Annotated in this window: 45 protein-coding genes (2 of these 45 running past the window's edge); 31 read left to right on the top strand and 14 right to left on the bottom strand. The window is 41.5% G+C overall.

Annotated features, from left to right (window positions below; genetic code table 11):
• Positions 1 to 1,573 carry the 3' portion of a phosphocholine-specific phospholipase C gene (locus tag OQX62_RS14800; RefSeq protein ID WP_265832337.1) on the top strand. Its footprint begins 911 nt before the window's first position, so only the last 1,573 of its 2,484 coding nucleotides appear in the window; its start codon lies off the left edge, out of view; it ends in the stop codon at positions 1,571 to 1,573.
• Here the strand turns inward: OQX62_RS14800 and OQX62_RS14795 are convergent.
• The 3 genes from OQX62_RS14795 to OQX62_RS14785 form a co-directional block, all read right to left on the bottom strand.
• Complete coding sequence (locus OQX62_RS14795) at positions 1,546 to 1,866, bottom strand: RNA polymerase sigma factor (protein WP_265832336.1); 321 nt, start codon at positions 1,864 to 1,866, stop codon at positions 1,546 to 1,548. The genes OQX62_RS14800 and OQX62_RS14795 overlap by 28 nt on opposite strands.
• 211 nt (positions 1,867 to 2,077) lie before the next feature.
• On the bottom strand, positions 2,078 to 2,689 hold the full coding sequence (locus OQX62_RS14790; protein ID WP_265832335.1) for a M48 family metalloprotease: 612 nt from the start codon (positions 2,687 to 2,689) through the stop codon (positions 2,078 to 2,080).
• 5 nt (positions 2,690 to 2,694) lie between these two features.
• Positions 2,695 to 2,868 (bottom strand): hypothetical protein, encoded by a 174-nt coding sequence (locus tag OQX62_RS14785; protein ID WP_265832334.1) that lies wholly within the window; start codon positions 2,866 to 2,868, stop codon positions 2,695 to 2,697.
• A 460-nt stretch (positions 2,869 to 3,328) separates the two neighbouring features.
• Between OQX62_RS14785 and OQX62_RS14780 the strand changes: the two genes are divergently transcribed.
• From OQX62_RS14780 to OQX62_RS14750, 7 genes are all read left to right on the top strand, one after another.
• Complete coding sequence (locus OQX62_RS14780) at positions 3,329 to 4,279, top strand: 2-hydroxyacid dehydrogenase (RefSeq protein ID WP_265832333.1); 951 nt, start codon at positions 3,329 to 3,331, stop codon at positions 4,277 to 4,279.
• A gap of 57 nt (positions 4,280 to 4,336) precedes the next feature.
• The gene (glgP, locus tag OQX62_RS14775) at positions 4,337 to 5,992 is read left to right on the top strand and encodes an alpha-glucan family phosphorylase (protein ID WP_265832332.1); all 1,656 of its coding nucleotides are present in this window, start codon (positions 4,337 to 4,339) and stop codon (positions 5,990 to 5,992) included.
• Positions 5,993 to 6,105: 113 nt separating this feature from the next.
• The gene (locus OQX62_RS14770; protein ID WP_265832331.1) at positions 6,106 to 6,984 is read left to right on the top strand and encodes a universal stress protein; all 879 of its coding nucleotides are present in this window, start codon (positions 6,106 to 6,108) and stop codon (positions 6,982 to 6,984) included.
• A gap of 91 nt (positions 6,985 to 7,075) precedes the next feature.
• Positions 7,076 to 9,379: a GAF domain-containing protein gene (locus OQX62_RS14765; RefSeq protein WP_265832330.1), complete on the top strand. Its 2,304-nt coding sequence runs from the start codon at positions 7,076 to 7,078 to the stop codon at positions 9,377 to 9,379.
• 78 nt (positions 9,380 to 9,457) lie between these two features.
• Positions 9,458 to 10,300, top strand: a complete 843-nt coding sequence (locus OQX62_RS14760; RefSeq protein ID WP_265832329.1) for a hypothetical protein — start codon at positions 9,458 to 9,460, stop codon at positions 10,298 to 10,300.
• An 86-nt stretch (positions 10,301 to 10,386) separates the two neighbouring features.
• The gene (locus tag OQX62_RS14755) at positions 10,387 to 13,581 is read left to right on the top strand and encodes a hypothetical protein (RefSeq protein ID WP_265832328.1); all 3,195 of its coding nucleotides are present in this window, start codon (positions 10,387 to 10,389) and stop codon (positions 13,579 to 13,581) included.
• A 165-nt stretch (positions 13,582 to 13,746) separates the two neighbouring features.
• Positions 13,747 to 14,115, top strand: coding sequence for a VOC family protein (locus OQX62_RS14750; RefSeq protein ID WP_265832327.1), 369 nt, complete (start codon positions 13,747 to 13,749; stop codon positions 14,113 to 14,115).
• A 92-nt stretch (positions 14,116 to 14,207) separates the two neighbouring features.
• Here the strand turns inward: OQX62_RS14750 and OQX62_RS14745 are convergent, their stop codons facing one another.
• From OQX62_RS14745 to OQX62_RS14735, 3 genes are all read right to left on the bottom strand, one after another.
• Positions 14,208 to 15,938 carry a thiamine pyrophosphate-dependent enzyme gene (locus OQX62_RS14745; RefSeq protein WP_265832326.1) on the bottom strand — a complete coding sequence of 577 codons (1,731 nt, stop codon included), beginning with the start codon at positions 15,936 to 15,938 and terminating at the stop codon, positions 14,208 to 14,210.
• 139 nt (positions 15,939 to 16,077) lie between these two features.
• Positions 16,078 to 16,890, bottom strand: a complete 813-nt coding sequence (locus tag OQX62_RS14740; RefSeq protein ID WP_265832324.1) for an N-acetylmuramoyl-L-alanine amidase family protein — start codon at positions 16,888 to 16,890, stop codon at positions 16,078 to 16,080.
• Between the two features lie 122 nt (positions 16,891 to 17,012).
• On the bottom strand, positions 17,013 to 17,792 hold the full coding sequence (locus tag OQX62_RS14735) for a 3-keto-disaccharide hydrolase (protein ID WP_265832322.1): 780 nt from the start codon (positions 17,790 to 17,792) through the stop codon (positions 17,013 to 17,015).
• 265 nt (positions 17,793 to 18,057) lie between these two features.
• Between OQX62_RS14735 and OQX62_RS14730 the strand changes: the two genes are divergently transcribed.
• Both OQX62_RS14730 and OQX62_RS14725 read left to right on the top strand, forming a co-directional pair.
• Entirely contained in the window at positions 18,058 to 21,090 is a 3,033-nt protein-coding gene (locus tag OQX62_RS14730) for a SusC/RagA family TonB-linked outer membrane protein (protein WP_265832321.1), read from the top strand.
• Positions 21,091 to 21,106: 16 nt separating this feature from the next.
• A complete protein-coding gene (locus OQX62_RS14725; protein ID WP_265832320.1) occupies positions 21,107 to 22,618 on the top strand; it encodes a RagB/SusD family nutrient uptake outer membrane protein in 1,512 nt (503 codons plus the stop codon).
• 62 nt (positions 22,619 to 22,680) lie between these two features.
• On the opposite strand, the gene OQX62_RS14720 is transcribed toward OQX62_RS14725, so the two are convergent.
• Positions 22,681 to 23,967 carry a prephenate dehydrogenase gene (locus OQX62_RS14720; RefSeq protein WP_265832319.1) on the bottom strand — a complete coding sequence of 429 codons (1,287 nt, stop codon included), beginning with the start codon at positions 23,965 to 23,967 and terminating at the stop codon, positions 22,681 to 22,683.
• 50 nt (positions 23,968 to 24,017) lie between these two features.
• Positions 24,018 to 24,440: a secondary thiamine-phosphate synthase enzyme YjbQ gene (locus OQX62_RS14715; protein WP_265832318.1), complete on the bottom strand. Its 423-nt coding sequence runs from the start codon at positions 24,438 to 24,440 to the stop codon at positions 24,018 to 24,020.
• A gap of 173 nt (positions 24,441 to 24,613) precedes the next feature.
• On the opposite strand from OQX62_RS14715, the gene OQX62_RS14710 reads away from it, so the two are divergent.
• Entirely contained in the window at positions 24,614 to 24,778 is a 165-nt protein-coding gene (locus OQX62_RS14710) for a hypothetical protein (protein ID WP_265832317.1), read from the top strand.
• A gap of 51 nt (positions 24,779 to 24,829) precedes the next feature.
• On the opposite strand, the gene OQX62_RS14705 is transcribed toward OQX62_RS14710, so the two are convergent.
• A complete protein-coding gene (locus OQX62_RS14705) occupies positions 24,830 to 25,078 on the bottom strand; it encodes a hypothetical protein (protein WP_265832316.1) in 249 nt (82 codons plus the stop codon).
• Positions 25,079 to 25,195: 117 nt separating this feature from the next.
• Between OQX62_RS14705 and OQX62_RS14700 the strand changes: the two genes are divergently transcribed.
• The 5 genes from OQX62_RS14700 to OQX62_RS14680 all read left to right on the top strand — a co-directional run bounded on the left by OQX62_RS14700 (position 25,196) and on the right by OQX62_RS14680 (position 33,025).
• Positions 25,196 to 25,657 (top strand): DUF4268 domain-containing protein, encoded by a 462-nt coding sequence (locus OQX62_RS14700; protein ID WP_265832315.1) that lies wholly within the window; start codon positions 25,196 to 25,198, stop codon positions 25,655 to 25,657.
• A 114-nt stretch (positions 25,658 to 25,771) separates the two neighbouring features.
• Positions 25,772 to 28,645 carry a UvrD-helicase domain-containing protein gene (locus OQX62_RS14695; RefSeq protein ID WP_265832314.1) on the top strand — a complete coding sequence of 958 codons (2,874 nt, stop codon included), beginning with the start codon at positions 25,772 to 25,774 and terminating at the stop codon, positions 28,643 to 28,645.
• Positions 28,646 to 29,032: 387 nt separating this feature from the next.
• Complete coding sequence (locus OQX62_RS14690; RefSeq protein WP_265832313.1) at positions 29,033 to 31,744, top strand: TonB-dependent receptor; 2,712 nt, start codon at positions 29,033 to 29,035, stop codon at positions 31,742 to 31,744.
• 137 nt (positions 31,745 to 31,881) lie between these two features.
• Positions 31,882 to 32,652: a HipA family kinase gene (locus OQX62_RS14685; protein WP_265832312.1), complete on the top strand. Its 771-nt coding sequence runs from the start codon at positions 31,882 to 31,884 to the stop codon at positions 32,650 to 32,652.
• Positions 32,642 to 33,025, top strand: coding sequence for a DUF3037 domain-containing protein (locus OQX62_RS14680; RefSeq protein WP_265832310.1), 384 nt, complete (start codon positions 32,642 to 32,644; stop codon positions 33,023 to 33,025). The genes OQX62_RS14685 and OQX62_RS14680 overlap by 11 nt, the downstream gene beginning before the upstream one ends.
• A gap of 4 nt (positions 33,026 to 33,029) precedes the next feature.
• Here the strand turns inward: OQX62_RS14680 and OQX62_RS14675 are convergent, their stop codons facing one another.
• A complete protein-coding gene (locus tag OQX62_RS14675) occupies positions 33,030 to 33,617 on the bottom strand; it encodes an RNA polymerase sigma factor (protein ID WP_265832309.1) in 588 nt (195 codons plus the stop codon).
• Positions 33,618 to 33,815: 198 nt separating this feature from the next.
• Positions 33,816 to 34,280, bottom strand: coding sequence for an Lrp/AsnC family transcriptional regulator (locus OQX62_RS14670; protein WP_265832308.1), 465 nt, complete (start codon positions 34,278 to 34,280; stop codon positions 33,816 to 33,818).
• 213 nt (positions 34,281 to 34,493) lie between these two features.
• Here OQX62_RS14670 and OQX62_RS14665 point away from each other — a divergent pair, with 213 nt between their 5' ends.
• The 6 genes from OQX62_RS14665 (at position 34,494) to OQX62_RS14640 (ending at position 39,683) form a co-directional block, all read left to right on the top strand.
• A complete protein-coding gene (locus tag OQX62_RS14665; RefSeq protein ID WP_265832307.1) occupies positions 34,494 to 35,546 on the top strand; it encodes a PLP-dependent cysteine synthase family protein in 1,053 nt (350 codons plus the stop codon).
• A gap of 36 nt (positions 35,547 to 35,582) precedes the next feature.
• On the top strand, positions 35,583 to 36,029 hold the full coding sequence (locus tag OQX62_RS14660; RefSeq protein WP_265832306.1) for a protein-disulfide reductase DsbD domain-containing protein: 447 nt from the start codon (positions 35,583 to 35,585) through the stop codon (positions 36,027 to 36,029).
• Between the two features lie 41 nt (positions 36,030 to 36,070).
• Complete coding sequence (locus OQX62_RS14655) at positions 36,071 to 37,738, top strand: protein-disulfide reductase DsbD family protein (protein ID WP_416276574.1); 1,668 nt, start codon at positions 36,071 to 36,073, stop codon at positions 37,736 to 37,738.
• 229 nt (positions 37,739 to 37,967) lie between these two features.
• Positions 37,968 to 38,483 carry an ExbD/TolR family protein gene (locus OQX62_RS14650; RefSeq protein WP_265832305.1) on the top strand — a complete coding sequence of 172 codons (516 nt, stop codon included), beginning with the start codon at positions 37,968 to 37,970 and terminating at the stop codon, positions 38,481 to 38,483.
• Between the two features lie 239 nt (positions 38,484 to 38,722).
• A complete protein-coding gene (locus tag OQX62_RS14645) occupies positions 38,723 to 39,196 on the top strand; it encodes an RNA polymerase sigma factor (RefSeq protein WP_265832304.1) in 474 nt (157 codons plus the stop codon).
• Positions 39,186 to 39,683 (top strand): hypothetical protein, encoded by a 498-nt coding sequence (locus OQX62_RS14640; protein WP_265832302.1) that lies wholly within the window; start codon positions 39,186 to 39,188, stop codon positions 39,681 to 39,683. Before OQX62_RS14645 ends, OQX62_RS14640 begins: the two co-directional genes overlap by 11 nt.
• A gap of 65 nt (positions 39,684 to 39,748) precedes the next feature.
• Here the strand turns inward: OQX62_RS14640 and OQX62_RS14635 are convergent, their stop codons facing one another.
• From OQX62_RS14635 to OQX62_RS14625, 3 genes are all read right to left on the bottom strand, one after another.
• Entirely contained in the window at positions 39,749 to 40,222 is a 474-nt protein-coding gene (locus tag OQX62_RS14635) for a hypothetical protein (RefSeq protein ID WP_265832300.1), read from the bottom strand.
• A gap of 108 nt (positions 40,223 to 40,330) precedes the next feature.
• Positions 40,331 to 41,899, bottom strand: coding sequence for an alpha-L-arabinofuranosidase C-terminal domain-containing protein (locus OQX62_RS14630; RefSeq protein ID WP_265832298.1), 1,569 nt, complete (start codon positions 41,897 to 41,899; stop codon positions 40,331 to 40,333).
• 141 nt (positions 41,900 to 42,040) lie between these two features.
• A complete protein-coding gene (locus OQX62_RS14625; RefSeq protein WP_265832297.1) occupies positions 42,041 to 42,511 on the bottom strand; it encodes a hypothetical protein in 471 nt (156 codons plus the stop codon).
• A gap of 297 nt (positions 42,512 to 42,808) precedes the next feature.
• On the opposite strand from OQX62_RS14625, the gene OQX62_RS14620 reads away from it, so the two are divergent.
• From OQX62_RS14620 to OQX62_RS14580, 9 genes are all read left to right on the top strand, one after another.
• The gene (locus OQX62_RS14620; protein ID WP_265832296.1) at positions 42,809 to 43,789 is read left to right on the top strand and encodes a hypothetical protein; all 981 of its coding nucleotides are present in this window, start codon (positions 42,809 to 42,811) and stop codon (positions 43,787 to 43,789) included.
• A 104-nt stretch (positions 43,790 to 43,893) separates the two neighbouring features.
• Complete coding sequence (locus OQX62_RS14615; RefSeq protein WP_265832295.1) at positions 43,894 to 44,499, top strand: RNA polymerase sigma-70 factor; 606 nt, start codon at positions 43,894 to 43,896, stop codon at positions 44,497 to 44,499.
• Between the two features lie 63 nt (positions 44,500 to 44,562).
• The gene (locus tag OQX62_RS14610) at positions 44,563 to 45,525 is read left to right on the top strand and encodes a FecR family protein (RefSeq protein WP_265832293.1); all 963 of its coding nucleotides are present in this window, start codon (positions 44,563 to 44,565) and stop codon (positions 45,523 to 45,525) included.
• 162 nt (positions 45,526 to 45,687) lie between these two features.
• Positions 45,688 to 48,993 (top strand): SusC/RagA family TonB-linked outer membrane protein, encoded by a 3,306-nt coding sequence (locus OQX62_RS14605; protein WP_265832292.1) that lies wholly within the window; start codon positions 45,688 to 45,690, stop codon positions 48,991 to 48,993.
• A 17-nt stretch (positions 48,994 to 49,010) separates the two neighbouring features.
• The gene (locus OQX62_RS14600; RefSeq protein WP_265832291.1) at positions 49,011 to 50,534 is read left to right on the top strand and encodes a RagB/SusD family nutrient uptake outer membrane protein; all 1,524 of its coding nucleotides are present in this window, start codon (positions 49,011 to 49,013) and stop codon (positions 50,532 to 50,534) included.
• Positions 50,528 to 52,387, top strand: coding sequence for an alkaline phosphatase (locus OQX62_RS14595; RefSeq protein ID WP_265832290.1), 1,860 nt, complete (start codon positions 50,528 to 50,530; stop codon positions 52,385 to 52,387). Before OQX62_RS14600 ends, OQX62_RS14595 begins: the two co-directional genes overlap by 7 nt.
• Before the next feature lie 162 nt (positions 52,388 to 52,549).
• On the top strand, positions 52,550 to 53,101 hold the full coding sequence (locus tag OQX62_RS14590; protein WP_265832289.1) for an RNA polymerase sigma factor: 552 nt from the start codon (positions 52,550 to 52,552) through the stop codon (positions 53,099 to 53,101).
• Between the two features lie 75 nt (positions 53,102 to 53,176).
• Complete coding sequence (locus OQX62_RS14585) at positions 53,177 to 54,289, top strand: FecR family protein (protein WP_265832288.1); 1,113 nt, start codon at positions 53,177 to 53,179, stop codon at positions 54,287 to 54,289.
• Positions 54,290 to 54,334: 45 nt separating this feature from the next.
• Positions 54,335 to 57,671: the 5' portion of a SusC/RagA family TonB-linked outer membrane protein gene (locus OQX62_RS14580; protein ID WP_265832287.1), read on the top strand. It continues 26 nt past the right edge of the window; only the first 3,337 of its 3,363 coding nucleotides appear in the window; it begins with the start codon at positions 54,335 to 54,337; its stop codon lies off the right edge, out of view.

The following is a 57,671-nucleotide window of genomic DNA, read 5'->3' as shown; positions in this document are numbered from 1 at the left end:
ATCCGCTACGGATACACAGGACCTGGCTAAAAAGGAAGAGCTGCTGAAAAAGCTGAAAAGAGACCAGGAAGTGTGGAACAAGACGAGGTTTGAAAAACTTTCAGAAAAAGAGAAAAGCATTCATCGTAAGGCATTTGTAACTAATGCCGGCGATCCTGATTATCACCAGCTGGTGAGCATGACATACGATGATGAAGGTAAGCAGCGTGAAATGAAAGTGCCTAAGGGTGATGTACTCCATCAGTTCAGGAAAGACGTTCAAAATGGCGAGCTACCGGCAGTTTCATGGCTGGTGCCGCCCTCCAACTTTTCCGATCACCCGGGTTCTCCCTGGTACGGAGCATGGTATGTTTCCGAAGTGATGGACATATTGACCAAAGACCCTGAACAGTGGAAAAAAACTATTTTCATCATTACCTACGATGAAAATGACGGTTATTTTGATCATGTACCACCATTTTTGCCACCTCATCCTGATCAACCGGAAACGGGAAAAACATCAGCGGGAATGAATACCCGCGCGGAGCATGTATCGATGGAGGAGGAGATCGCCAGGGGAATGGAAGAAAAGTACAGGCGGGAAAGTCCGATTGGTCTGGGTTTCCGCGTGCCTATGCTGGTTGTTTCTCCATGGACCAAAGGCGGGTGGGTAAATTCGCAAGTGTTTGACCATACCTCCTGCCTCCAGTTTCTGGAAGCGTTCCTCAGTAAAAAGACAGGTAAAGTGATTGCACAACCTCAAATCAGCGACTGGCGGCGAACGGTTTGCGGAAACTTAACTTCAGTATTCCGGGTAGTTGATGATCAGGCAGCTAACGCTCCTGCACCATTGAATAAAGACAGATTTATTCAGCTGATCAACAATGCAAAATTTAAACCCTTACCTTCTGGCTTTAATGAGGAGCTGCCTCAGCAGGAGAAAGGTATAAAACGCTCGAACGCTCTTCCATACCAGTTGTATGTGACCGGTAAATATGATGCTGATCGTAAAAGTGTGGGACTAACACTGGAATCCAGAGCAGCGATTTTTGGAGATAAAACCGCAGGATCTCCCTTTACAGTTTATTTACCAGGCAAAACCAAGACAAGTAGTTCTGGAAAATGGAATAATAGCCGGAGTTTATCTTATGCGGTTAAAGCAGGGGATAAGCTGAGCGACGATTTGCTGCTGAGCAATTTTGAAAATGAGCGCTACCATATCCAGGTCAACGGTCCTAATGGATTTTTCAGGGAATTTAAAGGAAATGCACAGGATCCTGATCTGCGCTTCATTTGTGAATACCAGCACGATCCGGGTAACAAGGAGCAACTGACTGGAAATATCGAATTTATTATGGTAAATCAGCAAAAAGATAGTCCGCATGAAGTGATCATTACGGATCACGCCTATGGCACAGCCGTTAAGCGTACGCAACTGATCCAATTGAAGTCGACCATTATAGATTTGAAAAAAAGCTATGGCTGGTACGACTTCAGTGTGCAGATTGCCGGCAACAGCACTTTTGAACAGCGCTTTGCCGGCAGGGTAGAAAATGGGAAACCTGGTTACAGTGATCCGGCTATGGGTGCATAAGTGCCCTTCATTTTTCTGTAACAGTCAAAAACTTTGTAACGCGCACGGATAAGGAGATAGGGGTAAAGTTGTGAAATTTCCCTTGTCTCTCTTTGCAGCCAAAGGTCTGCAAAGAGTTCCTCAATGATCTGCTCTGCCTGTTCGGCTTTTTTAAGTTTACTCATAGTGTCATTGTAAAGAGACATCCAATGCCTTTTATATATTTCGTTAAAGGCGGAGAGCTCTCCGGATTTCATCAGAGCCAGCAAAGACTCGTCAGAAAGAGTGGTGTGTGTGTTTAGGTGTGCTGACATTTTTTCTAAAATGATTTAAATAAAAATGATTTCTTTATCAATTATAATGATTTATAACAATATGATTTATACGTTTTTAAAATAATTTTGCACCTTTTTTTGCTAAATTGAATTAGTTTAATCTATAGCCTGTTAATATTTTTTAAAAAAATAACCAAAATAAAAGCCCCTGGGATATTCATCCAGGGGCTGTCATAAATACGTATTTTATTTATTTTGATAAGCCGTCTTTTTTTGCTTTGTCTAAAATCTTGGCTGCGCGTGAACCGCTGTCAGGATGTGAACTCATCATTTTTTCTGTTTTGGTTCTTTCTGCTCCTGAAGCTTTCTCCATATCTGCGAACTTCTGAAATGCACTGGCCAGGGCAGTCACCTTGTACTTATGAGACTTCATAAATTCATAAGAGTAATCATCCGCTTCACTTTCCTGCTTACGGTTATATTTACTATCAAGCAGTGCATTCGCAAATGTTCCCAGTTCGCTTTCTGAAAGGCTGTTGACTACGCCCGACTGAGAAGAGGCTGCATCGGAAATTGCTGCTCGTTTGTAAGCACTTCTGATGGCGTCCCTGGTATCTTTATTTGCTACGTGACCAATCTCATGACCTATAATCCCCAATAACTCATCATCAGACATGATGTCCATCAAAGAAGAGAAAACACGTACACTGCCGTCAGCACAGGCAAAGGCATTCACATCTTTCACTTTATAAACTTTATAGTTCAGCGTTAAACCGCCTTCACTTTTATGTTTGGAGAATATTTTATTCAGCCTTACAGTATAAGGGTCATTCGCTGCCGCAACAGGATTATTGGCATCCATCCAGGTTACTGCTTCTTTAGCCAGCTTGCTGCATCAGCATCAGAAAATGTAGCCGCTTTTAATCCTTTCTGTGCTGCACCAATACTTTTACTGTTTAGTTTGATCTGTGCCGAAGCAGGAGTGATTCCCAGCGTAAATACGAGTCCGAGAATAGCGAGAGGTAGAACGTTTGTTTTCATCTTTTGGTTATTTTTAAGGTTAATTCAATTGAGCCTGAATTAACCTATCAACAATTAACATTCTGTTTTTGTTTGTCGCTTTTATAATAATATATTCCTTAAAATTTAATCAATGGGTAGGATATTTGTACGTTTATTTTACATTGGAAAATTCTTTACAGCGTTAAACTATTGATCTGGCTAAGTTTTAAAGAATTATGGCTTTTACATTTCTACCGGATCGTGAACCAGAAGGTAAAACCTTTATCAAATCTGCTGTCAAAACCTATCTTCCCGTCATGACGTTTCACGATTGCTGGAGAGATATAGCGTCCTGATCCTAATCCCCGGAAGTTACCTGCCGTTTCCTACACGCTGAAAAAGCGGTCAAAAATAAGATGACGCAGATCAGTAATTTTAAAAATTTTGCGCATTATATTCCGGGCTATAAAAACTAAATTAGGGCAAAAATAATTTGCTTATGAGAGCAGTAGCGTACAGTGTCAGATCTTTTGAAGAAATCAGTTTAAGAAATGCAAATAAAGATAAACATGCGATCACCTATATTCCCGACGCACTTGGCCCGGAAACTTTAAAAGATGCTGAAGGTATGGATGCCGTTATCGTTTTTACGAATGACGATGTATCTGCACCAGTAATTGAAAAACTAGCGGGAATGGGTGTGAAGTATATCACTACCCGCTCAGTGGGAACTGATCATTTTGATAAACGGGCGGCTGAAAAATACCAGATCCAATTGTCCAACGTTCCCGCTTATTCTCCGCAGGCCATTGCAGAACATGCAGTAGCACTTGCTTTTGCATTGAACAGACAGCTGATCACCTCGGACCACCATAGTCATCATTTTGATTTCCGGAACGATGAGCTGATCGGCTTTAATTTTTCAGGTAAAACCGTAGGTCTTATTGGTTTGGGAAATACTGGTTTGGCTGTAGCACGTATATTTAATGGATTAGGCTGCCATGTAATTGGCTATGATCTGTATTTTCCGGAAGAAGCGCCCGCCATTACTGCCGTAAATCTGGAAACATTACTGGCGACAGCTGATATTATTTCCCTGCATCTGCCACTGACACAAACAACCAAATACCTGATCAATCAAAAAAGTATCAGCCAGATGAAAAAAGGAGTTATGCTGATCAACACCTCCAGGGGAGCATTGGTGAATACCGTAGATGTTCTGGAAGGGGTTGAGAGTGGTAAGATAGGCTATTTAGGACTGGATGTTTATGAACATGAGAAAGGCTTATTTTTTGAAGATCATCAGCAGGATGCTGTAAAAGATGATTTGCTGCTGCGACTTATGGCACAAAAAAATGTGCTGGTTACTCCTCATCAGGCTTATTTAACGCGTGAAGCATTACAGGAGATTGCCGATCAGACGATAAAAAATCTCGATTCTTTTAGCTGAAATTGCTGAACAAAAGGGGTGATTTTGCTGTTGTTAAATCATATAATTTAAATAAAGATGATCACTAGAAAAGAGATATTTGGTTATGAACCGGCTCCGGGTTATACGCTATCCGCTGCTTATTTTTCAATGGAATTTGCCATTGATCAGTCGCTCAAAATTTACAGCGGTGGTCTCGGCTTCCTTGCGGGATCACATCTGCGCAGCGCATATGAGCTGAAGCAAAATTTATTAGGTATCGGCATCCTTTGGAAATATGGTTATTATGACCAGGAAAGAGATCGCGCTGCGTTGATGAAGCCGGAATATGTAGCTAAAGAATATAGTTTTTTACATGATACGGGTATTGTATTTTCAGTGCCGGTTCATGATAGTCCCGTACAGGTAAAGGTGTACCTCCTTAAACCAGAAACTTTCCAGTCGGCCCCTTTATTTCTGCTGAGCACTGACCTGCCTGAAAATGATGTATTGTCGCAAAGTATCACGCATCATCTCTACGATTCCAATGAGGCTGCGCGCATTGCCCAGAGTATGATCCTGGGGATTGGCGGTGCCATGCTGCTGGATCTGCTGGATCTGGCGCCCGATATCTACCATATGAATGAAGGTCACGCCGTTCCACTCAACTTTTACCTGTATGCAAAACACAAAAGCCTGGACGAAATCAGGAAAAGAGTAGTATTTACTACGCATACGCCTGAAATGGCAGGTAATGAAGAGCACCTGTTCAGCTTATTGAAAAAAATGTCTTTTTTCTACCATTTGCAGGAGCATGAAGTGAAATATATTCTGGGTTTGGAAGGTGATTATTTCAACTATACCCTGGCGTCATTAAAGTTTGCCCGTAAGGCCAATGCCGTATCCAAACTGCATGGGGAAGTTGCCCGTGAAATGTGGGGCAGTAATGCTGGTATTTGTGAGATTACGGCAATTACCAATGCACAGAATAAAGCATATTGGGCAGATGGTGAAATCTCTGCAGCGATTGCTGCTGGTGAGGATACGGCAATCATCGCCCGTAAAAAAGAAATGAAAATTGAGTTATTTAAAACGGTGGCCGACCAATGCGGGAAGTTATTTGCTGAAAATGTACTGACGATTGTATGGGCAAGACGTTTTGCGGGTTATAAAAGGGCAGATTTAATGATGCGCGACTGGGACCGTTTTTTAAAAATGATGACTGATCAGGAGTTTCCGGTGCAGGTCATCTGGGCAGGTAAACCCTATCCTGAAGATCAGGGATCCGTAGATTTATTCAACCAGATTATAGAAAGAGCGAAACCGGTAGCAAATTGTGCGGTGTTAACAGGATATGAACTGGAGCTGTCTGCCTTATTGAAAAAAGGGGCTGATGTGTGGTTAAACAATCCAAGGATGTACCGTGAAGCTTCCGGAACAAGCGGAATGTCTGCCGCCATGAATGGTGCTGTTAATTTGTCCCTGTCAGACGGTTGGGTGCCTGAATTTGCTTCAGATAAAGAAAACTGTTTTTTAATTCCGATGGCTGAAGATCAGCATGGCCCGGTGGAGGAAATTGATAAAGAAGAAAATGCAAATCTGATGGATGTTTTAGCATCGTCCGTAATTCCTGCTTATTATAACAATCAGGAACAGTGGTTGAATATGGTTAAACAGGCGGCTGCCGACGTGGTTCCTGCTTTTGAATCAGCCAGGTTAGCCAGAGAATACTATGAGGTGATGTATAAAAGTTAAGAAAGCTATGATAACCATGATAGAGGTCACTACTGATTATGACCTGCATCATGGTTATACTGTTGCTTTAACCGCAATTTTACAGGTAAGAGATTACAATTAAAACCAGGGATATGAAAACGATAGCTGTAATGACCGATTTTTCTGACAGGGCTAATAATGCTGCGAAATATGCACTAGGCTTAGCACAGCATCTTCATGCTAATGTTTTATTATATAATTCTTTTGTGGTGCCTTCCTCCGAACCTCTGGGCTTGCAGGTGGCCTGGTCACTGGAAAGTTTCAATGAACTGCAGGCCGACAGCGAAAAAGAGCTGCACCTGTTAGCTGATCACTTGAGAGAGGATCTTTCCCTTCTTCCCGAAGGAAGTTTTAAGCCTGTAATTTATTGTAAATGCGATAATGGTACTTTATCAGCCAATCTTAATGCGCTGCTGAGCGATAAGGAAATCCTGATGCTGGTGATTGGAAGTCATAGAAAGAGGGCATCCGGTTTTATGCTGAGTAACCACATGAAGGAAATGATAGATGGGGTTCCGTTACCGATACTCATTATCCCTGAACAGCAGCAATTCCACAAGATTGGGAAAATCGCATTTGCGACGGATCTGCAGGGTACCGATCTGAATGTTCTCAGTTCATTGAGTGGTTTTGCGAGACCTTCATACGCACAGATTATGCTGACTCATATTTGTACAGGTAATGTGCCGGCGCATATCAGTGAACAGAAAATCAATAATTTTCTGCAGGAGGTGGGTAATAAAATCAACTACCCGAATATTTTCTTCAGAAAGGTCACAGAAGAACACCTGAAGGATGGTTTCAAATGGCTGATGGAAAATGTGGCATCAGATATATTGGTGATGGTACACCGCAATAAAAATTTCTGGGATCAATTGCTTAACCAGAGCAATACACAGAAAATGGCTGAACGCATTAATTTACCCTTGCTCGTTTATCCCTGTCCGGCTGATTCTTTGCCCGTTTTTTAAATAGCTTTATTTTGGTTGCCATCTGGAATCGGCGAACCTGCTGTTTTATAATCATTCCGGTTAGCTATATTTGTATAAAATAAAATATTTTATGCAGCTGCCCTTAAATACAGATACGCCCTTTCAAATCCAGGTTTCCTTTGATCAGCTTCTGGAAAGACTGGAAAAGGTAGCGGCAGATCCTGCAAATGATCAGCACGTCCGTGCAAAATCATTGCTGGAAGAAGCAGCATCGTGTCCCGAGTTAAGAACAGGTATTACTGACGTTGCACAAATAGAGGATAACAGGGATCTGATCCGCCGGTTATTGGCTGATTTAATTCCGGAGGCATTAACTTTAAATGAAATCAAGGCGGTCAGCATGCCTTACCGGGATTTCATGTTTAACCGTACTCAGCGGTTCAAAAATATCCTGCGGGCAGCGGGACCAGACTTTAAATTTAACATCCGCGGATTTGATGAACACCAGTTTTATGTATTGAGCTGCTGTTTAATTCTGAATGAATTTTATGGAACCCGGCTGGATTTCAGTAAGCCTCTGTTCTATGATATCCCTACAGCGGATAGCATCACCAAACATTACAGGATTTTATACAATGCAGAACATCTTGATATTGTGCCTACTGATAAGGTTGTTCCGATTACGGCAGAGGACATCGATCTGCTGACTAATAATTACGAGGATTTAGCGCTTTGGAAATCGAAATTTCCGAAAGAAAGCTATATCCTCAAAGGATTTGCCATCATGTCCTTGTATGATGCAACGGTCGAAAATGCAGTATCCCTGCTCAAAGAAAAGTTAATAGGCCTCAATACGGTCAGGTTTCAGCAGAGTGTGGAAGCTATTTTCAGGTCTATCTACCAGATTGCACACATCGAGATCGGATTTACATTGTTTATCAGTGAAGAGAATAAATTCAAGGTCGCTTCATTTGGCCAGCCTATGAAGAGTTTTATCATACCTGATCATTATGCAGAGGCTGATAAGGAGATGTTATGCACCTATTCTTATCAGCGCCTGATTGAGGACAAGGTTTATTTTGCGATATCTGATGTGCTGAAATTTCAAAGTATTGATCCCTCCAGTGACCTGGCTCAAAACTTTCTGGCCAAAAATATACACAGTTTTATTCTGGCGCCGATTATCAAAAACGGTGTACTGCTTGGGGTTTTTGAAGTTGTTTCACCCAAAGCGAATGACCTGAATAGTGTGAATGCCAATAAGCTGGAGGTAGTGATGCCATTCCTGACAGAAAGTATCGAAAGGCTGGTCAATGAATATCAGGTGCAGGTACAGGCAATCATACAAGACTATTATACGACGATACATTCCAGTGTATACTGGAAATTTAAAGCTGCGGCACAACAGTATCTTGATGCCCGGCAGTCGGGCAGGGACTATAATCTGCCAGAAGTTATTTTTAAAAATGTATTTCCATTGTATGGTCAGGCTGATATCAAAGGTTCTTCAGATGCCCGGAACATGAGTGTGCAAAAAGATTTGAGGAAGCAGATGAATGCCTTGCTGCATTTGTTGGAATTACTGCAGCCTCTAGCTTCATTTCATGAGGAGCTGAAGCAGGTGGAAATCTTTCTTCATCAGCTTGAAATCAGTGTGCAGGCCAATACAGAGCAACAGATAACTACCTATCTGAATGGAGGTTTACTGCTTCGGCTCAAAAAAATAACCGATCCGGAATGCCTCCCTTTAATCTCCTCCTATTTTGCTGAATCAAATCAGGAAAAAGGTGATTTTTATACCTACCGCAGAAAATACGAAACAACTGTCTCCCTGATCAATGAAAAGATGGCTCATATCATTGATAAAAGGCAGACGGAAGCCCAGGCACTTTTCCCCCATTATTACGAACGGTTTAAGTCGGACGGCGTAGAGCATAATCTGTACATCGGTTCTTCCATCCTGCCCAGCCAGCAATTTGAAATCCGCAAATTATATGATTTGCGCCTATGGCAGCTGCGTGTCCTTTGTGAGATGGAACTGGCACATTATCATTTAAAATCTCAGCTTCCTTACCAGCTGGAGGTGACGACCCTTGTTTTGGTGTATCATACGCCTATAGATATCAGATTCAGAATGGATGAGAAACGTTTTGACGTTGACGGTACCTATAATGCCAGGTTTGAGATAGTAAAGAAACGTATTGATAAAGCGCATATCAAACATTCACTGGAAAGGATTACGGCCGTTGGAAAGCTAACTATTGTTTATTCAAGTGATACGGAAGAGCAGGAGTATAGAAATTATATCCAAATTTTACAGCAGGACCAGGTTCTAGGCACGCACATTGAAAAATTTGAAGTGGAAGATTTACAGGGCATTTCAGGCTTGAAGGGCCTGAGGGTAGTGATCTTAAGACCTTCTTCACTGAGTTGATGACCATTCAAAACTTTGTGATTCAGTCGGTTGTTTTGATTGAATGCAACGATACATATTGATTGTAAAAGACAGACGATGATAAATATTAAAACAGGGAATGAATTAACCAGGGAAGGCAGGATCTGGGGTGTGGTATTGATTGTCATATTCACGCTGCTGCCTGTGATATTCATTGTTGCCATCTGGCCCGACCGGCTTCCCGCTATTGGAGAACATAGTGCGATGATTTATCAGTGGCGATGGTTTAATGTGCAGCTGGCCGATCATTTGCCGACTACAGGACCATATCTCAGCCTGAATTCGATTATCTTTTTACTGGTTGCCATGGCAGGTTTTCTGGGGAGTATGATCCATATCGCAACTTCTTTTACCAATTTTGTGGGCGCAGAGCAGTTTAAAAAAAGCTGGATTCCCTGGTATTTTGTGAAGCCATTTACTGCAACAGGCGTGGCACTGATTTTATACTTTGTTTTACGGGCAGGGCTATTGAATCTGGGCGACAGCAATCAGGTGAACTTATATGGTTTGGTTACTTTATCTGCACTGGCAGGATTATTTACAGATAAAGCGACGATTAAGCTGGAAGAAGTGTTTACAGTGATTTTCAAGCCTAAAGATGCCCGTCCCGATAAACTGGAGAAAGATAAAGTGAATGTGGCTGTGAGCGGAATAGCACCAAGAGAACTGGTGATAAATCAGCAAAATCAACTGCTGATTTCGGGTGGTGATACAGGCACGCAACTGCTGAAACTTAAAATCAATCATGTAGATATTCCGGATTTCACGATCAGGCCAAATGGGATTTCATTTTCCTATGCACTGCCGGAAGAGCTGAACGGCCTGCAAAATATACCTCTACAGATTTTTGATGAAAAGGGCACGGAGTTATTCCGCAAAGAAATTCAGTTCAGGAAATAGAGAGATATTAGTTTTAAAATCAGATTTTATATACTTAAATCCTTCTTATGGAGTTAATTATATTAAGTTTTTTTTAAGCAAAATATATGAACCTGAATTCGCTGCTTTTTTGCATGATGCTTGGTCTCTCTTCCTGCGCCCGGGCACAATCTACCGCTAAAACTATCCCCATACCTTTCACTTTAAAAGAGGCAGGTTTTGTTACTTTAGTCATAGAAAACAAGGACGGTCAGCGTGTACGCAACCTTGTCTCTGATACCTGGTTTAAAGCGGGCCAGAATATTGCCTATTGGGACGGAACGAATGATTTAGGCCGTGATGCTGCGAGTGCGGCCAAAGGTATTTACAAGATAGCAGCGAAAGCTGTTCCTGCCGGAACTTATACTATACGTGGTCTGGTGCATGCTCAACTGAATACTTTCTATCAATTTGCCGTTTATGCCACAGGTAATCCACCCTGGAGCACGGATGATCATACCGGAGCTTGGCTGGCCAATCATACACCGCCGCAAGCAGCACTATTCGTTCCCGCTCTGGTTTCGCCCACACACCAGCCTGCCGTTTTTCTGGGCAGTTACGTGACCGAAGGTCCGGACGGTCTGGCATGGGTAGACCTGGAAGGAAAAAAAATGGGTGGTAAAAAATGGGTTGGCGGCAACTGGACAGCTGCTCCTTATTTGGCCCGGGATGCCGGCGAAAAGGCTGCTTCAGGCATTTACGCTTATGTAGCATCTGTCTGGGAAACAGAGAAAAAATCCGGGCAGGCTGAACTGAGAATCACTGCGATCAGCGCTAACGCAGATAAGTCCGTGATTGTTTATCCGATAGGCGCATTGCCTGGTAACACTGAGGATGATATGAGTGCCGAAATAGGTGGCTTAGCTGTGAATAACGGAATTGCCGTGGCGAGCCTTACAAAAAAGAACAAACTTTTATTTATTGATATACAGACAGGTAAATTGGTTAATTCAGTTGATCTTGTGGCACCTATGGGGCTGGCATTTGATGCTAAAGGTCAGTTACTTGCGCTGTCTGGTCAGACCCTGGTCACTTTCAAATCAGTTAACGATGTAGCAAATCTGCCCGCTCCGGTAAAGGTAATTGCTGCCGGGCTGGAAGCTCCGGTAGGCCTGGCCATTGCAACTGATGGTAAAATCTATATTAGCGAGGGCGGTAAGAGTCACCAGATAAAGGTATTCACCGCAGGCGGAAAATTTGTGCAGGCCATTGGAAAACCAGGTGTTCCGGCTGCCGGTCCTTATGATCCTTTACATATGAATAATCCTGCAGGTATCACCATAGATTCCAGGCAGCAATTATGGGTTACCGAACGTGATTACCTGCCAAAAAGAGTAAGTGTTTGGTCGCTCAGCGGCAGTTTCATCAAAGCATTTTATGGTCCTGCCAAGTATGGCGGTGGCGGTACACTGGATCCCCAGGATAAAACGTGGTTTTATTATGCCGAGGAAGGCAGGGGAACAATGGAATTCAAGCTGGACTGGAAGACAGGTGAATCGAAGCTTGAACGCATTTTATATAGAATGCAGGCAAATGACCTGTATCTTGCCACAAGAAGCGGGGGGCCTGAAACCCCATTGTACTATAAAGGAAAAAGATATTTTACCAATGCTTATAATTCCAGTCCTACAGGTGGGGCGACTACAGCATTCTTATTTGTGGAGCGGAATGGCATCGCATATCCTGCAGTGGCGATGGGAAGTGCCGGCGCATGGAGCGAATTAAAAACAAAAGCTTTAAAAACACCTCCATTTTTTATGTGGATAGATCTCAACGCAGATGCAAAGGTGCAGGACAATGAAGTAACCTTTCAAAACGGACCTGTTACAGGTGGTATCACCTTGATGCCAGATCTTTCTTTTGCTGTTTCCAACCTGAACGGGAAAGCGGTGCAGTTTTCACCTTCAGGTTTTACGGCAGCAGGGATACCCCTTTATGCTTTGGATAAGGGGAAGGTGATGGCGACAGGCGTTATGGCACCAGCATCCAGCGGAGGGAACCAAATGCTGACTGCGCCTGATGGTCTGGCAGTAGTTACACAGGGAATTGCGCCTTTTGACCGCTTGTCATTAAGTGGTACAAAAAATGGTCTTCCCGCCTGGAGTTATCCCAATTTATGGCCCGGATTACATGCTGCTCATCATGCTCCTTTACCAGAATTTCCCGGAGAGCTGATTGGTCCAACACGTTTGTTAGGTGGTTTAATTAATGGAGGGAAGGACAGCGGTCCACTGTTTGCAATTAACAGCAATCATGGTATGGTGTATTTATTTACTGCCGATGGTTTGTTTGTCTCCACCTTGTTTAAACCTATGCGTGACGGAAAACGCTGGAATATGCCGGTTGCAAAACGGGGGATGAATCTAAATGATTATAGCCTGGCGGAAGAAAACTTCTGGCCTACCATTACGCAGACAACAGATGGTGAGGTTTATCTGGTAGATGGCTATAGAAGTAGCCTGGTACATGTGACAGGCTTAGGTTCAGTCGAAAGACTGCCGCTCACTTCGGTCACGGTTAGCGGTCAGACACTGAGCCAGCTAAAAGCAGACCAGACCAGACAGTCAGCCGCAACAGCACAGGTCAAAAGTGAAATAGGAGCAGGTGATGTATTGCATGCTGCTATCAGTTCTTCACCAATGGCGGTGGATGGAAAGTTGAATGATTGGTCAGGCCTGAAATGGGTAGATATCTCATCCGGTAAGACTTCAACAGTGACAGGCGCAATAACAATCTCCGGCAATCGCCTATATGCGGGATATCGGACCGGAGATGTGGCGCTGCTCAAAAATTCAGGGGAAATGCCTTTGGCACCTTTTAAAACAGGCGGGGCATTAGATTTGATGATTGCAACAGAAGCCGTTGATGTGAGGCTGCTGGTGACTATCATTAATGGTAAACCGAAAGCATTGATTTATAAAAACCTGTTGAAGGGAGCCAGTGAGGGTGAAAAAGTTCCCTTCTCTTCTCCTTCACGAACTATTAAATTTGATCGTGTGGTAGACATCAGTTCTCAGCTCCAGTTTGCTGCAGGAAAAAATGGCGATTATGAAATCTCGGTTCCCCTGGCGGTATTAAATCTTAAACCCACTGAAGGGATGATGATTAAAGGCGATATAGGTATCCTGAAAGGAGATGGTGCACAAACTTTATCCCGTATTTACTGGTCAAATAAATCTACTTCTATTGTATCTGATGTACCATCCGAAGCAGAATTAACACCAAAACTTTGGGGAAACTGGTTATTTGAACAGAAAAAATAACGATATTGCTTTTTCGTGAAATTTTTCACACCATAAAATGAAGATGTGCTTTGAGCTTAGTTGATTGAGCATTTATATGATGTAATCTAATATTAGCGTATTGCTTATAAAAGAGACAAATATAGCTGCAGCAGTTCGCATGAAGTACTAAAATTATATATTAAAATGAAATTCAGAATAGCAAGACATACGGATAACTTTGATCCGATCATTAAATTTTATACGGAATTCCTGGGATTGTCCTTATTAGGGAGTTTTAAGGATCATAGTAACTACGATGGTATTTTTATAGGTAAAGAGGGGGGCGACTGGCATATGGAATTTACAAAATCGCCCAGTAAGGCGGTGCACAAATTTGACGATGATGATCTCCTGGTATTTTATCCTCAGGATTTGGCAGAATTTAATAAGATCATCAATAGATTTGAGAAAAGTAACATCAGCAATATTAAACCTAAAAATCCTTACTGGGAACAAAATGGTGTAGTCTATCGTGATCCGGATGGGCAGGGGGTGATTATTGTTCATCCTTAGTGAATGAACTTTTTATGATCTTAAAACAAAATCACCCCAACATTTTTGGATATTGGGGTGATTTCGTTTTAATTGTCGCTTGCTATTAAGCTTTAGAAGATTTCTTTCAAGTGTTTATAGTTTGATTTTACTGTTTCCAGTACTTCATCCATCTTTCCGCCTAATATCATTTTGCCCATAGTGATGGCATAACCTTTCATTTGTGCAAATTCTATTTTTGGCGGCATAGCCAGTGCTTCAGGATCCGTCATTACATTCACCAAAACAGGACCCTTATGGTCAAAAGCCTCAACGAGTGCCGCACGTACCGCATCAGGTTCTGTCACTGTGATTCCTTTAAAACCCATAGCTTGTGCTACCAGTGCGAAGTCAGGATTCACCATGTCTGTCTGATTATCAGGAAGTCCGGCAACTTCCATCTCCAGTTTTACCATGCCAAGTGACCTGTTATTAAAAACAATCAGCTTAACCGGTAAATTATATTGTTTGATCGTGGCAAGGTCGCCCAATAACATGGAAAGTCCGCCATCACCGCAAAAAGCAACAACCTGTCTTTCCGGATGCGCTAACGCGGCACCTATTGCCATTGGCATCGCATTGGCCATTGAACCATGGTTAAATGAGCCCAGTAAACTGCGTTGGCCGGTGGCATCGATGTATCTTGCACCCCATACACAACACATGCCCGTATCAACGGTAAATATTGCGTTTTTGGTCGCCAGTTCATTAATCGTAGCAGCAACAAATTCCGGATGTATGGCATTCGTTTTTCCTGTATCGTGCACATACGTTAACAGGTTTTCTTTTACCTTGCTGTACAATTCCAGTTGTGCATTCAGAAAACTGTCATCCGCTTTGGCCTGGATTAAAGGCAATAATGCTTTAACGGTATCCTGAGATTTACCGCACAAGCCCATTTCCAGTTTCGCCCGTCTGCCCAGTTTTTCTGGTCTTTCGTCAATCTGTATAATTTTTTTATCCGTTGGGATGAAAGGGGCATAAGGGAAATCAGTGCCCAGCAATAGCAGTACTTCTGCTTCATGCATGCTGTGGTAAGCTGCAGGGAGACCTAATAAACCGGTCATGCCCACTTCATAAGGGTTATCATACTGGATGCCCATTTTTCCCCTGAAGGAATAGCCCACAGGTGATTTGAGCAAGGCAGCGAGCTGAATAATCTCATCATGTGCTTCTGCAGCGCCTATACCACAAAAGATCGTTACTTTTGAGGCTTTGTTCAATAGGGTAGCCAGTTCTGTAAGTTCCAGGTCAGAAGGTCTGATCACTGGTGTATTGAAGTAGTTTTTAGTAGCGCTGATACTTTCTTCAGCATCCATGGCAGAAACATCACCCGGTAGTCCAAATACTGCAACTCCTTTTTTATGTACGGCATGCTGAATCGCAGATTGTAACATTCTCACCGCCTGCATAGGCGTATTCGCTGTCTGATTGTAATAACTGCAATCGTCGAAAAGTCTGGTGAGATTTGTTTCCTGAAAGTAGTCCGTTCCAAATTCCTGCGTGGAACAGGTAGCAGCAATAGCGATGAGCGGTACGCCGGAACGGTGCGCGTCATACAAGCCATTAATTAAATGCACATGGCCTGGGCCACTGCTTCCTGCACAGCAAGCTAAACCATCCAGTTCTCCCTCAGCAGCTGCGGCAAATGCACCAGCTTCTTCATTCCTTACATGGATCCACTTAATGCTGCCTTCTTTGCGGACCGCATCATTTAATTCATTAAGACTATCTCCTGTTACGGCATAAATTCGCTTTACCCCGTTGCCTACAAGCATTTCTACAATTTGATCTGCTACCTTCATTACGCTATTTTTTTTCTTTTATTCAATGTTTGAACTGATAATTCAACATTAGAACAGTGATTTTGTTTCATCAGATGTGTGGTTTGACACGCTGGAAACAAAAGCAATAAAAAATAGTCAGGGCTACACAGGAAGCTGGTTAATTAATCACCAGCTGTTTGATATATTCCTGAATGGCAGTTTTAATATTTTGTACAATCTCCTGTCTGCCACTGGCAGAATTGATATATTCTTCTTCTGCCGGGTTACTGATAAATCCTATTTCAGTAAGCACTGCAGGCATGCCTGCTTTTGCCAGCACAGCTAAACTCTGCTCTTTAACCCCTCTGTCTACGCGTTCTGACTTTATATATTGTTGCTGGATCAATGTGGCCAGCTTTATGCTTTGTCTCCGGTACGCATTTTTCATCAAACCTAAAATGATAAAACTTTCAGGATCATCAGGATTATATCCTTCATAGTTGTTCTTGTAATCTTTTTCCAGTAAGATGGATGCATTCTCCCTTACTGCGACATCCTGTTCAGATAAACGGCCTGATCCTGATACAAAAGTTTCTACACCCCGGCTAAGGGTTCTGCCACGCATATTGGAAGGCATAGAGTTACAGTGAATAGAAATAAACAAATCAGCATGTGCACGGTTGGCTATGGCAATACGTTCATATAAGGGAATAAAAACATCTTCAGTTCTGGTATAGATCACTTTTGTATTTTCAATATCCTGTTCAATGGTCTTTCCTAATTCCAGTGCCGTAGCCAGGGCTACATCTTTTTCTTTTGAAAACAATCCCCTTGTGGAACCATCTTTACCGCCGTGACCTGCATCCACAACAATGATGATAGGTTTAAGTGCGATCTTCGGAACCTGTGCAAATGTGTAAGAAGAACTGAATAATAGAAGGGTGGAGAGGATTAATTTAATTGTGTTTTTTGTGCTTTTATTTTCAGACATTATCTGTTGTACGTTTGGTTATCATGGTGTGTGTTGTTCCTTTGACTAAGGAAACACCCAAAAGTAAAAAGATAACCCCGAATTTTTATGCTTAAATGAAATAATTAAAGAAAGGGGAACTATTAAAGTTCCCTGATCCATATGTTACGAAAGCTCACCGGCTCACTTTTATCACCATGTGCCTGCAGCTTAACAGGCGAGGCGCCGTGTGCCTGACGGTAGCCTGGCTGACCTACATATTGTGTTGGTCCTTTCAGTTCGAAGTTATTCTGTACCAGTACACCGTTAAATAAAACGGTAACTCTTGCCGGGGTTTTTACTGTGCTGTCAGCGTTGAAGGTAGGTGCTGTCCACATCACATCATAAGTCTGCCATTCTCCGGGCTGTTTCGCCGCATTGAACAGGGGTGTAGTCTGCTTGTAGATACTGCCGGCCATTCCATTGGTATAGGTTTTATTATTATAGGAATCCAGGATCTGCAATTCATAACCCAAATCTCCTTTTCCTATAGAAGCCAGGAATAAGCCACTGTTTCCGCGTAACTGTCCTTCACCGCTAATATTTGCAGGGATGCGCCATTCCAGGTGTAACTGATAATTATTAAAAGATTGTTTAGTCTCGATATTACCCGTCTTTTTATCTACAGTAAGAATGCCATCGGCAACTTTCCATTTTGCTGGTACCGACCTGTCATCCGCCATTACCCATTGACTTAAATTCTTACCATTAAAAAGGATGATTGCATCAGAAGGTGCTTCTCCGCTTAGCTTCCCCGGGGTAACTACTTTTGGCACGGGTGTATAGAATTCTGTATCTTCATGTTTAGCATTTTCCTGAGCATATGTCAAACCCATTCCTCCTATTACTAATGATGTGGTGAGTATTACTGTGTGTAGTTTCATATTGGTTTTTGTGCTTTATAATTCTTCTAATATAACTAACGCTGAGCAACCAAAAAATATTTTATTAATAATTGTTTATCGCGTTGGATTAGTGTAAATTTAAGTAAGTAAAACGTTTAAGTCGTAAATACCTAAATGACAATAAATTACTAACCAAATTTAATCCTGTAAAAAACAATCAAGGTGTGTCGCCAGACATTGCCATGTTTTAACGAACCAGAAAGCGTGCTTATTTTCTATTAACCTAAACTAACCAAAACCAGTTATGAACAAGTTTTTACCACCAAAGGTGTGGTTTGTCTTTGCGGGCAGGCTACAATTCTCTATGCTGCAAAAAACAATTTTAAGCAGCGTCTTATTGATCTTCCTGCATCTTTTTACTTATGCGCAGTCTGTTATACGCGGAGTGGTGACAGATACGGAAAAAAATACCCTGCCGGGAGTAACCGTCACGGCCACCGGAACTACGGTAAGAGTCCTGACCGATGAAGCAGGAAGATATACTATTAATGCCGCGGCGGGTGTAACCCAGCTTACATTTACTTATGTTGGACTGCAAAGCCAGACGGTACCCATCAATAAAAGAAGCATGATTAATATTACTTTGTCTTCCTCCAATACCCTGGAGGTAGTGAGTGTGATAGGCTATGGCTCAGTAAAGAAAAGCGATCTGGCGGGGGCTGCTACAACAGTCTCGGCAAAGGATTTCAATAAGGGACCACTCATCGCACCGGATCAGTTGATCCAGGGAAAAGTGGCTGGTGTACAGATGATCAACAACAGCGGACAGCCGGGAGGGGGAACAACTGTACGTGTCAGAGGTAATTCTGCTGTTACCGGATCAGGTCAGCCGCTGTATGTAGTTGACGGAGTTGCGCTGGATGGCAGATCTGCGCGGCCGTCTGCAAGCGGAGGCGTCGGCACTGCACCTTCAGGAAACCCGCTAAACTTTATCAATCCGGCAGATATTGAGACGATGGAGATTTTAAAAGACGCATCCGCGACAGCCATTTACGGTTCCAGAGGTGCCTTCGGAGTAGTGCTGATTACCACGAAAAGAGGTAAAACGGGAGCTACCAAATTAGATGTAAGTGCTTCCACAGGTGTAAGTACGTTAGCCCGGAAAATAGATATTCTGGACGGCGACGAATACCGTGCAGCGCTGCAGAAATACGGCCTTACTGCAGGGGATTTTGGAGGCAATGTGGATGCGATAGGTGATGTTACGCGTGCAGCCTATAACCAGAACTATTCTATAGGTTTAAGCGGGGGAACTACTGATGGCAATACTTTCCGTGCCTCATTCGGCTACCAAAACCAGCAGGGGATTCTCATCAACACAGACTTTAAGAAATACAGTGGAGGCTTAAATGGCAATTTCAAGTTTTTAGAGAATAAAAAACTAGGGTTGGATGTGAACCTTTTGTCCAGTCAGTATACCGAAAACATAGCACCTATTACCACCGATGCGGGCTTTACAGGCAGTTTGATCAGCCAGGCGCTCGCCTGGAACCCCACAAGGCCAATGTATAATCCCGATGGATCCTTGTTTATTGAGCGTGGATCTACCACGATCAATCCCCTGGTCATGTCTGCCGCCACCAGCGATAAATCCAAAGTAACCACTATTCTGGGAAGCATCTCACCATACTATAAAATAATGCCGTGGCTGGAATACCGGATGCTGGCCAGTATCAACTATAGCACCGGGATCAGGAGATCATCTACACGTAGTTTCCTGAATTTATCCGGCATTGAAGCGAACGGAGATTTTCTTGGCGGTTATGCCAGTTATGCCAATAATGAGCTGGTTACACAACAATGGACGAATACGCTGAATTTCAATAAAGAGATAGTCAGCAAGCTGAATCTGAATGTGATCGCCGGATACGAATACACTAAATTCGTGAACAAGGGACTACAGACCATTGCTAAAGGATTCGGTGATATACCGGTAGATTATACCGATGATATGCAGGCAGTTGCGCCGGCAAACCGAACCATCACCTCATTTAACGACCCGAGTTCAGAATTGCAATCTTATTTTGGACGTGCTGTATTTAACTATGATAATAAATACCTGCTCACTGCCACCGTCAGATCTGATGGCTCGAGCAAGTTTGGTGTAAACAATAAAACCGGTGTTTTCCCGTCCTTCGCCGCGGCATGGAACATCAGGAACGAGGATTTCATGACTGATGTGAGCTGGCTGAACCAGTTAAAACTAAGGGTAGGTTATGGAAAAACCGGGAATCAGGAGTTTCCTGCGGGATCATCTCAGGCGCGTTATACCATTACTTATGCCAGCGGGCAGCAATCACTGGTGTTTAATAATAACCTGAATCCTGACCTGAAGTGGCAGGCAGATGAGCAAATTAACGTGGGGGCCGACTTCGCCTTATTTGGCAGTAAGATAACCGGTTCAGTAGATTATTTTCATAAAAAAACTACTGATCTTTTGTTTCCACAGATTCCATATGTTCCCGCAAATCCGACCGTTACCAATTTCTGGCTCAACCTGCCTGGTGATGTCATCAATAAAGGACTGGAGTTTAGTCTTAATGCCAATGTAATAGAACAGGAAGATTTAAGCTGGTCCATAGGAGGAAATGCAACATTTATTAAGAACAAGACAACAAATTTCAAAGACCTGATCAAAACAGGAACTTTAAGCGGACAGGGCTTAAGTGGTGTTACACTAGAAGTTATTCAAAACGGATACCCCTTATTTGCGATGATTACCAGGGAGTATAACGGTTTGGATCCTGCCGGATTCTCACAATATACTGACGATGGATTTACTTATTACTATCTCGGCAATCCCAATCCCAGCGTAGTTCTGGGCTTCAACACATTTTTCAGGTATAAAAAGTTATCCTTAACAGCTAATTTTAACGGGGCCCTGGGACACGATATTTATAACAATACCGCCAATTCAGTATTGCCCATTGCCAACCTGGGTACAGGAAGGAATATTTACGCGCCATTATTAAACTCCTCCATTCAGGAGTCGCTCGCCAATCCTATTGCCGCTTCGTCCAGGTATATTGAAAAGGGTGATTATATCAAACTCGCCAACGCAACCCTTAATTATAACCTTGGGGATCTTGGTAAATCAATTAAAGGAATTAATGTGTTTATAAACGGACAGAATTTATTCGTGATCACTAAATATACGGGTTTTGATCCCGAGGTGAATGTAGACAAACCTGTTGGCGCAGTGCCTTCATCAGGTATAGAATACGTTTCCTATCCAACGGCGCGAACCTTCAATTTTGGTGTCAATTTTTCTCTATAATCTAATTTTAAGTATCATGAAAAATATATATATCATACTCTCCACGGTCTTAATTTTATCGTTCTCTGGTTGTACAAAACTGGATGAGAAGTTAAATGGACAAATAGGAGATGCCGGGATCGGTTCCGGGAACGTTGCCAGTTTATTAACAGCGAGTTATACGGCCATGAGGAATCCATATCAGGGTCCCTGGGGCTGGTGGTCATTGCAGGAGTTTCCGTCAGACGAAGCTATTGTACCGACCAGGGCGGGGGACTGGGATGACAATGGGGCATGGCGTGCGTTGCACCTGCATAAATGGGCAGCAGATCATTCGCGTATTTCTGATACTTTCAGGGATTTGAATAGTGTCAGTTATGCAAGTACTAATGTCCTGGGTTTCAACCCAACACCTTCACAGGCTGCTCAGGCGAGGTTTCTGAGGGCATTTTCTCAGTTTTCCGTACTGGATGGCTGGGGGCAGGTACCTTATCGCGAACCTGGTGAACTGGTTACCCTGCCCTCAAAAGTAAGAAAGGCACCAGAAGCAATTGCTTATATCATTGCAGAGCTGACGGCTATCATCCCGGATTTGCCAGACGGTCCGGCATTTAATGCGAATAAAGATGCTGCAAAAGTATTACTGATGAAATGTTATCTCAATAAGGGTGCATTTCTTAATCGCACAACACCAACTTTCGATCCTGCAGATATGGCAAAGGTGATCACGCTCGCAGATGAGATCACAGCAACCGAAAAATATGCACTGACGGCGAAATATTACGATAATTTTGCCCCAACCAATGATGTATTATCTAAGGAGAATATCTTTACTGCCCAAAATACAGGTGGTTCTGATGCGGGTGCCTTGAAGGATATCTGGGTGCCGGGGCTGCATTACAATCAGAATCCAAGCGGCTATAATGGATTCGCCACGCTTTCAGATTTTTATAACAAGTTTGAGCCTGCTGATACCCGCTTGGGCGGTAATTATCCGGGAATGACCAGTGTTTCCGGTATTAAAGTAGGCTTTCTGATTGGTCAGCAATTTAATGAAGCAGGTGTGGCTTTGAAAGACAGGAGAGGTAATAACCTGATCTTTACCCCGGAAGTGAGCATTATCGAACGTGATCCAAACCACCTGGAGGTGGCAGGAATCCGTGTAGTTAAATATGTAATTGATTATGCAAACCTCTCCACAAACCTGGCAGAGAATGACTGGGTTTATTTCCGGTATGCAGATGTGCTGATGATGAAGGCAGAGGCCTTGCTGCGAACTGGTCAGTCAGGATCAGCGCTAACGCTGGTCAATTCTATCAGAACACTCAGAGGGGCATCTGCTTTTGGCAGTCTGACGCTTGATAACTTGCTTGATGAACGTGGCAGGGAATTTTTCTGGGAAGGACTGAGAAGGCAGGACCTGATCAGATTTGGTAAATTTTTGGTGCCATGGCAGGAGAAACCAACAGATGATCCTAAATATCTGGTCTTTCCGATTCCGGATAATCAGCTTGGTAATACTAATCTTGTTCAGAATCCTGGATATTAGCAGGAGGACAATAGTGTTAATGAATAAAAAATGGGGTGCCCGGATATTTCTGCACCCCATTTCTATTCATTTAATTCAGTAAGATACTGACTAATGCTTGCCAGTCGTCGGATCATCTCAGAGCTGTGTGCCCTTCCATGTTCCAGACGATCGCCAAAAAACGTTTTTGTACTTTCAAACAACTCTTTATAGCCTTTCATATCACCATATCCAATAATGGTCGCCCATTCCTGCACAGCAGAATGAAATTCTAAATCGTCTGAACGGATAGACTTTTTATATAATGCAGTCTCTATAGATTCTTCCAGCAATTCTTCATTTCTGAAAAGATATTCTACAATCCCCAACCTTAAGCGGAAAGGTGGCGTCTGGCAGATCAGGTTATCGTAGGGATTGATCTGTAGTTTATACCAGGAATAAGCCATACTCAACAAACTCAGGTGTGAATTCGGCATTCTATTACCCGGATTGACAGCCAGGGAAAACTCCTGCATCACCTGATCATCCAGCAGCAGGGGACTATTGTTTTCGTGGAAAACGAAATCCTTTGCCGCATAAAGTACCTTTCTGAAATCTGCTGCATTTTCCATAATCATCAGTTTAAAAAGTTCTGATTCGGCCTGTGCATATGATTTTACCTGTTGCCTGGCGTATGGATTTAAAATAGCCAGACCGCCGTAAATATGGGCTTTATAGCTAAAGATTCTTAGTGTAGTCAGTATTTTTACATTATCAATTCCTCCAAGGTAGGAATTGCTTTCCCAGGGATAAAAACCTGCGTTTTTCCATGCGGTACCCATACTTTCAAAGCCGACATGCGTGGTGCTTTGTGTGTCAGCAACAATTTTGTCATGCATGTGGTAATCGCTCATCTCTGAAATGTCAGACTCCAGTACGGCCAGCACATCCATCATACGCTGATAAGCATCAGGCGTACAGCGGTGAGGGATGACGATTAATTTTTGTCCGGCAGGCTCAAAACCGGGCCCGTGCAGGGAGTGACAGGTGATAATATTTACATCCTCTGGCAGGTATTTTTCAAAAGCAGCAATTTCGGGATGTTTTACGGAAGTCTGTCCGGCAACTATTGCCCCATATTTAGTGGAGCTGGCATACATACTTACAACTTCCGCTATCCGTTCTGCTTCAACGGAGTAAAATATCACATCACATTTACGTGAAACTTCCTTTCCGTCTTCCAGAACGCTGATGCCGAAAGGAGATAATTCATTTTCCAGTTTTTCACGAAGATCAGGAAGGTCAGATCCAAAAACCTGGTATCCGGCCTTTGCAAAGGATTTCGCATAAATCCTGCCCATATCTCCTAAACCAATAATTCCGATATTCATATTTGGCAAGTATAAGTGTATTCCTTCTGATTATGAAATGAATTGTTAGCCTATTCACCCCAGGCTGTGATCATCAGGTTTCTGCCGCCGCCATGATCACGGTGTTCACAGAGATATATTCCCTGCCATATCCCTAAGGCCATTTTTCCGTTTCTGATAGGTATCATCACAGATGTGCCTAGTAATGCAGCCTTTAGGTGGGCGGGCATATCATCAGATCCTTCGTCATCATGCAGGTATTCAGGATCATTTTCAGGAACTGTTTTATTAAAGAACATTTCAAAATCTTTCCTTACTGTAGGATCTGCATTTTCATTGATGCTTAATGAAGCCGAAGTATGCTGGATAAAAACCTGGCAAATGCCTGTTTTAATGTTTTCAATTTCAGGAATCGCATACACAATTTCTGAAGTGATGATATGAAAGCCTCTTTTTTTTTCCTGTAGCTGAATTGCGCGCTGATAAATATTCATTTTATTTTAATGTAGGTATGGGTTCATAGATACAGTTTTTGTGGTTAATACGTGAATTTCTTCCACAAATACTTTTGATAAGGGACAAACTACCCGAAAATAATTAATTCTAAACCATGTAAACAGGATGCTGTTTTCTAATTAATATGTTTTTGTCATATAAACTATATCTTATGAAAACAGCTAAGCAAGGTACTGGTCACGATACCCGTACAAAATCTAAATCCCTCAAAACAGAAAATCCTGTAGCAGAAAAGGATGAAGTTAAAAAAGCCGAAGATGAACAAAGAGCGCAAACGGCAAAAAAGGCTCCGCGGAAAAGATCGAGGATATTATAATTCAATCAAAAAAATGGCTGCTGAACATTCATCAGCAGCCAGCATCTTTATTTAGATGTTTTTTGGATTATAGGCACCGTTCTCTCTGTCGTTTTTATAATTTAACGCATCGTTTTCCTGGTTTTTATTTTCCTTTTGCATTTCACTGATGTTTTTATTGGCATCAATATTTCCATCACGTTCATCTTCTCTTCCTGCCAGTTCCTCTGAGTCGCCAGATTCAAATCCCGGATCTACACTGGGGTTCTCAAATTCAACATCGTCTTTTTTATTTTCCGGTTTAACGTTTTGCTCTTCCATAATTGTGTTTTGTAGGTGAATGCATTGATAACAATTCTTTATGCTAAAGGTTTACACGATATTTGGCTTGATATTTATGACAACCCTTAATTATATCCACCTTCAATAGCAGTAATTTTGTATTCTAAAGATCAGGCATCACAATTAAAACAGGCTTTCTGGACCACTTTCGGACAATATATTGCGCCGCAAACTTCCGCATATGGACTAAAAACAAACTGGATCAATTATAAAACCGGTATTAAACACCTTCATTTCAAAATGCAGGCAGACCAGCGTTCGGCTTTTATTGCCATAGAGTTATCCGATCCGGATCCTGGTATGCAGGAATTGGTCTATGAACAATTGCTCACATTCCGTAAGATTTTAAAGAACTGTCTTCATGAAGAATGGGAGTGGCAGCTGCATGTGCAGGATGAAAACTACAAAACAGTTACCCGTATTGTTAAGACCTTGCCGGACGTTAATATTTTTAAACAGGAAGACTGGCCAAAACTGATCTCCTTCTTTAAACCCAGAATAATTGCCCTCGATGAGTTTTGGAGCGATGCACAAGATAGTTTTGATCTATTTCGTTGATTACCAGCAGGGTGCCTCTAATAATAAATGTCTGTTTTTTTTCTTAATCGTAAATGTTCTTAATTTTATTATTTTTACCTCTTTATTATTGCTGAAATTAAAATACTCCTTAATATGGAAATTCTGGTATATGAACATTTGAATGTAGGCCGATTGGGCGATAAAGTCGATAAGATTTATAAATGTTTGGCTACTGGTGATTTTCAGACCGCCGATGTAAAAAAGATGAGCAATGGTTATTACCGGGCTAAGCTGGACGATACCAACAGACTCCTTTTTCAAATTGGCAAATACAAGGATAAAGTATATATTTTTGTGCTGGAAGTGATTCATAATCATGCCTATGAGAAGTCTAAATTCCTTAATGGTGCTGTAATCGATGAGCGGAAGCTGGTTCCCCTAAATTCTGTGGAGGAAATGGTGCCTGCTGAAACAGCGCCGGTAAGTTATATCAATCCCCATAAAACCTCTTTCAGGCTGCTGGACAAAATATTATCATTTGATGAAATGCAGGAGGAAATTCTGCACCTGCCTACTCCTGGTATCATCATAGGATCTGCTGGGAGCGGTAAAACTGCGCTGACACTTGAAAAGCTTAAGATGCTGAAAGGAAATATACTTTATATTACACTTTCTCCTTACCTGGTGGAAAATGCCGGTCATTTGTATGCTTCCTTCGGTTATGAAAATCTGAAACAGGATGTGTCCTTTCTTTCCTTTTACGAGTATATGTCATCCATGAGCATGCCCGACGGAAAGGAGGCTGATTTTACCAGTTTTGAAAGGTGGATTGCCAGATATACACAAAGCCATAAAATTAAGGATGCTTTCCGGATTTTTGAGGAGATCAAAGGAGTGATCACTGGTTCTATGGTGGATCGGCCTTACCTTTCTCTGGACGATTACCTTGCATTGGGTATTAAACAATCTATTTTTTCTTATGCAGAACGCGCGCAGGTTTATGACTTGTTTACAAAATATCTTTTATGGGTACAGGAGGGTGAATATTTCGACAGTAACCTGGTTTCGTATGACCTGTTAAAAATGGTCAGGCCTGCTTATGATTATGTAATTGTGGATGAAGTGCAGGATTTGACAAATGTACAGTTGATGCTGATATTAAAGTCATTACATCAGCAATCTAATTTTATCCTTTGCGGAGATTCGAATCAGATTGTGCACCCGAACTTTTTTTCCTGGGCACAGATCAAGACTCTTTTTTACAACCAGAATTTACAGACGAATATCATCCGGGTACTGGCGACTAATTACAGAAATACACCAGAGGTTACAGCCCTGGCCAACCAGTTACTGCTGATCAAAAATGCAAGATTTGGATCCATTGATAAAGAGAGTTCTTACCTGGTAGTGCCCAATTCTAACCAGAAAGGAGAGGTAGAGTACCTGGAGAATAATAAATCTATCAACCTGGAACTCAACTCCAAGACCAATCTGTCTGCAAAATTCGCTGTACTGGTGCTGCGTAACGAGGATAAAGCTGCGGCAAGGAAATTTTATAATACGCCACTGCTGTTTTCTGTTCAGGAAGCTAAGGGGCTTGAGTATGAAAATATTATTCTTTTCAATACGATCTCCACTTACGATAAGGAGTTTAGGGAGTTGACCAGTGGGGTGAGCAAAGATGAGCTGACTGCAGAAAGTCTGGACTTTTCGAGGGGTAAGGACAAATCTGATAAATCTCTGGAAGAGCATAAATTCTACGTAAATTCACTTTATGTGGGCATTACCCGTGCGGTGAAAAATCTGTACGTTATAGAAACCAATAAGAAGCATGCCCTGCTGGTATTGCTTGGACTGGTAGATTTTAAACAGCATTCCTCTTTGAGCAATCAGTCTTCCAGTAAGGACGAGTGGCAGCAGGAGGCGCGTAAGCTGGAAATGCAGGGTAAACAAGAACAGGCTGATGCCATCCGGGAGCAGATTTTGCAGGTTAAACCTGTACCATGGACGGTAACTACGTCAAAGGATTTTGAAGAATTAACCAGGCAGGCATTGAACCCTGAAGTATATAACAGGAAAGCCAAAGACCGCTTTTATTATTATATTTTATTTTATTCTCTGGAAAGGTATCGCGATCCACTCGCCAGGCTCAAGTACAAAGCTGCCGAACGCTGGGTAGAGAATGGTTATGCCGAGATCAATATGGGGCAGGTGAATATTTATATTGCTGATAAGATCAAGGACTTGATGCCATTTTTATTGAAATACGGCGTAGATTACCGCAATGAAGTGAATATGGTTCCAATGCATTGTTGCATGCTTGCCGCATCTGTTAAGATACTGGATTACCTTTTGGAAAATGGTGCTAATATCAACCTGACAGATAATTTTGGTAGGACACCTTTGCAAATCATGATGAGGAATGTAGTGGGTAATCCGGAAAGCAAAAAAAGTTTGTTTATACCCTTCTACAATCGGGTGAAACCTGAAAGTCTCAAAATCAGGATCAATAATCGTTTAATCAAGATTAACAGTGAACAGGCAGAATTCATGATCCTGAATTTTATGCTTTCCATGTTGCCTGGTATGCAGCATTATGACGAGCCGCCTGTTGAGGGGTTTTTTCCTCATAAGGCAAGTTTTCAAACTATAGATTTTACCACTTACTTCAGCGATATGCCGGATTATGTCATTCCGGAATATAGGTGCAAGCAAGCCTATATTTCAGGAATCTTGAGTAAGAATGAGCTGAACAGGGAGGGTGCGGGAAATAAAAAACTTTTTGTGAGACTTAAAACCGGAATGTATTTGCCCCATCCATTGATGGAAGTGCTGATCGATAATTCATGGGTAAATATTTATGACAAACTTGACCTTGAAGGATTCGTCAAAAACAGTAAGGTCCCACAACTTCATTTCGTCAATTTACTGATACAATTCCGTAAGCAGCTTACAGAAAATCCCGACGCTGTATTAAATAGTGCCGCTTACTGGGTAAACATAGAATCAGATTCAGTGCTTTTGTAAAATTTACTGTTTTCAGCTTATTTTTTTAGAATTTTCAGTCTTCTTTTCAAAATTACATCTTATTTTCTGTAGATGTGCCTTTTTATTTTATGAAAATAGGCTGTATTTCGTTTTTTAAAGTCTTTTTATGTTCAAAATATAAAGGTAAATATTTGAATATCATTTACTAAACGGAATTTTTATATAAAATGATCATTTTTTAATAAAAATATATTTTTTTATAGAAAATATATGGTGTTTGTGCAGGTTTAATTGATGTTTTAGTCTGATATTCTGATAATTATGCGTCATTAAGGTTTTTTCTTTAAGATAAAATGGCTAAATTGTATTAGTAACGTTACAAAAGCTACTGAATTATCTAAATTTTACCTAAACAACGCTTAAAGTATGAAGAAGATCTATGAAAAGACCTCGCTCCGGGTGCTATGTGTGCTCGGGTTTTTAATTTTGTCTTTAGGGGCAAATGCACAATCAATTATCAAGGGTAAAGTGACCGACAGTCAGAAAAATCTGCTACCGGGTGTCTCTGTTCTTCCCCCGACCGGATCGGGCACAGTTACTTCTGCTAAAGGAGAGTTTTCGTTAACCTTGCCGGACGGCACTTATGCCATTACATTTTCCATGGTGGGTTACAATAAAGTAATCAGAACTGTCGTACTGAAGGGTGAAACTGTTGTGCTGGATGTATTGCTGGACGACTCGGGAAATCAGCTGAATGAAGTTGTGGTGTCAACAGGAAGCAGGGCCAGTAAACGGACGCTGACAGATAGCCCCGTCCCGATTGATATTATTGGGTCGGCCGACCTTAAAAGCACAGGGCAGCTCACTTTTGACAAAGCGCTGCAATCTAAAGTACCATCTTTCAATACGGTAAACACGCCGGTAAATGATGCCACCTCTCTACTTGATCCATACGAGATCAGAAATATGGGCCCCAGCCGTACGCTGATCCTTATCAATGGAAAAAGAAAAAATTCAAGTGCACTTACTTATGTTCAGACATCTCCCGGAAGGGGTGAGAGTGGTGCCGACATTTCGGCTATTCCTACCGATGCGATTAAAAGGGTAGAGATATTACGTGACGGTGCATCAGCACAATATGGTTCCGATGCAATTGCGGGAGTAATGAATATCATCCTGAAAGACAGATTCGAATACGGTTCGGTAACCCTCAACTCGGGTATCACCCATAAAGGTGACGGAGAAATGGTTGGTGTGAGTGTAAATAATGGTGCGAACTTCGGGGATAAAGGTTACGTGAATTATACCATTGATCTGCAGCATACCAATATGGCAAACCGACCAGGCATTGTAGATGCTACGGGAGATGCAAATGACTTTGGTGCGGACCTTTCAACTGTACAGGCATTTCTTGCGCAGTTTCCTGATGCAAAAAATGTAAATGCCTCACCGGAAAATGCATCTGCTAAATTCCTGATCAACGGGGGAATCCCGATAAATGAAAATACAGAATTTTATTATAATGCGGCCTATATCTATAAAAGGGTAAATAGCTTCGCCAATTACCGGACACCTTACTGGAGAGCTACAGACTTTGGTCTTCTGCATGAGGCAGGCACTCCATATCTTGGCTACGGACCTACTTTTGAAGGTGATTTAAAGGATTACAATGCAACCGCAGGCTTCCGTTCTACCACTAATGGATGGAAAACTGATGTAAGTTTTACCACCGGAGGAAATAATCAGCTTTATGCTGTAAACAATACTGTCAATACAGGTCTGGGGGCGGGTAGTCCCATCAGCTTTAAACCGGGTGGTTTCGATTTTAAAAATAATATCGGCAATATAGATATTTCTAAGGCGCTGACTGAGAAGCTGAACATTGCTTTAGGCTCAGAGTTCAGACAGGAGTCATTTACCATTATCGCCGGGGATACGGCTTCTTACGGCTCTGGTGGTGCAGATTCCTTTCCCGGGTATGGAGAAAATCTTGCCATAACCGCTACGCGCTATAATATTGGTGGTTATGCAGATGTTAGTTTTGACATTACTAAGCAGTTTTTGATTAATGCGACTGCCAGGGTAGAGAAATATAGTGACTTTGGTAATGCTTTTGTATGGAAAGCAAGTTCAAGATATAAAATGCTTGATGATAAACTAACTCTACGTTCATCTATATCTACGGGCTTTAGGGCGCCATCATTACAGCAGATTAACCTGCAGCTTGCTCAGGCCAGCTTTGTTCCGGGATCTGGTATCCAGACAAAAGGTTTGGTGAACAATAACAGTCCGCAGTCGAGATTATTGGGTGTACCTAAATTAAAAGCAGAAAAGTCGCTGAATTTTACTGCAGGATTAGGAATAACTCCTGCCGATAATTTTAATGTCACACTTGATTTCTACAGTATCAGAGTGAAAAACCGTATCGTACTCAGCTCTGAAATTGGTCCGGGTGGCACACCTGAATCTGCTGGTTTAGACCAGGTTTTAGCAGATAATGGTATTGTTGCGGTCAGTTTCTTTGTGAATGGTATTGACACCAGGACGCAGGGACTGGATTTTGTATCAAGTTACAGAAATATACAGGTTGGAACAGGCGTTTTGGGGCTTAGTTTAGCAGGGAACTACACCTTTCAGAATAAATCACTTAAAATTATCAATCCGGCACTGATTGCTTCGGCAGGGCAGACTGTTGTAGATGATACTCAGCTCGCACTTTTATTATCGTCAAGACCAAAATATAAAGGTATTGCTGGTGGTGATTACAGAGTTGGGAAGCTTACTGTTAATTTGAACAATACGCTGATCGGACCTACAACTTTCCATCAGGCTGGTATTAATGAAAATCTGAATACGGAATTTAGCACTAAGATCCTGACTGACCTTGGCGGTAGTTTCGCTATTACCAAAAAAGTAAGTCTTTCAGTAAATGCACAGAATATTTTTAATGTATTGCCGGAATGGAAATACAAATCTCTTAACGCAGCCGGAGACGCGGTATTGAATGATGCTGCACAGGTGAAAAACATTACAAATGCACTTACGTTTAACGGACGATACGCGACAACAACCTACGATGGTTCTCAGTTCAGCCAGTTGGGGGCTACTTTTGTTGCCAGTTTGAATGTGAAATTCTAAAATCTTTTATCCTTTATATGAATCAGCATGCTCTTTTACAGGAGCATGCTGATTTTGTGAGATGCCTGTTTTGACTTTAGCGGAAATAATAGGATGAAATTTTATTAAATGTGCTTTCTTTGCATAAAATTCAAATCATGCACGAACTTAGAACTGTAAATGTAACCCGTTATGTTACACCTCTTCGGGAAGGAGGATCTATGCCGGCAATCGCCGAGGCAGATGACGACTTTTTATATGTTGTTAAGTTTAGTGGGGCAGGACAGGGTGTAAAGGCTTTAATTGCGGAGATTATAGGTGGTGAAATTGCCCGTGCCTTAGGTTTTAGGGTGCCGGAGATTGTATTTGCCTGTCTGGATGAAGCTTTCGGTCGCACAGAGCCCGATGAAGAAATTCAGGACCTGCTTAAGGCGAGCGTAGGATTAAATCTGGCCCTGCATTATTTGTCGGGTGCGATTACATTTGATCCTATGGTGACCACTGTTGATCCGAAGCTGGCCTCACAGATTGTATGGCTGGACTGTTTATTGACCAATATGGACCGTACGCCGCGTAATACAAATATGCTGATGTGGCATAAAGAATTATGGCTCATAGATCATGGTGCATCTCTATATTTTCATCATTCCTGGCAAAACTGGGAAGAGCAGGCCAGCAGACCATTTGCATTGATCAAAGATCATGTACTGTTACCGCTGGCTACTGAACTTGACCTTGTTGATAAGGAATTCCGGGCGATCTTAACACCTGATCTTATCCGCTCAGTAGTCGCGCTGATACCCGACCAATGGCTTACAGAATCTGCTTTCGACAGTCCGGCTGCACAGCGGGCGGCTTATGCCAGGTTTTTAGAGATAAGAATCGCTAATTCAGAAATTTTTGTAAAAGAAGCTCAAAATGCAAGATAATCACCTATTTGAGTACGCTGTAATCCGCGTTGTGCCAAGGGTAGAACGGGAGGAATTTATGAATGTAGGTGTAGTGGTTTATTGTGGCAGACAGAAGTTCCTGAAAGCCAGAATTGATTATAACGAAGTGCGTTTAACTGCTTTTTCTAAAGAAGCGGAACAGACAGGGATTATGGAAAATCTGCGGGCATTTGAGCGCATTTGCGCTGGTGGCAAAGAAAGCGGGCCAATAGGTTTGCTGGATAATGCTTCGCGTTTTCGCTGGCTGACTGCAACAAGGAGTACGGTGATCCAGACATCAAAAGTTCATCCCGGATTTTGCAGGAGTCTGGATGAAATGCTGGAACGCTTATATGCAGAGCAGGTTTTATAGCAGATTAAAAACATAAGACCGAGAGGAGGATCACCATCATCTTTTCCAGAAATTTTTTCAGGTTGCTGTTTGCAGTGATCAGCTGATTCTGCACTGTTTTTTGCGCTATATTAAGCACAACACTAATCTCACGCGTTGATAGTTCGTCTATATAGCGAAGTCTGAATATTTCTCCTCTTTTGGCGGGCTGTATATCCAGCCATAAGGCAATGCAGCCTTTCAGCTCTTTTTCATGTAAAAGCGAATCGGCCTGAAGTGAGGACAGGGCAACTCCCTCCGCTGCTTCCTCAAAAGTTGGTGCTGTTTTTCCTTTTCTGTATAATGCAAAAATTTTATAACGAACACAGGTGAGCAGATAAGGGTAAAGATTGAGTATCTCTTTGGCTTCTCTGGTTACCCAAAGATCTGCAAATACATCCTGAACAATTTCTTCTACTACTTCAGCACTCCTTATTCTTTTAAAGCTGTCATCAATTAGTTTTTTCCAATAGCGGACGTAGATCTGATCAAATGCTGTTTTATCGCCTTCCTTAAGCAAAGCATACAGCTCAGCGTCGGTCATAGCGCGGTAGGTGGAAGTTCTGGATGACATAGTGGTTGTCTTAAATTCTTTAAATGCAAGGAACTTAAGGACAATTATAAAAAAATATTTTCTAATAATATATTATTTAATATACTCTTTTATAGGTAGTTATGCTAAAAGCATTTAGATAATAAGGCCGTGTTTTGCCCGCTCAGAAATTCTGCAAAAGGCTCTTTTTTTGTTCAAAATTCCTCATTAAAACTGCATCTACAGGGGGTATGCAGTTTCACTTTTTGTTTCAGACAATACAAAGAAACTCTGAACTGTACTGATATTTTGTAGCGTAGCCAGCTGGTTGCGCAGAAATAAATGATAGGTATCCATATCAACCGTTGCGATGCGCAGGATAAAATCAAAAGCACCTGTCATTTGATAACATTCCATTACTTCAGGGAATTTTGACACTTCATTTTCAAACTGAATCAGGGTGGCTGCGGTATGTTCTTTGAGTAATACCTGTGAAAAGGCAATCAGACTTCTGTTGATCTTTTTTTTGTCCAGTATAGCTACAATGCGTTTGATATAACCCTGTTCTTTTAATTTTTTTATTCTTTCATGAATTGTTGCTATAGATTTATTCAGCTTAAATGCCATTTCTTTATTTGTTAAAGTAGCATCCTTCTGTAAAAGCTTTAATAATTCCAGGTCGGTCGGGTCAAGGTCTACAAGCATTTCTCTTTTTGTTTGAAAAAAAATTGGTTAATATTCTTATATGATCTGTAAAAATATAAAAAATAACAATTATAACACTTGTTTCAATAAAATTTACGGATTTCGAGGCAATCATTGTTAATATAAATTGTATTATAGAATTTTACCGAATAATCATTAGAGATTATTTCCGTTTTGGGAATGCATACCAATGATTTATTAACTACGAGAGCAATGTCAATCGAAACCAAACAAGCAACCTGTCTAACCACTAATCTGGCCAGTAAATTTGAACACCTATGGCATCTGGTAGGGAATACGCCTATGCTGGAGCTGGAGTATAAGTACAAAGGAGTGGCGGGAAAGATTTACGTAAAATGCGAGCATTATAATCTGACAGGAAGTATAAAGGACAGGATTGCATTATTCACGCTATTCAATGCGTACAAGGAATGCAGGATCAAACCTGGTGATGAGATTATTGAAGCAACAAGCGGGAATACCGGGATTGCATTTGCCGCTATCGGTAAAGCGATGGGGCATCCCGTTAAAATCATTATGCCTAACTGGTTAAGCAAGGAAAGAATCGATATCATTAAAAGCCTGGGCGCTGAGGTAGTGTTAATCAGTAAAGAGCAGGGCGGATTTCTGGGCAGTATTAAACTGGCTGAAACTATGGCGCTGGAAAATGACAGTACGTTTTTGCCGAGACAATTTGAAAATACAGATAATGCACGTGCACATGAAGAAACCACGGGAGTGGAGATCTGGGAGCAATTGCGTCTCAATAATCTTATTCCTGATGCTTTTGTTGCCGGAGTAGGCACAGGGGGAACGATCATGGGCACAGGAAAATACCTTCGTGCAAAAAATCCCGCTATTAAGATACATCCGCTGGAACCTGCTGAGTCGCCTACATTGACTACTGGTTATAAAGTGGGTAGCCATAGGATTCAGGGTATATCTGATGAATTTATTCCTGAAATCGTGAAGCTGAATGAACTTGACCGTGTCATTCAGGCAAATGACGGAGATGCAATCCTGATGGCACAAAAGTTAGCCAACCAGCTGGGACTTGCAGTAGGAATCTCCTCAGGAGCAAATGTGATTGGCGCAATCAAATTACAGCAGGAGCTTGGACTTGACAGCTGCGTAGTTACTATTTTCTCGGACAGTAACAAGAAGTACCTGAGTACAGATCTGATGAAGGAGGAGCCTGTTAAAGAAGGATACCTCACACCTGATACAGAATTTATGAATTATCATCCGATCAGCAGGTTGAAATAAAATCACATACACACAATCAAACCTAATCAACACAACATGAAAAAATTAATTTTATTTGCAGCAGCTTCTCTGTTCACGCTCGCAGCACACAGCCAGATTTTAAAACCGGTAACCTGGAGTTATGCTGCAAAAAGAACAAGTAAAACTGAAGCGATAGTTTATATCAAAGCAACTATTGATGAGGGATGGCATTTGTATTCTCAGCACATTAAAGAAGGCGGACCTGTTAAAACTACATTTACCTTTCCTGCTTCAAAAGAATATACACTCGTTGGTAAAACCGCTGAACCGAAAGCCGTAAACAGGTATGAAGATACTTTTAAAATGAATGTCCTGTTTTTTGAAAAAACAGCGCTATTTCAGCAGAAGGTTAAACTTAAAGGAGCAAAGGCAACAGTTAAAGGTACTGTAGAGTTCATGACCTGTGATGATAAACAATGTCTTCCGCCGGAAGAAATTACTTTCAGTGTTCCTGTAAAATAAGCATATAAATGATATCATCAGGAGTTAAAACAGGCATGAAAATGCTTGTCTTAGGGATACTTTTGTTCGTTTGCGCCGGTCAGCATGTTTATGGACAGACAACAGATACTGTATCTACAGAAGGAATTGAGTTTACTGAAATTACCGACGCGCCTGCAGATACTGTAGTTCCGCCGAAAGTTGAAGCAAAGGTTGAATCTGTAGTAAAGGACTCATTAACAAATAACAAAAAAGAAATAGCGATTGATCAACAGGAAGTGACGCAGTCATTATGGGGCATTTTTATCACAGGGTTTGTCGGTGGACTAGCCGCCCTGCTGATGCCTTGTATCTTTCCGATGTTACCTTTAACGGTGAGTTTTTTCACTAAAGGCAGCGAAAAAGGAAAAGCGTTTAGCAGAGCTGCTCTTTATGGATTTTTTATCATCCTGATCTATGTGGTGTTGGGACTACTGGTGACGGTATTGTTTGGTGCAGATGCACTAAACAGCTTATCCACAAACGGAGTTTTCAACTTCCTGTTTTTTCTGCTGCTTGTTGTATTTGCGACTTCTTTCCTGGGTGCTTTCGAAATCACACTGCCCTCATCCTGGGTAAATAAGATGGATGCGAATTCCGATAAAGGAGGAATTGCCGGATTATTTTTTATGGCGGGTACGCTCGCATTGGTATCCTTTTCATGCACAGGACCCATTATCGGTACTTTGCTTGTACAGGCAGCCACCAGCGGTGCATTGCTGGGGCCTGCAATCGGAATGTTTGGTTTCTCTTTTGCTTTAGCAATTCCATTTGCCTTATTCGCACTATTTCCTTCCGCTTTAAATGCGCTGCCAAAGTCCGGCGGCTGGTTAAACAGTGTAAAGGTAGTGCTGGGCTTTCTGGAGCTGGCTTTTGCATTGAAGTTTCTGAGCAATGTTGATCTGGCCTATCATTGGGAATGGTTTGACAGGGAAATCTTCCTCGTATTATGGATTATTATTTTTGCACTGATGGGCCTGTATCTGCTAGGCAAACTAAGGTTCGCACATGATAGTGACCTGAAGTTCATTTCTGTACCCAGGTTAATGCTGGCAATTATTGTATTATCATTTTCAGTATATATGGTTCCAGGCTTATGGGGGGCACCGCTTAAATCGGTTTCAGCCTTCCTACCTCCGCAGGAAACGCAGGATTTTGACTTGTATACACCAACTTTATTAGGGGGAAACGGGAACGCTGCTATGCCTCTACAGCAATCTTCCGGTCCGCATAAATACGCGGATATTTTCCATGCGCCCTTAAAGCTTGATGTATTTTTTGATTATGCTGAAGGCATGGCTTATGCCAGGAAGGTTAACAAACCAGTGATGATTGATTTTACAGGGCATGCCTGCGTAAACTGCAGAAAAATGGAAGCGAATGTATGGCCGGACAAAGGAGTTTATAAATTGCTTAGTCAGGATTACGTATTGATCCAGTTATATGTAGATGATAAAACTGAGCTGGCACCGGCAGATATCGTGACTACGCCAAAAGGAAAAGTGCTGCGTACAATCGGGAAAAAATGGAGCGATCTACAGGCTTCAAAATTCCAGGCAAATTCACAACCATTTTATGTAATACTTGATCCAAAAACGGAAACGATGCTGGTTAAACCACAGGGAGCGGATTATGAGGTGTCAAACTATCTGACATTTTTAAATAGTGGGCTTGCAGCCTATAATAAGTAAGAGTTTTTATCGAGCTGGTGGATGCCATAAGGTAAAATTTAGGTAAATTAATAGTTAATTATTGAAAGGCCGGCATTTGCCGGCCTTTCAAGTTTAGGTGCTATAGTATCAGCAATAGGCATGCTCAATCCTTGCGATTGGTCATGCTTTTTGCTTTTTAACAGGATTGTTTTATGGAATTATAGAATGTATCTCATCATTATTTTATAATACCTAAAGCAAATATATTATGGCCGAATTAAACAATCTAGGAAAAAAAAAGGTGACTCCACGTGTAGATTTAACAGCAATGGTAGATTTAGCATTTCTGTTGATTACCTTTTTCATGCTCACTACAACCTTGTCCAAACCAGTAGCAATGGATATTGCTAAACCTGATGTAACCGACCCGACTGTGCGGCTTGCGGTTCCGGCATCCAGAACGATGACTATTTTACTAGGTAAAAACAATAAAATTGCCTGGTATATGGGGGAGGATGGTAAAAGTATACCCAATATTGAGGATTACCGCCAGATCAGACAATCTATTCTGGCTAATCAGCGTAAGGTTGCCGGGTTAAATGGTAACGATCTTCAAAAATCGTTGATTGTGGTGATCAAACCAACCGCTGGAGCAACTTACAAAAACTTTGTAGACATCATGGATGAATTGAACATTACCAAAATTGTGACCGCTCCGGCTATTGATGATGACCATATCACATTAGACGAACAGCTCTTCATGAAGCAAAATCGAATGTTATAGATTATAAATCTTCTTATACTGTAAGTGCGTAGAAATGAAAAGCATTTTATCATTAAATTATTTAACGATTTAGCATGTTGCTGAGGTTAAAAGCTGTTAACGTGGAACTTATTTAGCAATAAATGCATGATTAACTATATGTTTTTCCCAAACTTTATTTAATTTTATAGCATTAACTAACCTATAGCTTTTGCACTACGCTGCGACTGACGATTAAGATTAATCATGAAGATAACATTATGCTGAACATTGACCAGGGAGCGTTAACGGAGAATAAGCTGGCAGGTGTACGCAGTTTGTATGACAGACATGCGGCTAAGTTGTTAGGATATATTTTTGATGTGGTAAAGGATCGCAAATTGGCCGAAGAATACCTCGTTAAAATATTTTGCGAAGTTTCTAATCAATTTGATGATTTGGGTTGGGAAGGCAGCTGGTGCCAGTTACAGCGATTCGCTAAGCATCAGCTAATGATTTTTGTTGATACTGCTAAATATACTGGTTTGGAGGATAGGGAAGGGTTAACTTTACAGCATTCTCGGGAAGCCTATTTTGGTCAGCTGACTAAAGAACAAAAACACATCTTTAGCGAGGTTTACTATTATGGCAAAACAATTGCTGCTATTTCAATTGATTTAGATAAAACTGAGGATTCAATCCGGAAGACTTTGAAAGAAGCTTTCGCTATAATGAGGAAAAGTGGTGAAAATTAAAGAATATATCGAAAGCGGTATACTGGAGGCGTATGTATTGGGATCGGCATCTGAGGCGGAAACTCAGGAACTGATGTATTTAAAAGAACTGCATCCTCAGATACAATCAGCATTGTATGATCTTGAAGTTGATATAGAGCGTATGGCGGAATATATGGCTATTAAACCTCCGCCGGATATCTGGTTTAAGATCGAAAATGATATAAGTGAGTTGGTTAAAAGGCCAGCCGCGGAGCAGTTGTCTGTAACTTCCCGTCCGCGTAAAGAAAGGGGTGGCAGAAAAAAAGAATACATTGATGTAGATTCTAAGTCCAGCCATATGCGTGTGCATAAAATATGGGGATGGATCTTAATTGCTATTTTCATACTCGGCAAAGTTTTCCTTGGTTTTGCGATCTTCTTCTACCTGGAAAACCGGCAGATAAAAGAAGAAATCAGCAATCTTAAATCAGAATTGAAACAACTGAAGACCGAAATCAAGAGGTAATTCATATAAATAAAAAAGCCCTGATAGTATGGAACTATCAGGGCTTTTTTTTTAGCTTAACAGCATTATTGTTTGATATCTGCAGGGCCGGAATTGGTATTAGCCGGTGGTAATTTCAATCCTTCAATCCCTGTAACCACTTCTTCCTCTTCGTCTTTAGCATGTTTGCCTTTTTTCTTCTTCTTTTTATCCCCCCCACGTAATTGTTCTTCCAAAAACGAATCGTAGTCTTTCAGTTGCTCACCTTTGAGCACATCTTTAATCTTTTGTGTGGTCTGGTTCTGTAATTTATAAAACCTGCTTACATCATCTTCATTGAACATTCCGGTCTGCTGCTTTTTAGTCAGTGCCATCTGTTCTTTATACATATCCAGTGTGTAGTTATAAATGATGTTTCTCTGCGTTGGGTTTAGTTTAACTTTTTTATCTAAAGCATCTACGTTTTTTGTGGTCAGCTCCGAAGCTGTAGGCACTTTTTGCGCAGTGGCAAAAGTGGCCATTCCAAATATCATTGATAGAATTAAAAAAGATTTTTTCATTGTCATCATGTATTAAACTATATTCCGGAACTATCGCCCGTTACGTCTGCAATTTATGAAATTATCTTTAATAGTTTATGAAAAGAGAAGGCACAGTTCTGGAGAGCCTTAATTTTTCCTTAGCATGTCCTGCGCCTGTAATATAATAATGTTAAAAGATGCAGGGGGCAGACTAATAGTCATTTGATTTCCTGTTATCTTTTCTGATTTTTCACTCTTTTTTACACTGTGCTCATTTTTAAAGGTATTCACTGCATACAGATGTGCGGCGGTATAAGAAATCTTCTTCAGAATTCCTGTTTTGAACGGAGCAGGTAAATGTTCGATTTCTATATTACTTTGCACAGTATTTACAACATCCCGGTTTACTATTGTAAGTGTGAGCTGGTGACCGTCTTCTGTAATGCTGGATGAAACATCGAGTGTTTTAAAACCGCCAGCTGTATTCTCAGATTCAACTGCAGTCTGCAGGTTATATTTCCCTGCATAATCCCTAAAGGCTTTCAGCGGTGTAAATACGGTTTGCCGATATGAGCCAGTGGGATCTGACATAACTGGAGCCAGAACATTTACAGTTTGCGCCCAGGTTGCCATACCGATAGAAGAACTATGGCGCTGAAAAAGATTCATAAAAGTAGCTACGCCAAGGGCGTGCGACCAGTTATATTGATATTCCATCTGATAATCGCCTTTTCCTTTTCCGGAGCTCAGGTCCCAGATTCCCCACTCATCTATCGCAAGTTTTATCGGTTCTTTCCGCGAGGGAAACCTGTACCATTTATTGAATTGCTCAACTTTAGCTGGCATCTTTGCCAGTAAGGATTCCATCTTAACCAGTGGTTTTTCTATCTCATCGATTGAGGTGATCAGGGAATTGAAGGTTGTATCCTTTGGAATAGAATAAAGATGTATAGAAAGGAAATCACATACTGGTCCAAGTTGCTGAAGTACTTTGCTGCTCCAGGCTATATCCTCAGAATTCCCTACCAGTATAAATTTAAGGCTGTTATCCTGTAATTTCATTAGTTTAAGAAACTGCCATGTGTCCCTGATATATAATTCCGGATCCTGATGTCTGCCAGCATCAGTTTCCGCACCTTCTTCATTCCCGATACCCCAGTATTTTACGTTAAAGGGTTCTTTGAAACCATCTCTCCGCCTTAGATTAGCATAATAAGTATCTTCGGTACCATTACAATATTCTACCCAGTTTGCTGCTTCCTCCGGAGTTCCTGTAGCCATGTTGACAACCAGGAAGGGCTCTGCATTTAATTTCCTGCAATAGCTGATAAACTCTGCTGTACCAAAGTGGTTATCTTCAACACCTCCCCAAATCAGATTTTTGCGTTTCTTTCTGGCTGCCTTCGGGCCGATCCCATCTTCCCAGTGATAAATTTTTGTAAAGGTTCCACCCGGATAACGGAGTAGTGGCGTACGTAGTTCTTTCACCTTTTCCAGTACATCTTTACGGAAACCTTCCTGATCAGCCAGCGGAGAGTGTTCATCATAAATACCTCCGGTTATGGCACGGCCAAGATGTTCAATGAACTGTCCGTATTGAAACGGATTTATTTCTGTCTTAGCAGCGGCATCTATTTTAATGACTGCCTGTTTTTTATTCTGAGCAAATAGGATGAATGGGGAGAGCAGTAGCAATAAATAGGGGAAAAGCTTCATGTTTAAGTTTAATACGAAAATTAGCAGTTTCTTTGCTGATGGATCTGGTTTTTCTCCTAAACTTATTAAAATTTATATGAATTGAACTATCTTAGTCTGATTAATTTGATAATTCATCCCAAAAATAGTTGGGTTATGCTATTATTTAAGTTCACAATTCACTTCCTTAAAAATAAAACGTCCCTTATCATAATCTATCGGTTGCGACTTTGCGAAATAGTTTCTGCCCCATGCGGTCTCCATTATGCCGACTCCCAATATAAGCCTGCCGTTTCTTTTCAATAAGGCAACCGGATTTCTACGCCATTTTCCATCTCCGGTCGTAAAGTTATAATCTGCCAGTAAAGTATCTCCATGCATTAGTCCCTTGAGCGTCCCCTTATGCGTAACACCGTTAGTATAGTTGAAGGTCAAATTCCCTTCGATACTTTTTCTTTGATCAGTGATAGTGAGTAAAACAGTGTCAGACTCGTCCACTGCCACATAACAGATTTTAACAATTGTAGGGACGACTTTACCTGATTGTACTTTTGGTTGTTCCTGATTGCAGGCTGAAGTTAGGCTGGCGATAAAAATGAGCGGGGCAAGACATGTAGTTTTGATATTTTTCATTAGAAGGGAGATAGATAATTAATATAGTATGCATTTATATCCAATGTATAGCATATGAATACGATGGGGAATCGATGTAGATTCCATAAGCCTATAAAAAAATATTTTTATTGATGTAGTATGACTCATTTGGTCTGCAAAAAATATAAAAGCAATTTCAATGGGAATAAGATTTGAAACTTCTCACAAATAATAAGTATAGACCGGCAAATAATCTTCTGTGACATAGCAGATAGTCAGCTGTTTTATGTTTAATTTTCAGAACAATTATCTTAACGCATAAATGAAGGTGGTTTTATGAATAATTATAAAAAATACATTTTTGGCCTGATACTAATTTTTGTGATGAGTGTATCATGTTATGCACAGGGAACTATTCCCGGCATTTATAACAGGAGCAGTAACGATCCCCATGGTGCCAGCTATCTTTTTGTGCTGGAAGACCATAAATTTGCGATCACTTATTTTGGTGGCGTTTTAACTGGCGAATGGCAGCTTAATGGAAATAAAGCAGAGTTTATACCTTTTAAAAGCGACCGGCATTTTAAGATTTATGGCAGACATAATAAAGATTTAAATGATAGCAGCAGAGTATACTTTCAGCATTTTGATAAGCAGGAAACTTTTATCGGTTTTGATGAACAGAAATCAGGCAAACCCTTATTAAAAAGGGTTTTTAACCCAAACCCTAATTGTGTGCCCTATCCCTCGGTCTACAAGTTTGCAGGGTTGCCGGGTAATATATCATTTTCGGACCAACCCTATCATTTCAATGATGAAAATAGCGATCCGAAGGCCAAACGTAATATCTACACCTATAATAATAACGAAAAATATAATGATTTTATCGCTTATTATATAGAAGATGATAGCGAAAAGGAGCCATTTTATGCACTGGTAAAGACTGATAAACTTGTTTTTGAAGATGACGAAGTCGCCCGGAGACCTTTACCAACCAAAGGAGAGAATCTCGAATTTATTACAAAAATCACTCATGCACCGCGTTCTGTGGATAAAGTATTTTACAACCCTTTTTACAATCAAAGCGGAGAAGATGTGACAGATAGCCTGAATTTTAAGTTTAACAAAGAAAAGAATGCCTATATAAATTTCTTAAATTATGTAGAGGGCGAAGAGTTCAGACCGAATGAACAGGATGCTTATAATCACATGTATATCATCTACCAGTTTAATTTGCTGCCGCTTGCTGATAAAAAAATACTTCCGTTTGCAATAGATCATAACTCATTATTTACGGCTGTTTGTGAAGAGCTATAAGGTAGAGCATATTAATTCGGGTTCCTGCACAGCGAATTCTATCATTCAATAACCTTCCAAGTTTTAAGATTTCTTAATATTAAAGGAATATAGGCAGGGTACTTTTGGAAAAAAGAGATACCATCAAAACAGATACACAACCTTTGACGGAAGAATTATTGAGTTCATTAAAAGATGGAGACCATTCCGCTATGGAATATCTTTACCAAACTTACTGGGAAGTTGTATTGGATGCAGCGTATAAAAGGGTCAGGGATGAAGAAATCGCACAGGATATTACTCAGGAAATTTTCATTTCAGTATGGGAAAACCGTGAACAATTGCATATCAATAGTAGTTTTGAAGCCTGGTTAAAAGGCGCAGTTAAGTATAAGGTGATCAACTATTTTAAATCAAGCATAGTCAAAGAAAAATATCAGGAAGACCTGGTTCAACTGATGGGGAATCAGTCAGATTCCTCTTCCGCTGAAAGTATGATCATGCTAAAAGAGCTCAACCGGCAGCTTGACCATGCGATGCTTGAGCTGCCTGAAAAAATGAGGGTTATTTTCGTTATGAGCAGGAGACAGCAGAAGTCTGCAAAAGAGATTTCTGATGAACTAAACCTGTCTGTGCAGACGGTTAAAAATCAGCTTTCCGCCGCTTTGAAATTAATCCGGAAAAAACTCTCCTACACCCTGATCCTGATTATCCTGATAGGGTTAACCTAAGCTTAACGCAACCTTAACGTACTTAGATGGTACCGATCTCCTTTCTGACTGACTTGTTTGGAGATGACGAAAGAAGAAAAGGCAGGAGAACTGCTGAAAAAATACTTGAACAACGAGCTTGATGCTTCCGGGTTGCAGCAGGTTGAGGATTGGTATACTACCTACGAAGAACGTAAAATAGCTATTGATGCAGACAAAAAGGCGCTGATGAAGCAGCAAATGTTCCTCCGGCTGCAAAAGAAGATGCATACTGAGGTAAGGCCTGCGGCATTCCATCTATCAATATACAGCCAGTGGCTAAAGATAGCAGCAGTACTGCTCATCACTCCAGCTCTGGCACTGGCCATTCATGCTGCTTTCTACCAGCATAAAGAAAAAGAGAACAGTTATGCCATCACTACTACTGCATCAGAAAAAAAGAAGATTACCCTGAGCGATGGTTCTGAGATTCTGCTTGGACCATCTTCAAAATTCATCTACCCTGCAAAATTCAATACAGCTCTTCGTGAGGTGGAACTGGAGGAAGGGGAAGCTTTTTTTAAAATTGCACATGAAGAGCAGCGGAGTTTTATTGTTAAGACTACCGATGGTTTGCAGACAAAAGTTCTTGGAACTTCATTTACCATCAGGTCTTTCCGTGCAAAGCGAAGTATAGCTATTATAGTAGCTACAGGTAAAGTTTCGGTAGGGAATACACATCAGGTTTTCGGAACTTTAGTTAAAGGGCAGCAGATTTCGTATGACCGTGAGCATCATCGTGCCGAGATCAGCTATTCGCCGGAAACTATGAATACCGCTATCGTCTTTGAGAGGACTACCTTGCAAGCAGCGTTACATCAGCTGGAATATATCTATTCCATCAAAATTGCGCTGAGTCCATCACTTTATCAGCTTAAATGTGCTGCCAGTTTTAACAGCAGACAAAAACCTGCAGAGATCCTATCCATTTTGTGCAGTCTGCACCATTTAAAATTCAGCTCGTCTGAAGATCAGAAAACCTTTAAAGTATACAAAATGAAGAAATAATACTATTTAAATAACCAGTGCTGATCAGATCAGCACTGGTCGCTAAAGCCATTCGCTACGCCAATAACAGTATGGCTTATTTTCAAACACATTAATGTTATAAAAACCCTTAAATATATGATAACATCCTCAATTAAGAGGTCTACAGCTCTTTATAAAGTCATGAAATATTCAATTTTAACTTTTTCGGTTCTCTGTGCCTTTTGCGTTTCGCTGATGGCTTCGCCTACAATGGCGCAGAAGTTAGAGAAAAGTACCATTACTATTTCCATCGTCAAAGGACAGTCCACTACCCAGATTCTGAAAAAAATAGCATCCCTTACCGGATTAAGTTTTGTTTATAATCCGGATCTGATGACAAAAAATACCAGAACGGAGTCTTTCGAAAAAGAGAAAGTGGCACTGGTTTTACACCGCCTGGGTTTAAGGGCAATGGAAAAAGGGGAATTTGTGATACTCAGTAATCTGCCGCTGATGAAAAAAGCAGAACGTCTGATTACTGGTACGGTAAAAGATTCTACAGCGCAGATCGGTATGCCCGGTGTCTCCGTAAAAGTTGTAGGCTCACAGCAGGGCACCGCTACAGATGCTTCAGGAAATTATAGCCTTCGCGTTGCCGATGATGCAGTTTTATCTTTCTCTATGTTAGGCTATAAAACTGTGCAGGTAAAAGTGGGCACTGGTTCGGTGATCAACGTATCCCTGCTGGAAGACAAATCCTTACTGAGTGAAGTTGTAGTAGTTGGTTATGGAACACAGAAAAAGGCTACCCTTAGTGGTGCTATCAGTTCTGTATCATTAGATAACCTGTCATCCCGTTCGCTGAACAATGTAGGAGAAGTCCTTGCCGGTAAATCACCCGGAGTAATTGTTACAAATGAAGGTGGTGACCCAACTTCTGCTCCACGGGTAAACATCAGGGGATCTGGCGGTATTAACGGAGAAACTCCGCTATATGTGGTAGACGGATCTTTGATTACTGGTGTGCCGCAGATCAATCCGAATGATATTGAATCTATAGCTGTTCTGAAAGATGCCTCTTCCGCTATTTACGGGGCAAGAGCTTCGGGAGGTGTAGTGCTGATCACTACCAAAAAAGGAAAAAACGGCAAGCTGCAGATAAACTTTGATGCCAAAGTTGGGCAGCAGAGCGTGTGGAAAAAACTTGAGCCCCTTAATGCTGAAGAGCGTGCAATGGTTGCAGCTACTGCAGCAAAGAATGGGAATACAGCAATTCTGCCAGCATTTGACCTCACAAAGTATGCAGACGGACAAACTACGCGCACGAACTGGATGGATGAAATTTTCAGGACTGGCATGCTGCAGGACTATAATACATCTATTAGTGGTGGCAATGATCAGTCGCACTTTTTCCTGAGTTTTAATTACCGTAAAGCAGAAGGTATCGTGCTGAATACACATGCACAGCGTTATAACTTCAGAATCAATTCTGATCATCAGGTTACTAAATGGTTAAAGGTCGGTGAAAATCTATCATTCAGCAATACAAATGGAAACGGTGCCAATACCTTAAATGATTATACAGGTGCCTTATTGTCCGCAATTTATTATCCTACCAATGGTACTGCATATAATCCTGACGGATCTTTTGCGGGACTTCCTGGCGGCCAGTATGCGGGTGATTATGGGGATATTATTAACCCTGTTGCAGAATTACAAAGAATAGATATCAATAACCCTACAAATTTATTGGTGGTTAATCCTTATGCAGAAGTGTCAATCGCAAAGGGGCTGAGCTTCAGATCTAATTTAAGCATCACCAATTCATTTAACAACTATAAAAGTTTTACGCCGAAGCGCCCGGAGGTAGGCAAGCCTGTACTCAGCAATATGCTGGAAGAGAGCAACGCAAGGATCACAGACATTCTTGCAGAGCAGGTATTGTCTTATCATAAAAAAGCTGGTCAGCATGAGATCGACCTGACGGGAGGTTATTCTTATCAGAAAACTACCAACAAATCACTTTATGTATCCGGTACAGGATTCGATAATGAAGCTCCGGGTTCGAGATACCTGGTAAATGCGACGACTTTCCAGCCTTCTACAAGTGCAATGAATGAAAGGGTGATCTCTTCTCTTTTTGCAAGACTGAACTATAATTATGCTGATAAATATTTTGCCTCATTAATTGGTCGCAGGGATGCTACATCAATGTTAACGAAAGAAAACAGAACCCGGAATTATTATTCTGTTTCGGGCGGATGGTTATTAAGTAAGGAAGACTTCCTCAAAGAAAGCAGCTGGTTAAGTGAATTGAAATTAAGAGGGAGTTATGGTTTGATGGGGAATCTTGCTTCTCTGCGGCCTGAAGATGTAAGTCCTTTACTGAGTCGTACTGAAGCTTATTTCGGTCAGGTGCCTGCAATGCAAAACGGCTATATATCTACAGTGCTTCCAAATCCGAACCTGGGCTGGGCAGAGTCAGAACAGACAAATATGGGTTTGGATCTGGGGATTTTAAATAACAGCCTTTCCTTGAATGCTGATTATTTTATAAAGGACATCAACCACATGATCCTGAACAAAACCCTGCCAGGAACTTCAGGATTGAGCACGCAGACAATTAACGCGGGTACGGTTAGAGATAAAGGCTTCGAGTTGGGGATTACTTATAACAGCAACAGGGACAAAGCCTTTACTTATTCCATAAATGCTACCCTGACTAAAATAAGTAATAAGGTGATCAGTTTAGGCGAAGGTCAGGATATTATCGCCGTTAGCAATAACTTCAGGAATGAGCTCGCTCCTTTAGTGATTAAAAAAGGTCAGCCGCTTTACAGTTATTATGTATTGAAAACGCAGGGTATCTTCCAAAGTAAGCAGGAAGCTGATGAGTACAAAAATGCAGGTGGTAATAAAATACAGCCAAATGCTAAAGCAGGTGATTTCAAATTTGCTGATTTGGATGGAAATGGATCTATTGATGCGAATGACCGTTATATTGCCGGCAGTGCATATCCTGATTTCTCGTATGGCATGAGCTTTAATGCAGCCTACAAAAACTTTGATATCAATATTTTTGCACAGGGAGTTGCCGGAAATAAACTGTTTAATGCAGTGAAACGTACCACCTTTAGTGCGAGTGGACCTTCATATAATAAACTTTCAGGGATACTCGATGCATGGTCGCCCGAAAACCCAGGTGGAAAAGTACCTGTCATTTCTACTTCCGATGCCAATGGTAACTTCAATGCTTCCGACTTCTATGTCGAGAACGGTTCTTACCTGCGTCTGCGCAATATTACTTTGGGTTATACCTTTCCTAAATCAGCCAGTGATAAGTTAAAAACAGGCAATATCCGTGTATATGCTACATCGAATAACTTGTTTACGATAACTAAATATTCCGGATTTGATCCTGAAATCGGGATGGACAATTTTGGTCTTGATACTGGCCGCTATCCGCAGGCAAGATCATTCATGTTAGGCCTTAGTTTAAGTTTATAATATCATACGTACAGAAAATGAAACAAAGTATAAAATATATCACAGTGGCGGCATTGGCCGTTTTTAGTTCTTGTTCAAAACAATTGGATATTGTGCCGGAAGGTGCACCATCTGCTCAGAATTTCTGGAAAACAAAAGAGGATGCTATAAAAGGGGAGGCGGGTATGTATGCCAATTATAACCAGGAAGATTATTATGGCCGTGGAATGTTCTGGTTTATCAATGCCAGTGATGATATGGTTACCGGACGTAATAAACCAGAAGGGGATAATATCAAGAATTTCAACAAAACCTATATTGGCGGCGGATATACAGAATCACAATGGTCCATGCGTTACGCAACAATCAAAGCAGCGAATGATGTGATCAGAAATGTACCAGCAATAATTATGGATGAGAATCTGAAAAAACAAATTATTGGCGATGCTTACTTCAATGCCGGTCTTGTTTATTTTCAGCTTGCTGCAAATTATGGAAATGACAAAGCTGGTGTGCCGATTATTACACCCGAAGCAAATCCTGCTATCGCTGTGCCAAGAGCGGCCAGCGTGAATGAAAACTATGATTATATCATTGATTTGCTATTAAAGGCTGCTGATAATTTGCCATTGTTCTCACAAATGGCGGCCACCGACTACGGTAAGGCACATAAAACTGCGGCATGGGCATATTTATCAAAAGTATACCTGTATAAAAAAGACTATGCCAACGCAAAAAAATATGCGGAAATGGTGATGAACTCCGGACAGCATGAGTTGGTTCTGACCGGTTTTGCTGATGTTTTCAAAGCCTCAAACAACTGGTCTAAAGAATATATATGGTCGGTTGTCTGTACACCAAGTGGCGGTGGAACAGGCTGGGGCAGCAAATTGCCGGGTGTAATGTTAACCAACAAGGCCTGGGGTTTGTATAACGGATGGGGTTATTACTTGCCGACTAAAGAATTGTATGATTCTTTTGAAGCAGGTGATCAGCGTCGTGAAGCTACTATTCTGAAGCCAGGCGATAAATTCATGTTTTTTGGTGCAGAGCGTAGCTTTACAAAAGACGCGGGTGCAACTTCGAACTACCAGTTTAAAAAATATATGGAACCGTTCAGCTATGCTAACCCTATTCCATTACATGTGAATCCAAACGGAGATAACGGTACTACTGATTTAAATGTTCCATTGATGCGCTTTGCAGAAGTTTTACTGATTCAGGCAGAGGCTGCAATCAATGTAAGTGGGGCGGGGGCAGGAGATGCAGCATTGAACAGGATCCGTGTTCGTGCCGGTCTTGCCCCAAAAACAGGAATGACGATAGCAGATCTGAAACGTGAACGCCGTAATGAACTGGCTGGAGAATGGGCCGACAGACACAGAGACCTGGTCAGATGGGGTGATGCACAGGCTGCTTACGCTAAACCTCTGCATGATTTTGATGGTGCAGTGATCTGGCCTGCAAGGGTTTTTAATCCGCAGGTTCATGATGTATGGGCGGTGCCACAGCGGGAGATCGACAACGGTGGCGGTGTGATTAAACAAAATTCCGGATGGTAAAAAAAGCAATAATTATTTCCACCCTGAGCCTCTGCCTGCTATTGAGTAAGGCAGAGGCCCAAAAGGGTTTATCAGCCAATAACGGACATAGTCATAATGATTATCATCAGCATATTCCGTTATTAAGCGCTTATTATGCCCGTATGGGGTCTATAGAAGCAGATGTTTTCCTGAAAAACGGAAAGCTCTATGTCGCGCATGATACAACAGAGATTAGCGAAGAGGCTACATTAAAAAGTCTTTACCTGGCACCTCTGGCTAAATTTTATGCGAAAAATGACAATCACCCTTATCCCGATTCAACTGATCAGCTTCAGTTGGTGATTGATATTAAATCTGATTATCAGCATGTTTTACCTGTATTGATAAATGAACTGCGGGAATTTAATACGGTATTTAATCATACAAAAAATCCAGCTGCAATTACGATCGCAGTGAGCGGTGATGTACCTGATCCGGCAAGTTTTAAAAATTACCCTGATTATATTTCTTTTGACGGGCGACCGTATATAACATATACTCAGGATCAGTTGAAACGCATCTGCATGATCAGTGATGAATTGAAGAATTATACGGATTGGAATGGTAAGGGGACGCCTACAAAAGCTGATGAAATAAAACTGAGGTCGGTAATTGACAAAGCGCATCGGCAACATAAGCCTTTTAGGTTCTGGGCAACACAGGACAGTCCGAATACCTGGCTAGAATTAGAACGTTTGGGGGTTGACTGGATCAATACCGACCATCCGGAACAACTGCACAATTTTTATCAGCATAAGGATAAACTCAGCTATACCAATCCCCTGGCATATCCGGTGTATCAGCCCACCTATAAGTCGGACGGGCTCCATAAAAAAGTTAAACATGTAATTCTGCTGATAGGCGATGGGATGGGGCTTGCGCAGATTCACGCCGGATGGATAGCCAATCATGGAAATCTGAACATCACCATGATGCGTAACAGTGGTTTCTCACAAACTGCTGCTGCCAACTCAGGAAATACAGATTCTGCCGCAGGGGCTACAGCTATGGCAGCAGGTGAGAAAACGAATAACCGTTATATCGGGATGGGACCAGATGATCGCCATCTTACGAATATGGCAGATACTTTAGCCATTTTTGGTGTGAAAACCGGAATCATCAGCTCAGGTGATATCACTGATGCTACGCCGGCGGCATTTTATGCTCATCAGCCGGATCGCTCGTTTAACCAGGCTATTGCTAAAGATTTTCTCAGCAGCCATGTTGATGTACTGGTAGGATCTAACGAAAGAAGTTTTCTGGCCAATGCAGATACCACACTGATGTCTGCCATCAAGGCTAAAGGTTATACCTGGAGCAGTACTTTAACAGACTTCAAAAAGCAGAAAAGAGGTAAACAGCTGGTATTACTGCCTGATAGTGCTACCCGTCCGGTTAAAGATGGCAGGGATGATATGCTGTTGCAATCCCTGAATAAAACTATTGAATTGTTATCATCTAATAAAAATGGTTTTTTTATCATGACAGAAGGGGCACAGATAGACTATGGCGGCCACGCTAATGATTTGAAATATGTGGTAACTGAGTTGCACGATTTTGATAAAACAGTTGCCGAAGCTTTACGCTTTGCTGATCGGGACGGGGAGACACTCGTTCTGGTTACCGCAGATCATGAAACCGGCGGATTAACTTTATTAGAAGCTGCTGCGGCAGAAGGTAGGATACAGGGCGAATTTAGCACGAACGACCATACCAATATCATGGTGCCGGTTTATGCATATGGTCCCTGGGCTGAAGAGTTCAGGGGCACCTATCAGAATACAGAGATCTTTCATAAAATTCTTAAAGCTTTTAGCAATAATAAACCCTGAATCATCATTTGAATGTATCTGTCTTAAATGTAGGAGGACATCAGATTGATAATAATCTTAAATCCTCTTAAAAAATCCTCTTTACGGTCAGCGAAGCTGTTCGAAAAGAGGATTTTTTATTATCCATTTTACCTGCATTAATTCCTATATTCAGCTCTTGATATGCCGGTTGAGGACGAGGATATAAATAATTGGGATAAAATGCGTCTGGGTGATAAACAGGCCTTATTTGAATTGTACAATAAAATGTATTTTCATTTAATCCGCTTCGGGCTTAAAATAAATCCTGATGATGAGCTGGTTAAAGACTGTGTGAACCAGATATTCTTGAATATATGGGATAAGAGGGATAGGCTCCAGGCTGTTCGGCAGGTTAAATCTTATTTAATGACCTCCCTTCGTCGCTGTATGCTGGATCAGCTCGCACATACTGATAAAATGCAAGCTGTTTTTAATCAGATGGGAACAGAGGAAAACTGGAATGAGTTGTCTTACGAAGCGATCATTATTAAAGTACAAATCGATCAGGAAGTAAAAGATAAACTCGGATTGGCAATAAAACAGCTTACACCGCGACAGATAGAACTTATTCAGCTTAAGTTTTTTGATGGTCTTTCTTATGGTCAGATTGCAGAGAGAACTTCCCAAACCGTAAAGACTGCTTATAATACTATTTATGATGCTATAAAAACATTAAGGAAACTGCTCAAATAAAATTATTAGTAAAATAAATGAGAATTCCTTAGGAAATCATATGCGTTTTCCTGTCTATAGGTTAAAAATAGACCTATGCGGATGCCAAATGATGATTTTTCTGTAGAAGAGCTGGTATGTAATGATAATTTTCAGCAGTACTGTCTCGGTTCTGACCTGAAAATCCAGATTTTATGGGATGAATGGATCCGGGACAGGCCCGGAAGAGCATTGGATTTTGAGGAGGCAAAAAAAATAGTCGGATTGCTGACGGCAAGGCAGGGCAGCAAAACCGTACAGCTCGAAGATTTAAGAAAGGGGATCAAACAAAGGGAAATTTTCGATGAACTCATTACTACCCGTGCCGGAGCTACCCCAATAGTATTATCAAAAAAAACTGATCGAATTTACCGGTACCTGGCAGGACTGGCCGCTGCCGGAATTATTGCCGTTTCTTCGGTTTTACTATTTCAAGGCAAGCAGCCTGCAGAAAATTTATTTTCCAAAAATGTTTCCGGCAAAAGTATAAGCTCCGGATCGGCTATCCGCAAAACTGTTCTGCTTCCTGACGGTACCCTAATCACTATAGGGAAGGAGAGTACTATCCGGCTCAACCAGAATTTCAGCACCGGCAACAGGGAATTGTGGCTTTCAGGAGAAGCTTTTTTTGATGTTAAACACGATCCTCAGCATCCTTTTGTCGTGCATACCATTTCAAGTGATATCCGGGTGCTGGGAACAGTCTTTAATGTGAAAGCCTATCCCGGCGATACGACTATGGAAACAACGCTGATCCGCGGCAGCGTACGTGTTGACGCAAAAAAGCACACTAATTATTCCATCACTTTAAAGCCCGATGAAAAGCTGGTCAGCTATAATTCTATTGGCGCTAAACAGGATATTAATCACTCTTTCTACAGCATCCTGCCAGTAAAAAACAGGAGTACAGGAACTGGAAAACCTGATGAAATTAAATGGGTACGCAACCGCCTTGATATAGAAGATGAACCACTTTCTGTTATCGCCCGAAAATTACAGCAATGGTACGGGATCACCATCGTAGTGACTGACGATGAGGTGAAAAATTATCGTTATTCCGGGGTCTTTGAGAATGAAAATGTCCTGAAGACTTTGGAAGCCCTGCAGCTGTCGTATCCTTTCCAATTCACAGTAACAGAGGATAAAATAATTATCAATAAATCAAAATGACCTGAATGAATCACAATCTTATATAAATACCTAAACCAAACCACTATGATAAAAACGCTACTTAAACAGCGCCCGGATAATTCGGCGCTGACCAAAAGGATTCTGCTGACCTTAAAGCTGACCGGAATGATCATCATGATCATGTGCATGCAGGTCTCAGCAGGGAGCTTTGCCCAGCAGAAGATCAACATATCAGCTAATCAGACGAGTATAAAAAACCTGCTGAAAATGATTGAAAAACAGACAGAATACCGTTTTGTGTACAGCAATAATACTTTAGCAAATGACAGGAAAATAACCGTCAATATTCGTGAAGCCTCACTGGATGAAGCGATGAAAACGGTATTAAAAGAAACAGGCCTGATCTATATGCTTAAAGAAAGTAATCTGGTAGTTATTTATGCCAGTAAAAATGTACAGCAGGATATTGTTGTTTCAGGCAGGGTGACAGATCAGAATGGCCTGCCTTTGCCAGGCGTATCTGTTAAAGTCAGCGGGGTTTCTTTAGCCACGACAACAGATGCCAATGGTGCTTACAGCATCCGTGTTCCGGATAACAGTACCAGCCTCGAATTTACTTATGTAGGTTATGTGAAAAAAGTAATTCCATTAAACGGAGGTGTTTTAAACGTTACTTTACAAGTTGATAACCAGAACTTACAGGAGGTGGTGGTGACTGGCTACACTGCGTATAAAAAAAGTCAGTCCGCCAGTTCTTCCACACTGGTTACGGGTGACAAAATAAATGATGTACCCGGTTTAACTTTTGATCAGATTCTGCAGGGACGAGTGCCGGGAATGAGCGTAATTTCCAGCTCAGGGCAACCGGGAACGAGTGCTACAACTGTGATCAGGGGAATAGGGAGTGTAAACGGCTCTTCAACACCATTGTATATTTTAGATGGTACCCCAATTGAAGGCGGATTTTTTCAAACGATCAATCCCGAAGATATTGAGGATGTCAGGGTCTTGAAAGATGCATCCGCAAAAGCGTTGTATGGTTCCAGAGGATCCAACGGAGTGATTATCATTACGAGTAAAAAAGGTAAGGCTGGCAAAGTTCAGGTTCAGTATTCTTCGCAGTACGGTTTCTCTGATCTTACGAGGTCTAAAACAACGATGATGAACACCGCACAACGCCTGGCGTTTGAAGAAGGAGTGGGAGTCGATTTTGGAAGGACCCTGGGACCAGGATGGACTTACTCTTCTAAAAATCCTGATTATATAAACGGAACGGCCGCATTCAGGCAGCAGGCAGATCAGATCATGGACAGCTTGCGGAATATTAATATTGACTGGAGAGATCAGATCTATCAGAACAGTAAATTTCAGGAGCAACAGGCCAGTGTAAGCGGCGGAAATGAAAACATCAGATTTTACAATTCTTTAAATTACTACAAACAGGACGGTATCGCAAAACGGACTGGTTTGGAAAGGTATTCCTTAAAAAGTAATGTTGATTTCAAAGACAACAAGTTCTCAGGTAATGTGAACATCGCTATTGGTTATTCCAATTCCAGCTTTACAGAGGGCGAAGGCAGCACAGGTTCTGGGACTGCCATGTCGGCCGCCTATTATGCGTTGCCATACGAAAATCCGTACGCTCCTGACGGTACACTGATCCACCCGGGTAACCAGGATAACTATTTTATACTGGATCAGCGTGAAGGTAGCCAGGCCCTGGAACGTCTGCAAAATTCATCTAATAAAACGGATCAGCTGAAATCTATCATCGGTATTTCTCTTGCTTATCAGATTCTGCCGGAGCTGAAGGTGACCACAAGGATGGGGGTTGATTACAGAAACTCTACAGATCAGCTATATATCAATCCGGATTCGTACTACGGATCAACAGACGATACCTACACTTTGGGTGGTAAAGGTCGTTATGAAGAAGGTACCAGAAGGAATTTCAATTTTATCTCTACTACCGGGTTAACTTATGCTAAAACTTTTAATGAAAAGCATGATTTCGAAGCTTCCGCTTATTATGAATATGTGTATAATAATTACAATGCTTTCAATTTTGCAGGTTTTGGGCTTGACGGTCGATTACCTGAAACTCCGGCAGGCATAACCAATAGTGCTGATTTTCTGCCGGAAGTGGGCGGAGGGAAAACAAAAAGCGGCCTGGCATCTTTTATGGGAGTTGCGAGATACACCTATGACGAAAAATATACGCTGACGGGCAGTTACCGCTACGATGGATCTACCAAGGTGGCGCCTAAAAATAAATGGCATGGTTTCTATTCCGGGGGTGCAAACTGGAATGTGAAAAAAGAAAGCTTTCTGCAGGATTTCAGCCTGATTTCAGACTTCAATCTGAGGACGAGTTATGGTACTACTGCCAGTCCTTTAAGTGGGGATTTTAATTATCTGGCCACTTATGATTTAGGAGCAACTTATAATGGACAGACAGGTTTAAGGCCTACGTCCCCCGGTAACGTTGATTATGACTGGGAGTACGTGAACGAATTTAATGCCGGATTTGATTTGACTCTATTTAAAAGTCGCAGGTTACGTTTAACCATGGATTTTTATAATAAGAAAACATCCAATATGTTCTTTGATCAGCCGCTGTCTGCACTTTCAGGATTTGAGTCAGTATCCCTGAGTACGGGTAAGATGCAGAACCGGGGGATAGAATTTGACATTAGCGGAGATCTCGTTAAGACTGCATCATTTACCTGGTCGCTGGGTGCCAATGCAGGTTATAATAAAAACAAAATCCTGTTCCTTACCGATGCTGCAGATCAGCTGCTTGATGGCGATACACGTATTTTTCAAGTCGGCCTCCCTTATGGATCTTATTATGCACCAGGCTGGGCAGGCGTAAATTCACAAACCGGTGATGCACAATATTATAATCCGGATGGCAGTATTACCAACGTATATAATGCCACTACACAGAGCGTTGCCAATTCAGGCAGTATGTTTCCGAAACTTACCGGAGGTTTTAATACCAGCCTGAGTTACAAAGGCTTTTCCGCGACAGCATTGTTCTCTTTCGTCTCTGGTATCAAGCGCTGGAACAACGAAGATTTTTACAATGAAAATCAGCGGTATGCCACCAGTAACCAATCCTTAAGGATGCTGGAAGACAGGTGGATGAAGCCAGGCGATGAGAAGACACTGCAGCGCTTTAATGTGCCGAGAAACTTTACTTCCAAAGATATTGAAGATGCATCTTTCCTGAGGTTAAGAAATCTGAATATCGGTTATGCTGTTCCTCAGAAAACACTTGATAAGATAGGGGTAATAAAAACACTCAAATTTTTTATACAAGGCCAGAACCTTTTTACATGGACCAAATGGAGGGGAATGGATCCTGAAAATAACAGTGTCTATGGTCGTTTTCAATATCCTAATGCGAGAACATATA

Source organism: Pedobacter sp. MR2016-24, assembly GCF_026239655.1.
GTDB lineage: Bacteria > Bacteroidota > Bacteroidia > Sphingobacteriales > Sphingobacteriaceae > Pedobacter.
Note: the sequence above shows the minus strand (reverse complement) of the source record. Positions and strands in the feature narration are given on the sequence as shown.

Excerpts from the sequence above, each read along its gene's own strand:
- OQX62_RS14645 (WP_265832304.1), top strand. The coding sequence starts at position 38,723 with ATGCTGAACATTGACCAGGGAGCGTTAACGGAGAATAAGCTGGCAGGT.
- OQX62_RS14690 (WP_265832313.1), top strand. The coding sequence starts at position 29,033 with ATGAAGAAGATCTATGAAAAGACCTCGCTCCGGGTGCTATGTGTGCTC.
- OQX62_RS14730 (WP_265832321.1), top strand. The coding sequence starts at position 18,058 with ATGAACAAGTTTTTACCACCAAAGGTGTGGTTTGTCTTTGCGGGCAGG.
- OQX62_RS14785 (WP_265832334.1), bottom strand. The coding sequence starts at position 2,868 with ATGAAAACAAACGTTCTACCTCTCGCTATTCTCGGACTCGTATTTACG.
- OQX62_RS14695 (WP_265832314.1), top strand. The coding sequence starts at position 25,772 with ATGGAAATTCTGGTATATGAACATTTGAATGTAGGCCGATTGGGCGAT.
- OQX62_RS14765 (WP_265832330.1), top strand. The coding sequence starts at position 7,076 with ATGCAGCTGCCCTTAAATACAGATACGCCCTTTCAAATCCAGGTTTCC.
- OQX62_RS14740 (WP_265832324.1), bottom strand. The coding sequence starts at position 16,890 with ATGTCTGAAAATAAAAGCACAAAAAACACAATTAAATTAATCCTCTCC.
- OQX62_RS14675 (WP_265832309.1), bottom strand. The coding sequence starts at position 33,617 with ATGTCATCCAGAACTTCCACCTACCGCGCTATGACCGACGCTGAGCTG.
- OQX62_RS14750 (WP_265832327.1), top strand. The coding sequence starts at position 13,747 with ATGAAATTCAGAATAGCAAGACATACGGATAACTTTGATCCGATCATT.
- OQX62_RS14600 (WP_265832291.1), top strand. The coding sequence starts at position 49,011 with ATGAAACAAAGTATAAAATATATCACAGTGGCGGCATTGGCCGTTTTT.
- OQX62_RS14725 (WP_265832320.1), top strand. The coding sequence starts at position 21,107 with ATGAAAAATATATATATCATACTCTCCACGGTCTTAATTTTATCGTTC.
- OQX62_RS14720 (WP_265832319.1), bottom strand. The coding sequence starts at position 23,967 with ATGAATATCGGAATTATTGGTTTAGGAGATATGGGCAGGATTTATGCG.
- OQX62_RS14650 (WP_265832305.1), top strand. The coding sequence starts at position 37,968 with ATGGCCGAATTAAACAATCTAGGAAAAAAAAAGGTGACTCCACGTGTA.
- OQX62_RS14685 (WP_265832312.1), top strand. The coding sequence starts at position 31,882 with ATGCACGAACTTAGAACTGTAAATGTAACCCGTTATGTTACACCTCTT.
- OQX62_RS14585 (WP_265832288.1), top strand. The coding sequence starts at position 53,177 with ATGCGGATGCCAAATGATGATTTTTCTGTAGAAGAGCTGGTATGTAAT.
- OQX62_RS14610 (WP_265832293.1), top strand. The coding sequence starts at position 44,563 with ATGACGAAAGAAGAAAAGGCAGGAGAACTGCTGAAAAAATACTTGAAC.
- OQX62_RS14665 (WP_265832307.1), top strand. The coding sequence starts at position 34,494 with ATGTCAATCGAAACCAAACAAGCAACCTGTCTAACCACTAATCTGGCC.
- OQX62_RS14635 (WP_265832300.1), bottom strand. The coding sequence starts at position 40,222 with ATGAAAAAATCTTTTTTAATTCTATCAATGATATTTGGAATGGCCACT.
- OQX62_RS14790 (WP_265832335.1), bottom strand. The coding sequence starts at position 2,689 with ATGGATGCCAATAATCCTGTTGCGGCAGCGAATGACCCTTATACTGTA.
- OQX62_RS14590 (WP_265832289.1), top strand. The coding sequence starts at position 52,550 with ATGCCGGTTGAGGACGAGGATATAAATAATTGGGATAAAATGCGTCTG.
- OQX62_RS14620 (WP_265832296.1), top strand. The coding sequence starts at position 42,809 with ATGAATAATTATAAAAAATACATTTTTGGCCTGATACTAATTTTTGTG.
- OQX62_RS14755 (WP_265832328.1), top strand. The coding sequence starts at position 10,387 with ATGAACCTGAATTCGCTGCTTTTTTGCATGATGCTTGGTCTCTCTTCC.
- OQX62_RS14795 (WP_265832336.1), bottom strand. The coding sequence starts at position 1,866 with ATGTCAGCACACCTAAACACACACACCACTCTTTCTGACGAGTCTTTG.
- OQX62_RS14705 (WP_265832316.1), bottom strand. The coding sequence starts at position 25,078 with ATGGAAGAGCAAAACGTTAAACCGGAAAATAAAAAAGACGATGTTGAA.
- OQX62_RS14595 (WP_265832290.1), top strand. The coding sequence starts at position 50,528 with ATGGTAAAAAAAGCAATAATTATTTCCACCCTGAGCCTCTGCCTGCTA.
- OQX62_RS14655 (WP_416276574.1), top strand. The coding sequence starts at position 36,071 with ATGCTTGTCTTAGGGATACTTTTGTTCGTTTGCGCCGGTCAGCATGTT.
- OQX62_RS14735 (WP_265832322.1), bottom strand. The coding sequence starts at position 17,792 with ATGAAACTACACACAGTAATACTCACCACATCATTAGTAATAGGAGGA.
- OQX62_RS14680 (WP_265832310.1), top strand. The coding sequence starts at position 32,642 with ATGCAAGATAATCACCTATTTGAGTACGCTGTAATCCGCGTTGTGCCA.
- OQX62_RS14715 (WP_265832318.1), bottom strand. The coding sequence starts at position 24,440 with ATGAATATTTATCAGCGCGCAATTCAGCTACAGGAAAAAAAAAGAGGC.
- OQX62_RS14745 (WP_265832326.1), bottom strand. The coding sequence starts at position 15,938 with ATGAAGGTAGCAGATCAAATTGTAGAAATGCTTGTAGGCAACGGGGTA.
- OQX62_RS14770 (WP_265832331.1), top strand. The coding sequence starts at position 6,106 with ATGAAAACGATAGCTGTAATGACCGATTTTTCTGACAGGGCTAATAAT.
- OQX62_RS14625 (WP_265832297.1), bottom strand. The coding sequence starts at position 42,511 with ATGAAAAATATCAAAACTACATGTCTTGCCCCGCTCATTTTTATCGCC.
- OQX62_RS14630 (WP_265832298.1), bottom strand. The coding sequence starts at position 41,899 with ATGAAGCTTTTCCCCTATTTATTGCTACTGCTCTCCCCATTCATCCTA.
- OQX62_RS14670 (WP_265832308.1), bottom strand. The coding sequence starts at position 34,280 with ATGCTTGTAGACCTTGACCCGACCGACCTGGAATTATTAAAGCTTTTA.
- OQX62_RS14780 (WP_265832333.1), top strand. The coding sequence starts at position 3,329 with ATGAGAGCAGTAGCGTACAGTGTCAGATCTTTTGAAGAAATCAGTTTA.
- OQX62_RS14710 (WP_265832317.1), top strand. The coding sequence starts at position 24,614 with ATGAAAACAGCTAAGCAAGGTACTGGTCACGATACCCGTACAAAATCT.
- OQX62_RS14660 (WP_265832306.1), top strand. The coding sequence starts at position 35,583 with ATGAAAAAATTAATTTTATTTGCAGCAGCTTCTCTGTTCACGCTCGCA.
- OQX62_RS14605 (WP_265832292.1), top strand. The coding sequence starts at position 45,688 with ATGAAATATTCAATTTTAACTTTTTCGGTTCTCTGTGCCTTTTGCGTT.
- glgP (WP_265832332.1), top strand. The coding sequence starts at position 4,337 with ATGATCACTAGAAAAGAGATATTTGGTTATGAACCGGCTCCGGGTTAT.
- OQX62_RS14760 (WP_265832329.1), top strand. The coding sequence starts at position 9,458 with ATGATAAATATTAAAACAGGGAATGAATTAACCAGGGAAGGCAGGATC.